The following is a 57,671-nucleotide window of genomic DNA, read 5'->3' on the forward strand; positions in this document are numbered from 1 at the left end:
GCCAGGGTCACCGTCAGCAGTACACGGCGATCAAGGTCACCGGCATCCCCGCGGCTGCGAAGTAAGGGACTGAGGAGAGATGGCACACAAGAAGGGCGCATCGTCCACCCGGAACGGTCGCGACTCCAATGCTCAGCGGCTCGGCGTGAAGCGCTTCGGCGGTCAGGTCGTCAACGCCGGTGAGATCCTGGTCCGCCAGCGTGGCACCCACTTCCACCCCGGCTCGGGCGTTGGCCGTGGCGGCGACGACACCCTGTTCGCGCTGCTGCCGGGCGCCGTGGAGTTCGGCACCCACCGTGGCCGCAAGGTCGTGAACGTCGTTCCGGTCGCCTGATCGGTTTTTTCGCGAGGGGCGGACCTCACTTCCCGGGTCGGGAAGCGGGTCCGCCTTTCGTGTGTTGAGAGACAGACATTTCCGTATGTACGTCACCGGCGTCACTGCCGCCGGTGGCACCCCCGTCATCACTGGAGGCATTCCATGACCACCTTCGTGGACCGCGTCGAGCTGCACGTCGCCGCGGGTAACGGAGGCCACGGCTGCGCCTCCGTGCACCGGGAGAAGTTCAAGCCGCTGGGCGGCCCCGACGGCGGCAACGGCGGCCGTGGCGGCGACGTCATCCTGGTCGTCGACCAGTCCGTGACCACGCTGCTCGACTATCACCACAGCCCGCACCGCAAGGCCACCAACGGCAAGCCCGGCGAGGGCGGCAACCGCTCCGGCAAGGACGGCCAGGACCTGGTCCTGCCCGTGCCGGACGGCACCGTCGTGCTCGACAAGAAGGGCAATGTCCTCGCCGACCTGGTAGGCCAGGGCACCACCTACGTCGCCGCCGAGGGCGGCCGGGGCGGTCTGGGTAACGCGGCCCTGGCCTCCGCCCGCCGCAAGGCCCCCGGCTTCGCCCTGCTCGGTGTCCCCGGGCAGTCGGGCGACGTCGTCCTGGAGCTCAAGACCGTCGCCGACGTCGCGCTCGTCGGGTACCCGAGCGCCGGCAAGTCCTCGCTGATCTCGGTGCTCAGCGCCGCCAAGCCGAAGATCGCGGACTACCCGTTCACCACGCTCGTCCCGAACCTGGGCGTCGTGACCGCCGGCTCGACGGTGTACACGATCGCGGACGTCCCCGGCCTGATCCCGGGCGCCAGCCAGGGCCGCGGCCTGGGCCTGGAGTTCCTGCGCCACGTCGAGCGCTGCTCGGTGCTGGTGCATGTGCTGGACACCGCGACGCTGGAGTCCGACCGTGACCCCGTCTCCGACCTCGACGTGATCGAGGAGGAGCTGCGGCAGTACGGCGGCCTGGACGACCGGCCCCGCATCGTCGTCCTGAACAAGGTCGACATCCCCGACGGCCAGGACCTCGCCGACATGATCCGCCCGGAGCTCCAGGAGCGCGGCTACCGCGTCTTCGAGGTGTCGGCGGTGGCGCACAAGGGCCTCAAGGAGCTGTCGTTCGCGCTGGCCGAGATCGTGGCCGAGGCGCGCGCCGCCAAGCCGGTGGAGGAGGCGACCCGGATCGTCATCCGCCCGAAGGCGGTCGACGACGCGGGCTTCACGGTCACGCAGGAGGAGGACGGCCTGTTCCGCGTGCGCGGTGAGAAGCCGGAGCGGTGGGTGCGTCAGACCGACTTCAACAACGACGAGGCCGTGGGCTACCTGGCCGACCGCCTGGGCCGCCTCGGCGTCGAGGACGAGCTGATGAAGGCCGGGGCCCGGGCGGGCGACGGCGTGGCGATCGGTCCCGAGGACGACGCGGTCGTCTTCGACTGGGAGCCGACGATGATGGCCGGTGCGGAGATGCTCGGCCGCCGCGGCGAGGACCACCGCTTCGAGGCGCCCCGACCGGCGGCGCAGCGTCGCCGGGACCGCGAGGCGGAGCGCGACGAGGCGCAGAAGGAGTTCGAGGGCTTCGACCCGTTCTAAAGGGGTACCAGACCGGCCCCGGGGCTGCGCTGGTGCAGCGTCCGGGGCAGGGAATGGGCTTTCCGGCATGGACACATGGTCTGTGCGTGCCGGCCTGGGAGGTCCAGGTGTGACGCCGCGTCACCACCCGTACCGACGCTCGCCGACCGGCCGACATCGGACCTGAACCCAGCAACTTCACAGCACTTCGCCCCGCCAAGGATCTTGGCGGGGCGAAGTGCTGTGTCCGGACTCTGACGACGGCGCCCTCCGGCACCGACAAGGTCGCCTTTCGGAGCCCGTGTCAATGACTGGTGCGCCGTCCCGCGGATCCGTGGCTCACCGCTGACGCTCGTGTGTACGTGATGTGACCGACTCGGCGACCGGCAGGCCGCCGACCGTGGTCTGAGTCCAGGGCGTGGGCCGGGATGCGCGCGTCCAAGGCGGGACGGCGGGTGCGCAGAAGGTCGTGGAGAGCGGAGCGGCCGATCTTGAGGCGGGCCATCACCTCGGAACGGTGAGGAGTTCGTCGTCACGCACCGGCTGTCACCTCCTGTTCACGAGTCCGGCCGCCGCGATGCCGCCGAAGGTCAGCAGCGCCGGGCGGGCGGTGGCCGTCCGGTGGCCGGAGCGGAGCCGAAGGCGGCCATCGCGACGGTGTACCAGGCGGTGAACAGCTCCCGGGGTCTGCCAGGCGTTGAACATGACCATGACGGCGAGGGAGTCGAGCGGTCGGGGACCCGCACCGCAGCACGGTGGCGCCGGTAAGGGGGAACCGGCGTCAAGCCACCACTACGAGCCGTCGGCGTCCTGCCCGAGCGGAGCAGTACGCAGCCGGCGAGACCCGCCCCCAGGCCAGGCCGGTGAGACGTTTCGGATGCTCTCTCTGCAGAGCCGGCCACTTACCGCCAAGCGGAGCAACCGCGCCGCCCATATCGGCCCCGCCCTCAGCCGTCCCAGTAGTGGCAGGTCCGGCAGGAGGGGCCCCGGTCACACGTCATACTGGATACGTTCACCATTCGTACGGATCAGGTTCAAGGAGTCGACCGAAGTGCGAAATCCCGAGGCGCCCCGGTTGCTTGGGGTCTACCGCCGAGCCGTCCCCGAGCGTGTGCGGCGGGCCATCGTTTCGCAGGTCGACGCCGATGTGCGCCGCCGGCTGAAGATGCGTATCGCCCATGGCACGGCCATCGCCGAGCGGTTCCGCAGCGGCCGGGTCGCCAAGCGCTACGAGGCGCTTGCCTCCGGACCTGACCGTGCCGTCGTCAGCGTCGGCCGCGAGGCGAAGGTCGCCCTGGTCACTCCGGGGGTGACCCCGCTCGAGGCCCGGCGCGCGAACCTGGACGCCGTGCTGGGCGCGTTCGCCGAGGCGCAGATCGACCACTTCTGCGTACGGGGCAAGTCGGACACCGCCGCCGCCGTGGCCGTGCACGAGCGGGATCGCGCCGCCGCCCTCGCGGCGCTCGCCGATGCCTGCCACCGGCTTCCCGGCTACGTCACGCTCGTCACGGGGAACGGTCCCGCTTCGGCGATCTCTCATCCCGGCTTCGAGACGTCCACCTGGCAGCGGCTGCGTGACGCCGGCATCGTGCGCATCACCTGGTACCGCACCGATCCCACGCACCTGCTGACGCTCGGGAACCTGTACGGCTGCGACATCGAGTTCTGGCACGAGGAGAAGGGCGAATTGGTCCCGCCGAGGCCCGGCAAGGTTGCCGCAGCTCTGCCGGTCCGGGGCAAGAGCGTCACCGTCTCGGAGGCGTATTTCACGAGTCTCGCGCCGCGGGAGTCGGCCGACGCCGCACAGGTTCCCACCCGTCCGGAGATGGCCGTCGTCCACACCGACGAGGTCACCTTCCCCATCGATGTCGTCTACACCTGGGTGGACGGTGCCGACCCCGCCTGGCTGCGGCGCCGCGCCGAATTCTCCGGCGAGGGGTACCACGCCGAGGCGGCCAATGCCGCCCGCTACCTCAGCCGCGACGAGCTGCGCTACTCGCTGCGCTCCCTGCACATGTACGCCCCTTGGGTGCGCACCGTCCACCTGGTGACCGACGACCAGACGCCCGACTGGCTGGACACCGAGGTTCCGGGCCTGAAGGTGGTGAGCCACAAGGACATCTTCCGGTCCCCGCACCTGCTGCCCACCTTCAATTCGCACGCCATCGAGAGCCAGCTGCACCACATCGACGGGCTGTCCGAGCACTTCCTGTACTTCAACGACGACGTGATGCTCGGCAACGAGGTGACACCGCAGGACTTCTTCGTCTCCAGCGGCCTCACCAAGTTCTTTCCGTCCTCCGCCCTGGTGCCGCTCGGTGAGCGGACCGTCGACGACCCGCCGGTCGCGGCGGCCGGCAAGAACAATCGGCGCCTGATCGAGGAGCGTTACGGCGCCGTGCTCGTGCAGAAGATGAAGCACATGCCGCATCCGCTGCGCCGCAGTGTGCTGACGGAGATCGAGTCCGAGTTCGACGCCGACTACCGGCACACCGAGGCGAGTAGGTTCCGCAGCATCGACGACATATCCATCGCGTCGTCGCTGCACCACTACTACGCCTTCCACACGCAGCGTGCGGTGCCGTCCCAACTGCCCTACGCCTACCTCGACCTGACGCACCCGTGGACGGAGACGCGGCTCGGGCGGCTGCTCGCCAACCGCGACAAGACGGTCTTCTGCGTCAACGACACGGTCTCGACGGAGCAGGACGTGACGGAGCAGAAGGACCTGATCACGCCGTTCCTCGAGGCGTACTTCCCGGTGCCGAGCCCGTTCGAGAAGAAGCAGTAGTAGACGGAGCGCATGAGAGAGGCCTTCCTCGTCCGGCCGGACGAGGAAGGCCTCTCTCATGCGCTGCCTGTCGTCAGTCGCGCTCGAAGCGCGAACGGACCGGGAAGTAGGCGTTCAGGAAGGCCTGCAGCACGCGGTCCTGCTCGTCGACCGGGACCTCGGCGTCAGCAGACTCTCCGATGCAGAAGACGTCGTGGCTGCGCGAGGCCAGAAGCCTGCTGAGCACCGAGTGGTGCTCGTAGTTGCCGACGTTGATGTAGCTGCAGGAGATGGCGGACGGCACCGAACGGCCGGTGAGGTAGCCGTAGTGGTGGTGCAGCGAGGAGGTGATCGACAGGTCCGAGTTCGCCCGGAACGGGTTGCGGGCCGTTGCCGAGACCTCCTCCGGGAACCGCTCGGCGATCTCCGTGAGCACGCTGCGGCGCAGCGGATGCGGGGCGTGCAGGAAGCCGTGCGTGGCGACCCGGCCGAACGCCCCCTCCAGAAGAGCCCGGTTGTTCTTGGCCGCCGCGAAGTAGCCTTCGTCGTCCGGCGACGGCTCGCTCGGCGGGACGGACGTCGGCGAACGGAAGAGCTTGGCGACGCCGTTGCTCAGGAAGAACGAACCCGGAGAGAGCGGGCGGCCGATGAACACGTCGTCGTTGAAGTACAGGAAGTGCTCGGACAGCCCGTCGATACGGTGCAGCTGGCTCTCGATTGCGTGCGAGTTGAACGTGGGCAGCCACGACTGGTCCGGGAAGATGTCCCGGTGGGCGACCACCTCGATGCCGGGCTGGTCGGTGTCCAGCCACTCCGGCGTCTGGTCGTCCGTCACCAGGTAGATATTGCGCACCCATGGCGCGAACATCGCCAGGGACCGCAGCGAGTACCGCAGTTCGTCCCGGTTGCGGAACCGGACGTCGCCGCTGTCGGCGTCGTCGACCGGCATGTCCAGGCTTCGGCGGACGTCGTCACGCCGCTTGCGCCACGCCGGGTCGGTGTCGTCGACCCAGGTGTAGACGACATCGACAGGGAAGTCCACGTCCCACATCAGCTGCTTGGTGAACTGGGTCAGCGTCGGATAGGCGTGTTCGCCGACCTGGAGCTTGGCGGTGGGCGCCAGCGAGGGCAGACGGCGGCCGAGGAGTGTGGTCGCACGCGGGCTGTTGCGCCAACCGTCTTCGTCCTCCTCCCAGAACTCGACGGTGCATCCGTACGCCGGCCCATAGCGCAGCGTCCGGCTCGCGCTCGTCACCGGCTTGAAGACCCGCACGCCGGCGATTTCGCCGACACCGTCGAGCCGCTCGGCCAGTACGGCGCCGGGAGCGGCGCCCCGCGGAGTGATCAGCTCGCCGTACACGGGCTTGCCCTGCAACTCGGTCGCCAGCGCCTGGAGGGCGCGGGCACGCTGCTCGACCGGTACGGCGAGAAGGTGCGCGATTCCGTCGTTGCGCACGAGCACGAAGGGAACGCCGGAGTCCTCGAACGCCTTGGCGGTGATCTCCAGGTTGAGGTTGGCCATCGTCGGGCCGTCGATGTCGTCCCGCTCCTCGGCGAGGCGACCGGCGGAGCGGATGAGAGACCGGTTCTGTGCCTGGATCAGTACCTCGCGCGCCTTCTGCTCGTCGGAGGAGTTCGCCAGGAGGGACACGGGCGCCGCAACGCTGAAACTCTTGGTGCCGCCCTGTGCGATGCGCATGGCCGTGCGGTCGGCGCGGGCGGCGAGGCGCTCGGGAGTGTCACGACGGGCGACGAGGCGCTCGAACAGCTCCTCCCACTGTGCGGTGATCTTCTCGCCGGAGAAGCGCTCGTTGACGCCGGACCTCGCCGCCTTGCCGAAGGCGTGCCGCGTGTCGTCGTCCTTCATCAGACGGGACATGGCGTCGGCGAGGGAGTCGATGTCACGCGGTGGGACCAGCAGTCCGTCCACGTCGTGCCGGATGATCTCGGCGGGCCCGGTGACGATGTCGTAGGCGATCACCGGCACTCCGGCTGCGAACACCTCGAGCAGCACCAGAGGGAACGCCTCGTTGCGTGAGGGCAGGAGGCACAGCGAAGCCTTGGCCCACTCCTGCTCCATCTGGTCGGAGCGACCCATGAGTTCGACCTGCGTGTGCAGGCCGAGTCCCTCGACCAGGTGACGCAGGCGCACCTGCTGCGGGCCGTCGCCGAAGATGCGCAGCGTCCAGTCGGGGAAGTCGGCGGAGACCCGGTGGAATGCGTGGATGGCGTGGTCCAGCTGCTTTTCCGGGGTCATCCGGGCGGCCAGGACTATGGTCCTGCTCTCCAGGTCGGCCCGCGGGCGGTAGCCGTCGGGGACTGCGTTCGGGATGGCGACCAGCTCGGGGGCGGCGTCCTGGAGTGAGTCTGCGAACCAGTCGTTCGTGCGCTCGGTGAGCGAGACGAGGGCATCGATCCGGGGTGCGTACACGAGGAGGGGCTCACCGGAGACGCCGCGGAGCTGAGAGGCGCGGTGCTCCTGGTGCACGGTGATGACGCGGGCCGGGGCGAGCTCCGCGACGGCGGCCATGAGCGCCGGCGTCGTGGTGATGAGGACATCGGTGTCCAGGGAGCCCAGCGCCCTGGTCATCTCGATGTCGGAGAGCCGGTTGAAGGTGCTCTCCCAGGCCGGTTTGATGATCTCGCTGGGCAGGGAGGCCAGCGTGCGGCACGCCTCGGCGTCCAGGGACGAGTCCCTCACGGGCCGCTCGTGTGCGCCGGTTCGGTCGACCAGGTAGCGCCGCTGGACCTTCCGGGCGGCTGCGAAGAACGGCTCCTGCCGTGTCTTGAAGACGCTGAGGACTTCGACGTCGTGGCGGGGTGCGAGATGAATGGCCTGCGTGTAGGCGGCCATCTCGGTGCCGCCCATCTCATCGCCCCAGGTGAGCAGGAACGTGATCTTCATGCGATTTCCTCTGTGCTCTGGGGCGGGGCTATGACTTCCGTGCAGTTGACGGCAAGCGCTCCGGCCGCGGTGACATGGGCATGTACCCGCATGAGGGAGCCGTTGTCGAGGGCGACGATACGGAAGGGGGTGCGGTAGACCTGCCGGGGGTGACGGACGTCGGTCAGCTGCCGGGCGATCTTGAGCCGGGTGCCGCCGAGCCGCAGGTACAGGTCCCAGGTGCGGGCCGTTCCGCGGTCACCGCCCATCTTGTCGAGCGGCACGTCGAAGCTGAAACGGTCGCCCTGCCACTCGGGCTTTGCCACGACGGCCTTGTGATTGCCGCGGCGCACCACGGCCTCGGCCGTTCCGGACGTCTCGGTGGGGGCGCAGCCGATGAGCCGGCCGTGGACAGTGATCCGGTCCCAGCGCAGGTCGAACGCGGTGAGTTCGGCGTGGGGGCGGGGAGCCCGGACCTTCAGCAGCGCGAACCCGTCGAGAGAGCGGACGGGACGGAAGATCGCGCCGCTCGTCGGCGACGGCGAGGACGGCAGGGTCGGCCCGTCCGAGACCTCCCGGGCGGCAGCAGCGGTGACCTTCGTACGGTGCGTCTGCCCGCCGAGGTCCGTGATCAGCACGGCGAGCCTCCAGATGCCGCTGCTGAGGGCCGGTCCACGGTCGGCCGGCTCCGGCCGGTCCCGGTGGCGCAGGGGAACGGTCGCGGTGAGCAGCAGGCTTCCGTCGGCCTGTGGTTCGAGCTCCAGAGGCACCCGCTCACGGGTCGTGGCGTGGGAGAGCATCAGAACGGCGGAGGCGACGTCCCGGCCCGGAACCGCGACCGCGAAGTTGAGGGTCCGGCCGCTCAACACCGAGTAGTGGACGGCCCGGAGCTGCGCGCGCGGCCGGATTCCGCCACCGATCGTCGGCACCGTGTGCAACTGCTCGACGCGACGGCGCATTCGTACGGCGGCCCGGCGAGCACGCTTCGCAGCGCCCACCGCATAGGGCAGCAGTGAGTCACTCACGGCGATCCCTGCTTCCACTCAAGGCTGATGGTCAGCGTCGCATGGTGCCAAGTATGAGAGGCATCGGCAAGTTGACTCACAAATCGACCCTTATGTGATGACGATCACTTGATCTCGTGAAACCTGATCTCACGGTTTCCCTCTTTACGTGTGGCGATCTTGCTCGGTCGCCGCAGACGTCAAGGGGGAGCCATGGGGCGCCGGTCCGAAGCTCATTATCCTGTGCCGCCCCGGCGTGCCGTACTGGCGTCCCTGGCCGGGGCCGCCGCGGTGGGCCTGGCGGGCGGCCGCACCCTGAGCCGCCCCTCTGCCGGTTCCGACGCAGCGGCCGGCGCGGGCGGTTCCGGTGTGCCGGTGCGACAACTGGGCGCAGAGCCGCGGAACGGATTCGCGGAACCCGGTGATGCGCGGGTCATGCAGATCGTGGCCCATCCGGATGACGACCTGTTCTTCATGAATCCCGACGTGGCTCACACGCTGGCCAGCGGAGTGCCGGTGATCTCCGTCTATGTCACGGACGGCGGCTCCTTCGGGGTGAACGCGGTCCCGGGCCGACCGGAGCCGGCGGTGGACGTTCCGGCGTATGTCTCCTCGCGCCAGCAGGGACTGCGGCAGGCGTACGCGCAGATGGCCGGTGCGCCGCTGTTCACGGCATGGGAACGCACGGCTATCCGGCTGCCTGGAGGGCGCGAGGCCGAACTCAACCGGCTCGAGCACCACGGAAGGCGTGTGGAGCTGATCTTCCTCAACCTCCGGATGCATGCGAAGGACCGAGGCAGAGCCGTCAACATGACGCACCTGTGGAGCAGGCCGGGTGTCCGCCTCCCGACACAGTCCGCGCCCGAGTCCCCGGTCCGGGGGACGTTCTCCTACAGTCGTGACGACCTCGTCGACACCCTCGTCTTCCTGTTCCGGCGGCACCGGCCCACCCTGATACGGACGCTCGACCCGGACCCGGACGCCCAGGTGCACGATCAGCGGCATACGCGCGGCAGCGATCAGCCTGGCTACTCGGACCACCCCGACCACACCGCCACGGCGCTCTTCGCCTGGCGCGCACTCGCCGAGTGGGCCGACGGAACCGGAGGCAGAGCCAAGGCCCCCGCGTTCCAGACCGAGTCGTACCGTGGTTACTACAACCAGCGCTGGCCGCACAATCTCCCCTTGGAGACAGTCGCCCTCAAGGCCCGTTACCTCAACGCCTACGGCGGTGACCCGTCCTGGGAGTGCGGCAACGCATCCGGCTGCGGCGACTACTCGATCGGCAGCGACCGCGTCCTGGTCTCGAAACGTGGCTGGGTCCGCAGCACGCACCGGCGGTATCCAACCGCCGGTCCCAAGGCCGTGATCGGTGCAAACGGGGCCCTGTCGGTGTACGGAGTGCTCGGGACCCGGCTCGCGCGGTGGACCGGTACACCTGCGGGGGGCTTTGGCGCGCCGGAGGACCTCGGCGGCGGACCGCTGGCGCCGGCGATAGCCGTGGCAACGGATGCGGACGGCCGCCGACTGATCTTCGCCCTGCGCTTCTCACGGATGGAGGCGAGCGCCTCGCGCAACGTCCGCGAGATCGTCATGCTCCGGCAGCAGACGCCAGGAGGCGATTTCGAGCCCAGTTGGCGCAGTCTCGGCAACCCCGAGACCGAGCCCCGGCGCAGCCGGCTGACCGGTCCGCCGACCGCTGTGACCGGGGCCGACGGCCGTGTCCACGTCTTCGTGCGCAACGGGGACAAGGGGGTGAGCACCCGCGTGCTCGACGGGCAGGGCAACTGGTCGCCCTGGCGGCGGCTGCCCGGCGGGTACATACAGGACGGCCTTGCTGCCACGGTGGACGGCGACGGGCACATCCATCTGTTCGCCGCCTCCTCAGGATGGGTGGAGCACTGGACCCAGCGCACGCCGTCCGCCGGACTCCGCAAGGGGTCACGGAGATTCGTGGCGGAGCCGGGGGATGCCCCCGACGCCGTCACTGCTTCGGACGGTTCCGTGCTCGTCGGCTACCGGCGGATCGCCAGCGACCGCGTGATGGTCGAGCGCCTGGCTGCGGGGCGGACACGCCGCTGGTCGACGGTGGCGGACGTGCCGGTGCCCGGTTACGGGCGCGTCAGTCTGGTCGGCGGCCGGAAGCCGGGGGCGGACGATCTCCGCATGGCCGTCTGCACCGGTACCGGTGAGGGGCTGGTGTACGACGGCCGCGACGGCATGGTGGCCAGGGCGAGAGCCCAGGCGCTCACCTTCGCGGTGGGAACCCCGGCAGTCATGGGCGCCGCGGGCGGCGGCCCGGTGGCGGTGGTCACCCTCGGGCTGGACGGCAGGCCCGTGGTCGCACAGCTGCGGGACATCCCGGGCCGGACCTGAGAGGTCTCGGCGAAGCGCGGCTCAGCATTCTTCTAGAATGACCGGATGACGTGGATGATCACAGGCGGTGCCGGCTACATCGGGTCTCATGTGGTGAAGGCCCTCACCGAGGGCGGTGAGCGGGTGGTCGTCCTCGACGACCTCAGCACCGGCGACCCGGCCAGGCTGCCGGCCGGCGTACGGCTGGAGCGCGGATCGGTACTGGACCGGGATCTGGTCGACCGTGTGCTGCGCGACCACGCGGTCGAGGGCATCGTCCACGTGGCGGCGAAGAAGCAGGTCGGCGAATCCGTCGAGCGTCCGCTCCACTACTACCGCGAGAACGTCACGGGACTCCAGACCCTGCTGGAGGCCGCCGCCGACGCGGGTGTCCGCCGTTTCCTGTTCTCCTCTTCGGCTGCGGTCTACGGGATGCCCGACGTCGACCTGGTCACGGAGCAGACCGAGTGCGCACCGATGAGTCCGTACGGGGAGACCAAGCTCGCGGGTGAGTGGCTGGTGCGTGCGGCCGGCCGCGCGCACGGCATGGCCACCGCCTCTCTCCGGTACTTCAACGTGGCCGGTGCCGCGTCCGCCGAACTCGGTGACCCAGGCATCTTCAACCTGGTGCCCATGGTGTTCGAGCGTCTCGACCAGGGCCTGCCGCCGCGGATCTTCGGGGACGACTACACGACGCCGGACGGCACCTGCGTACGGGACTACATCCACGTCGAGGACATCGCGTCCGCGCACGTGGCGGCCGCGCGCCGACTGGTCGAGGACCCCTCCGCCGAACTCGTCCTGAACATCGGCCGGGGTGAGGGTGTGTCCGTCGCCGAGATGGTGAGCCTCATCTGCGACGTCAGCGGTCATACGGACATCGAGGCCGAGATCGCGCCCCGCCGCGCCGGGGACCCGGCCAGGGTGGTGGCCTCGGCCGATCTGATCCGCAAGGAGCTGGACTGGAGCGCCCGCTACGACGTCCGGGAGATGGTCGCCTCGGCATGGCAGGGCTGGCGCCTGCGGCATCCCGCTCAGGACCGCTGAGCCGGGCAGGGCAGTGGCCCTTACGCGGGCAATGGCCCGTTCCGGGTGACTGCCAGGCATTCACCCGGAACGGGCCGACCCATGGCTGGCAGGTAGATATCGGGCATACCGTAAGCGGAAGCGAACGGAGTGCCGATGAAGATCTCCTTTCTCATCCACACCATTTACGGGATCGGCGGAACCATCCGCACGACGCTGAATCTGGCGGAGGAACTGGCCAATCGCCATGAGGTCGAGATCGTCTCTGTCTTCCGGCACCGCGACGATTCCGCGTTCGCCCTGGACCCGCGCATCGCTGTCGTGCCCCTGGTCGACATCCGCCGGGGCAGCGCCGACCGGCAGGAGCCCCTGTTCGCCGAGCCCTCCGCCGCCTTCCCGCGCGCCGAGGCCCGCTACAGGGAGTACAACCGCCTCGTCGACGAGCGGGTGCGCGCGCACTACGCCGCGTCCGACGCGGACGTCGTCATCGGGACCCGCCCCGGCCTCGTCGCCTACGTCGCCCAGTTCGCTCCGGCCACCGCCGTCCGCATTGGCCAGGAGCACATGACGCACAACCACCACAAGGCCGCCCTGCGCGAGGAGATGTACGAACACCTCGACACCGTCGACGCGTTCGTCACCGTCTCCGAGGGCGACGCCAAGGTGTGGCGCGAGAAGATGCCGCTGCCAACGACCCGCGTCCTGTCGATTCCCAACAGCGTCCCCGAGCCGTCCGTCCCGCCCTCCGACGGCACCGGCAGGACCGTCGTCGCGGCCGGGCGGCTCGCCGCCGAGAAGCAGTATCACGTACTCGTCGACGCCTTCGCCGAGGTCGTCCGACAGCGGCCCGACTGGTCCCTGCGCATCTACGGCTCCGGCGACCAGCGCGACAGGCTGCGCGCCCGCATCGACGAGCTCGGCCTGTACAACGAGATCCACCTGATGGGCCCTCATTCGCCCATCGAGCCCGAGTGGGCCAAGGGTGTCATCGCCGCGTCGACGTCCCGTCACGAGTCGTTCGGCATGACCCTCGTGGAGGCGATGCGCTGCGGCGTGCCGATGGTGAGCACCGACTGCGACTACGGGCCGCGCGAGATCATCGAGGACGGTGTCGACGGCATGCTCGTCCCCGTGGGCGACGCGCACGCCGTCGCCCGGGCGCTCCTGCGGCTGATCGACGACGAGGACCTGCGCCGCCGCATGGCCGCCGCCGCCGTGCGCAACGCGCGCCGCTTCGACCCCGGTGTGGTCACCAAGCAGTACGAGGCCCTCTTCGACGAGCTCGCCGCCGAGGCGGCGCAGCGCGCGCACATCCCCGGGATGACCCCGGTCGCGGACTGCGTGGTCGCCGTCGACGGCTCGGTGGACGTGAGCCTGGTCCCGCCGCTGCCGGAGGGCGTCGAGAACGGTGCCCGGCTGGTGTGTACACGGACCGGAGCCCGTACCGAGGTGCGGACCTTCGACTTCGACGAGCGTGGCTCCGCGACCGTCCCGGCCGGCGAGGTCTTACCGGAGGGCGTGTGGAACGTGTTCGTGGAGCTGGCCGGGGCAGGCGCCCGGAGACGGGTCTCGGCCCGCGTGGTCGACCAGCGCGGCGCCCTGCACGCGGCCGAGCGGCTGAGCCCGGGCGGCCCGGTGCGCAACCTCGTCCCGTACGAGGACAAGGCCAAGGGTGGTGCGCTGATGCTGCGCGCCTGGCACCGGCCGGTCCACGCCGAGGCCGCGAACGTCCAGGTCGACGGCTCCCGGGTCACTCTGGAGGGCAGCATGCTCGGCACGGCGAGGGTGGCCGGCGATCCGACGCTGGTGCTGCGCCGCCGCGGCAGGCCCAGGGACGAGATCCTGTTCCCCGGCGAGCGCGTCGGCGAGGACGGCTTCCGCTTCTCCTTCTCCGCCACGGTGCCCGCCGCCTCGCAGACCACCGCCCACGACGTGTGGGACGCCTTCATCCGCTATGCGTCGAACGCAGGGCCGGTCAGGATCGGGCGGATTCTCGACGATGTGGTGACGAAGCAGGGGATCTTTGTCTTTCCCCACACCGTGATGAGCAAGAAACGTGAGGGAAGTGTTGCCCGCGTCATTGCCAAGCGGGTACTGGGCAGACCGCGCAAGAAGATCCGCGTGCGCGTCTTCTACACGTTCTCCAACGACGTCGCACTCAATGTGGTGGATCTGTGACCGATTATTTGTACCCATCTTGGGTGATTTGTTCCGCTCAAATGTGTGGCGTCCGTCACTCGATCGTGTTGTGCTGAGCGGAGGTGAGGGCTCCGGATCGCCCGTGCGCAGCGGGTTTACCTATTTGTGTGCGCGGCGTCACCTGTCTTGCGGGAAGGTAAATGAGAATGCAAGCATCGGTTTATCTCCCCGCCCTCGCACGATAGGTTCTCTTTTCCTGTGCAGCCCATGGTCAAATCCCGAACCACTGCTGTCCTACTTGCCGGTGGGACCGGCCAGCGCGTGGGTCTGTCGATTCCCAAGCAGCTGCTGAAGATTGCCGGCAAGGCCGTCATCGAACACACGCTCGCGATCTTCGAACAGGTGGACGTCGTTGACGACGTCATGGTGCTCATGGCCCCCGGCTATGTTCCGGATGTCGAAAAAATCATTGCAAAGGCCGGGTTGACCAAGGTTGTCAAGGTCATCGAGGGCGGTGCCACGCGCAACGAGACCACAGAGCGCGCCATCGCGGCCCTCGGCGAGGGCCTGGCCGAGGGCGAGGACCGCAACGTCCTGTTCCACGACGCCGTTCGCCCCCTGCTCTCCGAGCGCGTCATCAAGGACTGCGTCGACGCCCTGGACCGCTACCAGGCCGTCGACGTCGCCATCCCGTCCGCGGACACGATCATCGTGACCCGCACGCACGGCGAGGACGGCGAGTTCATCACCGACGTCCCGGACCGCTCCCGGCTGCGCCGCGGCCAGACCCCGCAGGCCTTCAAGCTGTCGACGATCCGCAGGGCGTACGAGATCGCGGCCGGCGACCCGAACTTCCAGGCGACCGACGACTGCTCGGTCGTGCTGAAGTACCTGCCGGACGTGCCGATCCACGTCGTCGCGGGCGACGAGTACAACATGAAGGTCACGCAGCCGGTCGACGTCTTCATCGCCGACAAGCTGTTCCAGCTGGCCTCCACGGCCGCTCCGGCACAGGCCGACGAGGCCGCCTACCGCGAGCTGCTGGCGGGCAAGACCCTGGTCGTCTTCGGCGGCTCCTACGGCATCGGTGCGGACATCGCCAAGCTGGCGGAGTCCTACGGCGCCACGGTCTATGCGCTGGGCCGCTCGACCACCGGCACCCACGTCGAGAACCCGGAGGACGTCGACGACGCGTTGTCCACGGCCTACGCCGAGACCGGCCGCGTCGACTACGTCATCAACACCGCGGGCGTGCTGCGCATCGGCAAGCTGGCCGAGACGGACAACACGACCATCCAGGAAGCGCTGAACGTCAACTACCTGGCCCCGGTGCAGATCGCGCGCGCCTCGCACAAGTACCTCGCGGAGACCAAGGGGCAGCTGCTGCTGTACACCTCCAGCAGCTACACCCGCGGCCGCGCCGAGTACAGCCTCTACTCCTCCACCAAGGCCGCCATGGTGAACCTCACCCAGGCCCTGGCCGACGAGTGGGCGGGCGACGGCATCCGCGTCAACTGCGTGAACCCCGAGCGCACCGCCACCCCGATGCGCACCAAGGCGTTCGGCACCGAGCCGACCGGTTCGCTGCTGTCGTCCGAGGCTGTGGCCCATACCTCGCTCGACGTGCTGCTGTCCGCGCTCACCGGTCATGTCATCGACGTACGGCAGCAGGATCCGACCCATGGCGTCTCCGAGGCGTCGGGTTTCGAACAGGCGCTCGCGGCTCTCCTGGACCGTCACGGAGACGCGTGATGCCGGACGGCAAGGCCTCGGCAGCCGCCGCGAGGCGCGCTGCGGTGGTCCGTGTCCGTGAAGCCTGGCCTTCACATCTCCTTCGCGTCATGGTTTCACAATGCAAACAGTCGGCACCCCTTGGAGCAGGTTCTTCGTGATTTCGAAAGCCATTCGCATGGCTCGCGTGGGCAGCGGATCGGAGCTGGCCGCCGCAATTCTCCTGATGCTCGGATTCCCGTGCGTCATGCTCGCGGCGATAATCCCCAGTCTCTGGTTCTTCGCGGCTGCCGTCGCCGTGACCTACCTCGCCGACCAGTACCTGCACCAGCGGTCCAGCTATCTGGTCAACCGGCTGGCCAAGGTCCGTGCGGGCCTGTCGATCCGCTTCCTCGTGCGTCAGCTGCTGCTCGTGCTGCTGCTGGCCCGCATGGGATACGCGGAGGAGGCCGTCTTCTATGTGACGGTCGCCTGCCTGCTCGGCTTCTACGGTCTCCAGGCGCCCCACGGCGCGATGGTCACGCTGATCCGGCTGCGCCGGAAGCTGCCGGTGGTCACCCGCAACATCGACCTCTCGCACGTGCGCATTCCCGACGCCCCGCGGCCCGGCCTGATCAACCGTTCCGCCGAGAAGATGCTGCATCTCGACGTCTTCTCCTTCGTCGGCGTGATCGTCGCCATCGAGACCGGCGTCAATGCGTTCGCGTACGCGGGTCTGGGCCTGACGCTGCTGCTCGCCGTCGGTTATCTCGCCGTGCTGCTGCCCAATCTCCGTGCCGCCCGGCTGCCGGCCTCGCCGGAGAAGGTGCTCGAGGGCATCGACGCCTGGCTGCGCGAGTACCGGCCGACCGTGATGCTGTACTTCTCCGGCTCCAAGGACTCGGCGTACCAGGTCAACATGTGGCTGGAGACGATGGCGCAGCTCGGCGGCCGGCCGCTGATCTTCCTGCGCGAGCGCACCATCGTGCCGCAGCTCGGCAACACCTCGGTCCCCGTCCTGTGCGTGCCCGGCGGCGTGCACCTGATGAACCTGGACCTGTCGTCCGTGCGCGTCGCGCTGTACGCGGCCAACGTCGGCAAGAACATCCACATGCTGCGCGTGCCCACCATGAAGCACGTCTTCATCGGTCACGGCGACAGCGACAAGCTCGCCAGCGTCAACCCGTTCAGCAAGGCGTACGACGAGGTGTGGACCGCGGGCCGCGCCGGCCGTGACCGGTACGCGCTGGCCGACGTCGGTGTGCTCAGCGAGGACATCGTCGAGGTGGGCCGCCCGCAGCTGGCCCCCATCAAGCACTGGACGGGCAAGCCGCTCCACCCGATTCCGACCGTGCTCTACGCCCCCACCTGGGAGGGCTGGGAGGACGCCCCCGGCAACACCTCCCTGCTGCTGGCCGGCGAGAACATCGTCAAGCGCCTGCTGAACTCCGCCGAGCCGGTTCGCCTGATCTACAAGCCGCACCCGTTCACCGGCACCCGCGCCCCCAGGGCCAAGGCCGTGCACGAGCGGATCACCGCGATGGTCGAGCAGGCCGCCGCGGCCCGCGCGAGCGAGCCGAGGTGGGTGGAGGAGGCCGCGTCGCACGCCGCCGACCAGGCCGCCGCCCGCGCCGAGCTGCAGCGGATCGAGGCACGCCTCGCCGAACTGTCGGGCGCGGCCCGCGTCGGCCGGGACGAGGCCGAGGAGTCGCGCGACTCCCAGGCGGACCCGGTGCGCGAGGTGGAGACCGCGAAGCTCAAGGAGGAGTGGAACGCCGCGTACTGGCGCTCCTTCGGCTGGTGGGAGCACAAGGTCGTCACCGGTCCCGAGCCGCGTCTCTACGACTGCTTCAACGAGTCGGACGGCATGGTCTCGGACATCTCCAGCGTGGTCTCGGACTTCATCGCGAGCGGCAAGCCGTACGCGGTCACGGACTCCGCGGGTCTCGGCGAGGCCGAGTTCAAGCGGCAGAACACCGCGGTGCGTGCCGCGGTGATCCTCTCCAACAGCGCGGTCGAGCTCGACGAGCTGCTCACCGCCGTCGCCGACCGGGACGCCGACCCGCGTGCCGTGGCGCGGCACGAGCTCAAGGAGTACCTGCTCGGTCCGGACGAGCCGACCTCCATCGAGCAGTTCGACGTGGCGGTGCAGGCGCTGGCGGCCAAGGCCGAGGCCCGTAACGCCGGGGTGCTGCAGCGCCTGGCCGACGCGGAGCAGTCACCCGGCCTGGACGACACGCCCGTCGGCTGACCCGGCGGCCGAGCGGCCCGGTGGTACTCCCGAAAGGGTGGTGCCATCGGGCCGTTTCGCGTTTCGACCGCCATCCGCAGCAACATGCGCCTTTTGCCCGGTGCGTCATATAAGGCAACCGTTGGTGCTCTCCGGTTGTCTTGTATCTCTATGAATGAGAGTTTCGTGCCCGACGTCACGGTTGTCGTCGGCGCCTATGAAGCCATGCCCTATCTCGTCCGCTGCCTGGAGTCGGTGGAGTCGCAGACACTGGGCGCCGACCGTATCGAGCTCGTCGCGGTCGACGACGGGTCGACCGACGGCACGGGAGAGTACCTGGAGGAGTTCGCCGCCCGTTCCAAGGTCCGCACCACGGTCATCAGGCAGGCCAACTCCGGCGGCCCCAGCGGCCCGCGCAACCTCGGCCTCTCCCTCGCCCGCGGCCGCTACGTCTTCTTCCTCGACGCCGACGACTTCTTCGGCGACGAGGCGCTGGAACGGATGGTCGCCATGGCCGACCGGGCCGGGACGGACGTCGTGCTCGGCCGGATGGCGGGGTGCGGCCGCGGCGTGCCACGGTCGATGTTCGAAAAGACGCTGGAGCATGTGGACGTCCCCACCTCGCGCGTCATCTACGCGCTCAGCGCGCAGAAATTGTTCCGCCGTGAGCTGTTGGGCCGGCTCGGACTCCGGTTCGACGAGAGTCTCCTGACCGGCGAGGACGCGCTGTTCACCATGGAGGCGTACCTCAGTGGCAACGGCGTGTCCGTCGTCGCCGACTACGACTGCTACTACTTGGTGGGCAGGGAGGACGGCAAGCACGCGACGAGGCGCGGCGGTTACCCGCCCCGCTTCGAGGCGCTGACCGCCCTGGCCCGGCTGATCGCCCGGCTCGAACCGCCCGGCCGCGGCCGCGACCTGCTGATGGTCCGGCCCTTCACGGTCGGGCTGCTCCAGCAGTTCGGGCCCGCCCTGCTGCGTGCGCCGGAGTCCGAGCAGCACGACCGGCTGCGGCTGGCCGCGGAGATGGCGGGGCCGTACTGGACCAGGGGTGTCGCCCGCCGCATCAAGGTCGGGGAGCGGTTGGTGCTGGAGTGCGTGGCCCGGGGGCGGCTCGATCTGCTGAAGGACGTGCTGGAGTTCACCGCTGCCGGGAAGGCGCCCGAGGTGGTGCGCCGGTGGAGCCGGATCTATCTCGCGTACCCGCACTTCGGCGACCGCCACAGCGGCCTTGCGCGGTCCGTCTACGAGGTGACCGTGCCCGACTGGTCGGGCAGCCGGCGTGTGCTTCCGCCCGCGGTCCGCAGTTTTCCGCGCAGGGTTCTCGGCAGGATCCGCAGGAGTGCGGTACATGCCCGCCGGGCAGGCATTTTGCGACGCGGGAAAGCAAAGGGTGAGACATAGGTAACATCGAAGTGCCGGGGCGGCATCCGGCGGGGGAACGCTCTTGACGACTTCTTAGGGCAGGAACTGTGAAGGCACTCGTACTCTCCGGAGGAGCCGGTACACGACTCCGTCCCATTACGCACACATCCGCCAAACAATTGGTACCGGTCGCCAACAAACCGGTGCTCTTCTACGGCCTGGAGGCGATTGCGGAAGCCGGGATCACCGAGGTCGGTGTCATCGTCGGAGAGACGGCGCCGGAGATCGAGGAAGCGGTCGGCGACGGTTCACGGTTCGGGGTCAAGATCACCTATATTCCGCAGGAGCGGCCACTGGGGCTCGCGCACGCGGTGGTCATTTCCCGGGAGTTTCTGGGAGAAGACGATTTTGTCATGTATCTCGGTGACAACTTCATCGTCGGCGGCATCAGCGGCCTCGTCGACGAATTCCGCACCGAGCGCCCGGACGCGCAGATCCTGCTCACCCGGGTCCAGGACCCCAGCTCCTTCGGCGTCGCCGAACTCGACGGTCAGGGCCGCGTCGTGGGCCTGGAGGAGAAGCCGAAGCAGCCCAAGAGCGATCTGGCGCTCGTCGGTGTCTACCTCTTCACGCCCGCCGTGCATGAGGCCGTGCGTTCCATCGAGCCCTCCTGGCGCGGCGAGTTGGAGATCACGCACGCCATCCAGTGGCTGATCGACCAGCACCGGGACGTGCGTTCCACGACGATCGCCGGCTACTGGAAGGACACCGGCAACGTCACCGACATGCTGGAGGTCAACCGCTTGGTGCTGGAGACCGTGGAGCCCCGTGTCGAGGGCGTGGTCGACGGGGACAGCGAGATCATCGGGCGGGTCCGTGTCGAGGAGGGCGCGCGGATCACCAACAGCCGCATCGTCGGCCCCGCCGTCATCGGCGCCGACACGGTGATCAGCGGCTCGTACGTCGGCCCGTTCACCTCGGTCGCCGAAGGGTGCCGCATCGAGGACAGCGAGATCGAGTACTCCATCGTCCTGCGCGGCGCCTCCATCACCGGCGTGCGGCGCGTGGAGGCGTCCCTGATCGGACGGGACGTCGAGGTCACCCCCGCTCCCCGCAACCCCTCGTCCCACCGTCTTGTGCTCGGCGACCACAGTAAGGTGCAGATCTCCTCATGACGACGAAGATCCTGGTGACCGGCGGCGCCGGATTCATCGGCTCCCACTACGTCCGCACGCTGCTCGGCCCGGAGGGCCCCGGTGGTGTGGCCGTGACCGTCCTCGACAAGCTCACCTACGCCGGCAACCCCGCGAACCTCGACGAGGTGCAGGGCCGCCCCGGCTTCGACTTCGTCCACGGCGACATCTGCGACGCCGACCTGGTGGCCAAGCTGATGGCCGAGCACGACCAGGTGGTGCACTTCGCCGCCGAGTCGCACGTGGACCGCTCCATCGACGGCGGCGCCGAGTTCGTCCGGACCAACGTCATGGGCACGCACACCCTGGTGGACGCCGCCCACCGGGCCGGCGTCAGGACGTTCGTGCACATCTCCACCGACGAGGTCTACGGCTCCATCGACGAGGGCTCCTGGCCCGAGACGCACCCGCTGCAGCCCAACTCGCCCTATTCCTCGGCCAAGGCCTCCAGCGACCTGATCGCCCTGTCCTACCACCGCACGCACGGACTCGACGTGCGTGTGACTCGCTGCTCCAACAACTACGGGCACCACCACTTCCCCGAGAAGGTCATCCCGCTGTTCATCACCAACCTGCTGGACGGCCGGAAGGTCCCGCTCTACGGCGACGGCGGCAACGTCCGCGACTGGCTCCACATCGACGACCACGTCCAGGGCATCGAACTGGTCCGCACCAAGGGCCGCCCCGGCGAGGTCTACAACATCGGCGGCGGCACCGAGCTGTCCAACAAGGAGCTGACCCGCCTGCTGCTTCAGGCGTGCGGCACCGACTGGGACACCGGCGTCGAGTACGTCGCCGACCGCAAGGGCCACGACCGCCGCTACTCGGTCGACTGCACCAAGATCCGTCAGGAACTCGGCTACGAGCCGCGCAAGGACTTCGCGACCGGCCTCGCCGAGACCGTGCGGTGGTACCGGGACAACCGTGCCTGGTGGGAGCCGCTGAAGGAGCGTGCGGCCCTGTGAGCGGCTGGCTCGTCACCGGCGCCGGCGGCATGCTGGGCCGTGACGTCCTCGGCCGGCTGTCGGCGGCCGGTGTCCCCGCGGCGGGGCTGGCGCGCCGCGACCTCGACATCACCGGCCCCGACGCGGTGCGCGCCGCTTTGGACGCGCATCGGCCGGCCGTGGTGGTCAACTGCGCCGCCTGGACGGACGTCGACGGCGCCGAGGAGCACGAGGAGGCAGCCCTCGCCGTCAACGGCACCGGCTCGCGCGTCCTCGCCGAGGCGTGCAAGGAGAGCGGTGCCGTCCTGCTGCACATCTCCACCGACTACGTCTTCGCCGGCGACGCGCACGAGCCGTACGCCGAGGACGCGCCGACCGGGCCGCGCGGCGCCTACGGGCGCACCAAGCTGGCGGGTGAGCGCGCCGTGCTCGACCTGTTGCCCGACAGCGGCCACGTGGTGCGCACGGCCTGGCTCTACGGGGCCGGCGGCCCGAACTTCGTGCGCACCATGATCCGTCTGGAGGCCGCACGGGACACGGTGGACGTCGTCGACGACCAGCGCGGCCAGCCCACCTGGAGCGCGGACCTCGCGGATCTGCTGGTGCGGCTCGGGCAGGGCGCGCTCGTCGGCACCGTGCCCGCCGGAGTCCATCACGGCACCAGCGCCGGGGAGACGACCTGGTACGGATTCACCCGCGAGATCTTCCGACTGCTGGGCGCCGACCCCGAGCGCGTGCGCCCGACGACCAGCGCCGCCTTCGTGCGGCCCGCGCCGCGCCCCGCGTACAGCGTGCTGGGACATCAGGGGCTTCGGCGCAGTGGCGTCGAACCCCTTCGCGACTGGCGTGAAGCGCTCGCAGAAGCGTTCCCGGAAGTGGTTGGCGCAGAGCGCGGAATGGGTGCTACCGGTCGGTAGACGTTTACGTCAGGGCGGCGTACACGCTAACTTCGCTGGGAATCAATCCATTTGATTCCCAGTGAAGGGCTCCATCAGTGGACCGCCATGGCTTCCTGCGCCAGCTGCACCGCATCTACAAACCCCGGAACTATCTGGAGATCGGGGTCAACGACGGGCGCAGTCTGGCGCTTTCCCGGGTTCCCTCTGTGGCTATCGACCCGGCATTCCGGGTCGTGACGAGTATCAGCTGCGATGTGCACCTGGTCAGAGCCACCAGCGACGATTTCTTCACCCGTAAGGACCCGTTGGTCCATCTGCGCAACGGCCGCAATCCATTTCGCGCCCTCGCCCGCAAGGACCCGATGAACCTCCTCGGCGGAGAGCCCCGGCTCGAGCTGTCGTTCATCGACGGAATGCATCTCTTCGAGTACGCGCTGCGCGACTTCATGAACGTCGAACGGCATTCCCGCTGGTCCAGCGTGATCGTTCTCGACGACATGCTTCCGAGGAATGTGGACGAGGCCGCGCGTGAGCGGCACACCAAGTTCTGGGCGGGCGACGTCTACAAGGTCGTCCAGGTGCTGCGCAGGTACCGCCCCGACCTGGTCGTCGTCGAGGTGGACACCGCCCCCACCGGCGTCGTCGCCGTCTTCGGCGCCGACCCGGAGAGCACCGTCCTCAAGGACGCGTACGACAAGATCATCGAGGAGTACGTCGTCCCCGACCCGCAGGACGTCCCGGACGAAGTGCTCGTACGGAAGAACGCCGTGCAGCCCGAGGCGCTGCTCGGCGCGGACTTCTGGCCCGGTCTGATCCGGGCGCGCACGCTGCGCAGGCCACGCGCCGCGTTCGCGCCCGTGCGCCGCGGCATCGAGAAGATCACCGGCTGAGGTCCCGCCGCGGAAGGCCCCGGGTCCCACCGGCCGGACCCGGGGCCGTTCCGCGTGTTCGGCCCGCAGCACGCCCGGCGGCTCAGCCCACCGAGGCCTCTCCTGCGCTCAGCCCGCCGGCGCGCAGCCGTGCGTAGTACGCCTCGCACTCCTCGTACCTCGGCAGCAGCCCCGTCCGCTCCGCCTCGGCGAGCGTGGGCGCGGCGGCGTCCTTGTCGGACAGCAGCGGTGCGACGTCCCCGGGCCACTCGATGCCGAGGTCCGGGTCGAGTGGGTGGATGCCGTGCTCACGCTCGGGGGCGTAACCCTCGGAGCAGAGGTAGACCACCGTCGCATCGTCCGTCAGGGCCATGAAGGCGTGGCCCAGGCCCTCGGCGAGATACACGGCACGGTGGTCGGCGTCGTCGAGGCACACCGCCTCCCACCTGCGGTACGTGGGGGAGCCGACGCGGATGTCCACGATCACGTCGACGACCGCGCCGCGGACGCACTTCACGTACTTGGCCTGGCTCGGCGGCACATCGGCGAAATGGATGCCGCGCATCGTGCCCCGGGCGGACACCGAGCAGTTGGCCTGCTCCAGCCGGAGCCGGTGCCCTGCCGCCTCGGCGAGGTCGGGTGCCCGGAACCACTCGTGGAAGCTCCCACGGCTGTCGGGGAAGACCTTCGGCTCGTGCACCCACACTCCGCCGATGGAGAGCTGCCGCATCCGTTCCACTCCTCGCTGTCATGATCAGGTTCGTCGAAGGACGGCGCGCGGCTCGGCCGTCCCCGTCAGCCGAGCACCCGCGCCGCCAGCCGGCGCACCTTCTTGCGGCCCGCCGACGGCAGCCGGCGCACCACCGGACCGGCGACAGCCCGGGCCGCGCGCCGCAGCGCCGCCCGCTTGCGCTGGGCGGCCAGCTTCCGCAGCATCGCGGGCTCGGGCACGGGGAGGCTGTCGTCCGGCCGAAGCCTTCCCGCGCCGTCCACGCCCACCCCGCACAGCGGCACCATCGGGGCCTTCGGCCCGTCCAGCCGGACCCAGAGCTGCCAGTCGCCCTCGGGAGCGCCCGGCACACGCCGCGGGACGGTCAGGTGCGCCCGCCCCAGCTCGGGCTCCAGCGTGCCGGGGAAGGTGTGCACGGCGTCGGGGACCTCCTCGCCCTGAGCGGGCTTCGTGAGCACCAGTTCCGGGGCGCCGCTGCCCAGGCCCGTACCCTCGCCGGTGGTATCGGTGGTGAACAGGTCCAGACGCAACTGGAAACGTGCCCCCGGCATACGCAGCACGGTGCGGCCCGCGAGATAGGGGGCCACCTTCTTGCCCCTGCGCGCCACATCGAGCGTGAGGTTGCTGTGCGGGTCGGTGAAGTACGGGATCACCGAGCGGGGCGGCGACGACAGCAGCGCGGGCAGGCAGCGGGAGTCGACCCGGCCATCGCGGTCCGCACCCAGGCGCGCCCGGCGGACGAGCCCCAGGCCGCGCACGTTCACCCAGGCGTCCCAGAAGCCGCGCGGAAGGCTGCCACGGCCCTTCTTCCCGCCCTCGGGCTCCAGCATGCCCGTGCCGCGCAGCACGACCTCGCAGCTCCCGTCGTCGCGGTCCCCGACCTCGGCGGTGAAGGAGGCGGGGCACGGCCATTCGACCGCCTTCTCGCGGTCGCGCAGCGAGACCTCGGCGGTGAAGCCGCCAAGGTCGTCGGTGATGTCGACGAGCTCGCCGGCGGCCAGGAATCTCGCGCTCAGGTCGGGGTGCAGATACAGCCGGCCGTCGCGGCGCAGCAGCGTGAGCGGCTCCTTGTCCTCGCCGTGCACCAGGCGCGCGGTGATGCCGATCGCGATGCGGCCGTCGTCCTGCCATGCGAGGTCCTCCAGCCGCACCGCGCCCTTGACGGATGATGCGAACCGGGCCACCCGTACGAGCCCCGCCGCGTCGTCGTTGCGCAGCAGCGTGGAGCGCAGGCGCAGCAGCGGGCCGAGACCGTTGTGCACGGAGTCGGTCATGAAGTCCAGCGCGAGGGGGCGCACCGCCGCGACCATCTCGCGCAGGTAGTCGTCGTCGTAGGTGAGGACAGCCGGCTCGCTGAGCCTGCCGAGCATCTCGACCCGGTAGAAGCGGCGCAGCACCCGGTCCCGCAGCGGGCCCGGCTCGGTGCCCGCCACGACGACGTCGAGGACCTCGCGGAGGTTGCCGTAGTAGCCGGCCGGGACGAGCTTCGCCGACCCGGCGTTCTTGCCGTCGTCGCGCTTGGAGTAGTGGTAACAGGTGTACGAGCCGAGGATCGAGACGACCTTCGCCGGGATGTACGCCTTCATCATGTACAGCTGGTCCTCGAGGCGGCGCTTGCCCTCCGCATAGGCGATGCCGTGCTCGCGCAGGAACCGCGTACGGAACATCTTGTGCGGGGTGAGGCTGTCGTACAGCGGCGCGTTGCGCAGGGTGCACTTCTCGCGGTTCCTGCGGAACACGCCGTGCGGGACGCCCCGGAAATTGCTGGCGACCTTGCCGATGACGATGTCGGAGCCGTTGCGGTGGCCCATGTCGTACAGCCGGCGCAGGGCGTCGGTGCCGAGGTGGTCGTCCTGGTCGAGGAACTGGACGTACTCGCCCTTGGCTTCGGCGACCCCGATGTTGCGCGGCTTGCCGGGCCAGCCCGAGTTGGGAATGTGGATCACCCGGAAGTGGGGGTGCCGGGCGGCCAGCTCGTCCAGGCGCGCGGGAGTGTCGTCACTGGATCCGTCGTCGACGAACAGGACCTCGAACTCCTCGGCGGGCAGCGTCTGCCCGAGCAGCGACTCGATGCAGGGATCGATGTACTTTCCGGGGTTGTACACCGGAATGACGACACTCACTTTGACCGACACAATGTGCCCCGTCTCTTGTGGGAACCCGAGTCGAAGGTGGGGGCCGGAGGCAGGGCGATGCGGGCGCGCGCCACCGCCCATCAGCACCTTAGCGGTTGTCCGGATCCTGTATTAGCAATCGGCTCAACTCCTGGTATGGGAAAGGGCTTTCGGTCTTCCTGCGGCGTGGCGCGCGGCCCGGGGGCCCGGCCGCACGGCCGAAACCGCTCGGCGGGGCTGGCGCAGCACTGCCGTCCAGCGGGCGGAATGCGCGCGCATCGGACAGGCGCCCTGACATAGATTCGGCCTGTGACAGTGGCAAGACAGCAGGTGACGCAGGCCGGGCGGATCGTCGTCAAGGTCGGTTCGTCGTCGTTGACCACCGCCTCGGGCGGTCTCGACGCCGATCGGGTGGACGCTCTCGTCGACGTCCTCGCCAAGATCCGCAGCGGCGGCGAGAAGGAGATAGTCCTCGTCTCCTCCGGCGCCATCGCCGCGGGACTCGCTCCGCTGGGCCTGACCCGGCGCCCCAAGGACCTGGCCCGCCAGCAGGCAGCCGCCAGCGTCGGACAGGGCCTGCTCGTCGCCCGCTACACCGCCTCCTTCGCCCGGTACGGCGTCCGAGTCGGCCAGGTGCTCCTGACCAGCGACGACACCAGCCGCCGCGCCCACTACCGCAACGCCTACCGGACCCTGGACCAGCTGCTCGCCATGGGCGCCGTCCCCGTCGTCAACGAGAACGACACGGTCGCCACCGACGAGATCCGCTTCGGCGACAACGACCGGCTCGCCGCACTCGTCGCCCACCTCGTACGCGCCGACCTGCTCGTCCTGCTCTCCGACGTCGACGGCCTCTACGACGGCGACCCTGCCCGCCCCGGCACCTCGCGCATCGAGGAGGTACGCGGTCCCGAGGACATCGCCCATGTGCAGATCGGCAGCGCCGGCAAGGCGGGCGTCGGCACCGGCGGCATGGTCACCAAGGTCGAGGCCGCCCGGATCGCGGCCGCCGCCGGTGTGCCTGTCGTCCTCACCTCCGCCAGCCGCGCCGCCGACGCCCTCGCCGGACGGCCCACGGGCACCTTCTTCCACGCCACCGGACGCCGCTCCGCCGACCGTCTGCTGTGGCTCGCGCACGCCTCCACCCCGCAAGGATCGCTCACCCTCGACGAGGGCGCCGTGCGGGCCGTGGTCCACGGCAAGAAGTCGCTGCTGCCCGCCGGGATCGCCGCCGTGGACGGCGACTTCAGCGCCGGCGATCCGGTCGAGTTGCGCGACACCGCGGGCCGCGCGGTCGCCCGCGGGCTCGTCAACTTCGACGCCAAGGAGATCCCGCAACTGCTCGGCCGCTCCACCCGCGAGCTGGCGCGGGAGCTGGGCCCGGCATACGAACGGGAAGTCGTACACAGGGACGATCTCGTCGTCCTGGAGTCCTGACCGGGCCCTGAAAGGGCGGAAAGTCCCGCCATCTGGCAGAGACCTTTACCAAAACCGCCCCACACCCCGCCGCGGACTGGTCCACTTTGTTGCGGGGGTTGGTCGGGGAAGGCAACGACGCAGCAACAGGAGGCCGCCGGTGAAACGAGCGCGCCCTGGGGACGTGCCCCGAGGCAAGGGGAGGACATCCCCCGCCCGCCGGGCAGGGGGCGAGGAACGAACCCTGACCAGTGTCGGCGGGGCCGCCGAACTGGACGACGGATTCGGTGACGGGTTCGGTGACGGACTGAGCGGCGGCGACGGGCCCAGGGGAGCCGGTGGTCCGTCGGCCGGAGGACCCGGCGGCCCGGCCGCGGTGCGGGGCGTCACCGAGACGCCCGGCCGCCCCGACGAGCAGGTGCTGTCCAAGCTGTGGCACATCACGCTCAGCGTCTCGGGACCGGAAGCCCCGCTGAAGGAGGTCCGCCGCGGCCTGGAACAGCTCGCCCACGACCACCCCTTCCTGCTGACCAGCCGCTACGCCAACGACCACGCGGAGATCCGCTACTGGGAAGAGGCCCGCGATCTGCACGACGCGGCGGCCGTGGCCCTGCGGCTGTGGGGCGAGCACCGCTCCACGGCCAGGCTGCCGCCGTGGGAGATCGTCGGCCTGGAGGTCATCGACCGCCAGACCTACCACCAGCGGATCGCCGAGGGATACGGCCCGCCGCCCGCGTCCCCGGTGGGCGTACACCCCTTCTGAGGCTTCTGTCTCGCACTACGGGATACGTTCCGGACCGCCACGGCGGCGCATTACCCTGCGGGTATGACGTCGCTCCCTTCGGTCTCGCCGTACGACAACATGTCCCCGGTCGCCCAGGTCGCCTACCGGGCCAGGGCCGCCGCCGCCGACCTCGCGCCGCTGCCGCGGTCGGCGAAGGACGACGCGCTGCTGGCGATCGCCGACGCGCTGGAGGTCCGCACCAGCGAGATCGTCGCTGCCAACGCCGAGGACATCGCCCGGGCCCGCGAAGCCGGCACGAGCGAGGCGATCATCGACCGGCTCACGCTCAACCCCGAGCGGGTGCGTGCCATCGCCGCGGACGTGCGCGATGTGGCGGCCCTGCCGGATCCGGTGGGCGAGGTGGTGCGCGGGTCGACCCTGCCCAACGGCATCGACCTGCGCCAGGTGCGCGTCCCGCTCGGCGTCGTCGGCATCATCTACGAGGCCCGGCCCAACGTGACCGCGGACGCCGCCGCCCTCTGCCTGAAGTCGGGGAACGCGGTCCTGCTGCGCGGCTCCTCCTCCGCGTACTCCTCCAACACCGCCCTGGTGAAGGTCATCCGGGACGCTGTCGGCGGCTCCGGGCTGCCGGCCGACGCCGTGCAGCTGGTGCCCGGCGAGAGCCGTGATTCCGTGCGGGAGCTGATGCGCGCCCGCGGCATGGTCGACGTCCTCATCCCGCGCGGCGGGGCCTCCCTGATCCGGACGGTCGTCGAGCAGTCCACCGTCCCCGTCATCGAAACCGGCACGGGCAACTGCCACGTCTACGTCGACGCCGAGACCGACATCGACATGGCGGTCGAGATCCTGATCAACTCCAAGGCGCAGCGACCGAGCGTCTGCAACGCCGCCGAGACCCTCCTCGTCCACAAGGACGTCGCCGCGGCCTTCCTGCCGCGCGCCCTGGACGCGCTCGCCGACGCGGGCGTGACCGTCCACGGCGACGAGCGCGTCGTGGAGTACGCGGACGCCACCAAGGCCACGATCGTGCCGGCGACCGCCGAGGACTGGGAGACCGAGTACCTGTCCTACGACATCGCCGCGGCGGTCGTCGAGTCGCTGGAGGCGGCCGTCGCCCACATCAGGCTCTGGTCCTCCGGTCACACCGAGGCGATCGTCACCACTTCGCAGGCCGCGGCCCGCAGGTTCACCCAGCTGGTCGATTCGACGACGGTCGCCGTGAACGCGTCCACCCGTTTCACCGACGGTGGTCAGTTCGGATTCGGCGCGGAGATCGGGATCTCCACGCAGAAGCTGCACGCGCGCGGCCCGATGGGCCTGCCCGAGCTGACCTCGACGAAGTACATCGTCACGGGCGACGGTCACGTCCGCTGACCGTCAGCGGCGCCTTCCCGGGCGTCACCCGGGTGGGGAGAGTTCGCCCTCTCCCTGCCCAAACCCCCCGTCCCGGTCTACTCTGAGAGCGTGCCGGACGACGTGGGGGGCAGGCCGTTTCAGGACGGCGGGGACCCTGAGGACTCTGTCGACCGCGGGGGCGCGGATCAGGACTTCGCCTCCGTGGTGTTCGACGAGGACTTCGTACGGGCCGCCGCGATCCATGAGCCGACCGCGATCGAGCGGCTGCTGGCCGCCGCCGAGGCGCGCGCCGAGGCCGACGCCGCTCGCTCGGCCCCGCGCGGTGCCCCCTCCGACGACGATCTCTACGACGAGCTCCACGTTCCCTACGGCCATGGCCATGGCCGGGAGTACGCGGACGAGGACGACGATCTCGGCCCCGTGAGCCCCTACGGCCGCCACGGCGGGGCTCTGCGTCCCTACCGAGGCTCGGCACGCTGGCACCGGCCGGTGGCCTGGATCCTGGCCCTGGTGATGGGCATCGGCATGGTCGCCCTCGCTTTCACGGCCGTCTACCGGGGAGCCTCCGGCAACCGTCAGGACCAGGTGCCGCAGCCCGCCCGGACGGGCGTGGACGCGCCGCCGACAGGGGCCACGGTCAGCGGCCGCGGGGGCGGTCCCACCACCGCCGCCGCCGACCGCCCGGCACCACGGGTCCACGCGGAACCGCGCACCCCCTGAAACGGGGCGTGCGGCCATGTGGCCGAGCGCGTGAGAAGTCGTCACAACTCGTCTGTACCAGCGCGTTTATCGTGCCCGCGTCAGACCTACCCTGAAAGTATGGCTCGGCGCGGAGACCCGCCTGAGGGGACGCCCGAGGGGCTCCCTGGCGGTGAGGACGAGTACCGATCCGTCGTGTTCGACGAATCGTTCGTACAGGCTGCCCGGGTCCAGGAATTCTCCGCCGAGGAGCGTATGGGCGAGCACGCTCCCGCCGTTCGCAGCCTTCCCGCAGCGGGCATGCGCCGCGCCTCGAAACAGATTCTGCTGTTCGTCCTCCTCGTCGCCGTCGCCTTCGGTACCGCCGTCTATCTCGGCATCCGCCAGCCCCACCAGCCTGGGGCGGTCAGGCCGGCGGAACAGCTCCGCATCACCCTCGTCCCCCTCGCGCCCCGCGGCCCGGTGCCCGGCGGCACACCCGCCGAACTCTTCGCGGACAGCCCGGCCGCCCAGTACCGCAGCGGGGCTGCGGGGATCACCATGCCCGCGGTCCGCCGCACCGCCCACTTCAGCGAGGGCCAGGTGCTGACCGCCCTGGCCACGGCCAAGGACTTCCTGGTCGAGTCGTCCCTGGACCCCGACGTGCTCACCGGCGGCGCGGTGCGCCCGGTGCGCGCGCTGCTCCATCCCGACCAACTGGCGCAGTTCGACCGGAGCGTGGCCTCCCCCGCCGCCGACGGCCGGCACGCGACCACGGGGTGGCTGGTGCGCTTCGACCCGGCGAAGGTGGCGCTGGCCGACGACACCGTGCGGGTGGAGGGCACCCTGATCGTCACGGAGACGGCATCCGAAGCGCTGGAGATCACCTCTGACCACACCTTCGTCTACGCGCTGCGGCCCGCCGCCACGACCGGACCCGCGAGCGACGAGGCGTCGCTGTTCACCGTGCGGCGCGAGATGCGCTTCCGCTTCGACCGGGACGACCTACGCCACCACCGGTTGGAGGCACTGGCCGGGTCCGTCCACGCAGGGCCGCAGGACTGCGGATCCGACGCGACGGGCTTCCTGCGGCCGCTGCTCGCCGGCCAGCGCGCCGGCACGGACGGCCCGGCTGTCACCGACCCGTACGCTCCGGGCCCTGCGACAGCGTCCCTGTGCGGGACGCTGTCCTCCGCTGCCCAGCCGTCTCCTTGACGCGGCTGGGTCCGTCCGGGCTCCGGCCAGTGGGAGGGGCGCCCCTGTGCGGGACGCTGCTCTCCAGGCGCCCAGTGCCCAGCCGCCCCTACGCCGCCCCGCTGCCTAGCCGACGCGGCTGGGTCCGTCCGGCTCCGGCCGCGTGACCGCGTCCCTGTGCGGGACGCTGCTCTCCAGGCGCCCTGCCGCCCAGTGCCCAGCCCGCTCAGCCGTTCCCCTGCCGCGGCTGGGCTCGTCCGGGCTCCGGCGTGGTCGTGGCGCCCGCCGCAGGGGGCACGACGCGCCCGGGTACGGTCGGCGTCCCGGCCGTCGGGAGCGGCGTGCACACCCCGGGCCGCTCGGGGTCGGCTCGGGCCAGCCTGGCCGCCCCCGGAGCGAGGGCGTCGCACGCCCGCATCGCTCAGCCTGGCTCGGGCCGACCCAGGCGGCCCCCGCCGAGCGCACCCCGCTTGCCCGGCAGGCGCGGCGCGCCGCGTGCCGCTCGGTCAGGCGTCCGGCGTGCCGCCGCCACCCGTGCCGGTGCCCGGGGCGCCGCCCGTGAACTTGTCGCGCAGCCTGCCGCCCAGGTCGCCCGCGCCGCCGGCTATGTCGCCGACCAGCTTCATCAGCGGATCCTTGCTGGTGCGCACCGACTCCGCGTAGTGCGACGCCGACTCGCGGAAGGAGTCGCTCACCGAGGTGTCCTTGTCCTCCGCGCGGCGCGGGTAGTGCCCGTCCATGATCCGCTGGTAGTCGCGGCTCTCCGCCCACTTCTTCAGCTCGGCGGCCCGGACGGTGGTGAACGGGTGCGAGCGCGGCAACACATTGAGGATCTTCAGCACCGAGTCGCGGAGATCGCCGCCGGCCTCGTACTCCTCGGCCTGCGCCAGGAACGCGTCGACGTTCATCTCGTGCAGATGATTTCCACCGGCGATTTTCATCAGGCCGCGCATCGACGCCTGTAGGTCCTGGCCGACCAGCAGACCGGCGCGGTCCGCCGAGAGCTCCGACTTGCGGAACCATTCCCGCAGCGCCGTCACGATCGCCATGATCGCCATGTTGCCGAGGGGGATCCAGGCGACCTTGAGGGCCAGGCTGGTGAGGAAGAGCAGGATCGTGCGGTACACCGAGTGGCCCGACAGCGCGTGGCCCACCTCGTGGCCGACGACCGCGCGCATCTCCTCCTCGTCGAGGAGCTCCACGAGGCCGGTGGTGACGACGATGATCGGCTCGTCCAGGCCGATGCACATCGCGTTGGGACGCGGGTCCTGCGTCACATACATCGCGGGGACCTTCTCCAGGTCCAGGATGTAGCAGGCGTCCCTCAGCATGCTGTGCAGATGCGCGAACTGGGCGTCGCTCACCCGCACCGAGTCGGAGAGGAAGAGCAGTCGCAGGCTGCGCTCGGGCAGCAGCCCGCTGAGCGCCTTGAACACGGTGTCGAACCCGGTGAGCTTGCGCAGCGCCACCAGCGCCGAGCGGTCCGCCGGATGCTCGTAAGCCCGTGAGGAGATGTCCGGGAACCTCTGACGCCGCCTGCTCGGCGCCTGCTCCTGGCTTTCGGTCATGGTGCCCCCTGTTGTTGTCGCGAGCCGTGCTCGTCCCCCTTTGACGGCACCCAGCGTAGGCGCTGGGGTTTGACGCGGCGGGGGGCTGTGGATAACCGCAGTTGCCGAGCCGTGGACAACGACAACGACCGAGTCGGCGTGAGCGTGCCCGAACGGCCCGCATACGATGTGCGCGAAGTCTCTGCCCCGACTCCCGATCGATAGGTCCTGCTGAAGATGAGCCTCACCAGCGCTGCTGCCGCCAACCTGGTCACTCTCGCCCAAGGCGGCGAGCACGGTGGCAACCACGAAAGCCTCAACCCGTACATCACCGGCGGCGGCGCCCTGCTCGTGCTGCTCCTGCTGCTGTGGGTCACCACCCGCTTCAACCGCGACCGCTGAGTCCCGGGGCGGCCGCCCGTGCCAGTAGGCTCTGCACGCATGGGAGAGCAGAACGTGGCTACGGGTTCCGGTTCCGGCAAGCGCCGGCTCGGTGTGATGGGCGGGACGTTCGACCCGATCCACCACGGGCACCTGGTGGCCGCCAGCGAGGTGGCCGCCCTTTTCCACCTCGACGAGGTGGTGTTCGTGCCGACGGGGCAGCCGTGGCAGAAGACCCACAAGAATGTGTCACCTGCCGAGGACCGCTATCTGATGACGGTCATCGCCACGGCGTCCAACCCCCAGTTCTCGGTCAGTCGGATCGACATCGACCGCAGCGGGCCGACGTACACGATAGACACGCTGAGGGAGTTGCGTTCCCTCAACGACGACGCGGACCTCTTCTTCATCACGGGCGCCGACGCGCTCTCCCAGATCATCGGCTGGCGGAACGCCGAAGAGCTTTTCTCGCTCGCCCATTTCATCGGTGTGACCCGGCCGGGCCATGACCTGACCGACGACGGGCTGCCCGAAGGTGGAGTCTCCCTGGTGGAGGTTCCCGCGCTCGCCATCTCGTCGACCGACTGCCGGGAGAGGGTCGCCCAGGGTGACCCGGTCTGGTATCTGGTGCCGGACGGTGTGGTGCGCTACATCGACAAGCGCCAGTTGTACCGCGGCGAGTGAGCCACGGAGAGGGGCACCGGTGAACGACCAGCAGCATCCTTACGACCCGTACCGCCAGCAGCCGCAGATCGTCGGCTACGACGAGTACGGACAGCCGGTCTACCAGCAGCCCCAGCCGTACGACCCCTACGCACAGCAGCAACCCCAACACCCTCAGCAGCCGTATCCCCAGCAGTCCGCGGGGCAGCAGCAGGGGCAGCAGCCCCAGGCCGGACAGGATTACGGTTACGACCCGTACGCCCAGCAGGGCACGGACAGGTCGGGCCGGCCGGACCAGTACGGGCAGTACGACCCCTACGCCACCCACCAGCACCACCCGCAGTCCGGCGGACAGGGATACGGCTACGAAGGGTACGGATACGACACGGGCACGCGGCCCGCGGTCGTGGACACCACCCAGCAGTGGAACATTCCCCATCAGCAGCCCGTTCCCGCCGAGCAGCAGGCTCAGGCTCAGGCTCAGGCTCAGGCTCAGGCTCAGGCTCAGGCTCAGGCACAGGCACAGGCACAGGCACAGGCACAGGCACAGGCACAGGCACAGGCGCGGCGCCACGACCAGGCCCGCGCCCAGGCTCAGGCCGCGCCCGGTCCGGCGGCCGTGCCGGAGCAGCGGCGCGGTGCGGACGACCGCGACTACCGCACCGAGCAGTTCTCCTTCATCGAGGAGCCCGATGAGGACTCCGAGGACGTTATCGACTGGCTCAAGTTCACCGAGAGCCGTTCCGAACGCCGGGAGGAGGCCAAGCGCCGCGGCCGCAACCGTGTCGTCGCGCTCGTCGTCACGATGGCGCTCGTCCTCGTCGGCGGCGTCGGCTACCTCTGGTACGCGGGGAAGCTGCCCGGCCTGTCCGATGCCAAGAGCACTGGCGGCACGGCGGCCGGCCCGCAGAAGCGCGACGTCATCGTGGTCCACCTGCACAACACCAAGAGTGAGCGGACCTCCACGGCGCTCCTCGTCGACAACGTGACCACTGGGCAGGGCACCACCGTCCTCCTCCCGAACACCCTCTCTGTCGCCAACGACGACGGCACCGCCACCACGCTCGGCAAGTCCGTCGAGGACGACGGGTCGACCGGGACGCGCGAGTCGATCGGGACCCTGCTCGGCGCGAAGCTCTCCGGCACCTGGCGGCTGGACACTCCGTACCTGGAGAACCTCGTCGAACTGGTCGGGACGATCGATCTGACGACCGACATCGGGGTGCCCGGCGTGAAGAAGGGCGACGATCCCCTGGTGAAGAAGGGCGAGAACCAGACCCTCGACGGACGCGCCGCCGTCGCCTACGCCACGTACGTGGGGCCCGGTGAGGCCGAGGAGAAGCAGCTGCAGCGCTTCGGCCAGGTCATGCAGGGGGTGCTGAAGAAGCTCCCGGACGACCCCAGGTCGGCGACCGTCGTCATCGAGACCCTCGCGCAGATCCTCGACCCCTCCCTGAACGAGAAGGACCTCGGCACCTCGCTCGCCTCCCTCGCCGAACACGCCAAGGGCGGCGACTACCGGACCGCCCTACTGCCCGTGCAGCAGGACGGCACGCTCACCGAGCAGGCGGCGAACAGCGTGGTCAAGGACGTGCTGGGTGGCTCGGTCAGCGCACCGGAGCAGGGTGCGGCCGTGCGGGTCGGCATCAAGAACGCCACCGGCGACGACAAGGCCACCGAGACGGCCAGGATCTCGCTCGTCAACGGCGGCTACACGGTGATCGACAGCGGCAGGGCCGACACCGTCGCCACCTCGCGGATCACCTACGGGGACGAGGCGCAGAAGGCGAAGGCTGTCGAGGTCGCCAAGACGCTCGATCTGCCCGTGGACGTGGTCAAGAAGGGCAAGGCCGCCGCGAACGCCGATGTGTCGGTGGTCCTCGGCTCCGACTTCAAGGCAGGCGACACAGCGGACTGAGGTGGCCAGGCGGACTGATGCGGGCAGGGTCCGGGCGGACGGGGCCGGCCGGCCCACTGATGCGGCCCGGTCCGTCGGACCGTGGCGCCGGCCGACTGAAGCGGCCCGGCCGGGCGACCGTGGCGAGCCCGTCGCCGCAGCCGAGCCCTGGGCCTGGCGGTCGGGCTCCGGGAGCTGACGTGGCCCCCCGGGATATGTCGGTGAGGTGTGTCGGCGGTCCGTGAGACCCTTGAAGGGTTCCCGACCGCCGACGAAAGCCTGCTTGTGACCGCCACGGACCGTTCCATCGAGCTCGTCAACACCGCCGCCCAGGCGGCCGCCGACCGGCTCGCGCACGACATCATCGCGTACGACGTCAGCGACGTGCTGTCGATCACCGACGCCTTCCTGCTCGCCTCAGCCCCCAGCGACCGTCAGGTCAAGTCGATCGTGGACGAGATCGAGGAGCGGCTGAACAAGCAGCTCGGCGCCAAGCCGGTGCGCCGCGAGGGCGACCGTGACGCCCGCTGGATCCTGCTTGACTACGTCGACATCGTCGTCCACGTCCAGCACAGCGAGGAGCGCGTCTTCTACGCCCTGGAGCGGCTGTGGAAGGACTGCCCCGAGCTCCCGCTGCCCGAGGACGCCAAGAAGACCCGCGGCAAGGCCGAGGAGCACGCTCGGCTCGCCGGCAAGGAAGCGGAAGGTGAGCTGAGCTGAACGGCACGAGGGGCGGGGGTGCGGCCGGTGACGTCCGTACCAGCAGGAAGCGGGGCCGCCGTGTGGTCCTGTGGCGCCACGGACAGACCTCGTGGAACCTGGAGCGCCGTTTCCAGGGCTCCACGGACATCGAACTGACCGAGACCGGGATCGCGCAGGCGCGCCGCGCGGCCCGGCTGCTCGCCGCGCTGAAGCCCGACGCGATCGTGGCCTCCGATCTCAAGCGGGCCGCGGCGACGGCGGGCGAGCTGGCCGCCATCACGGGCGCCGACGTCTCCTACGATGCGGCGCTGCGCGAGACGTACGCGGGCGTCTGGCAGGGCCTGACCCACGAAGAGATCATCGCGCAGTACGGCGATCAGTACGCCGCCTGGAAGCGCGGCGAGCCCGTGCGCCGCGGCGGCGGCGAGCTGGAGACCGAGGTCGCGGACCGGGCCGCGCCCGTGGTTCTGCACCACGCGGAGAAGCTGCCCGACGACGGCACGCTCGTCGTCGTCAGCCACGGTGGCACCATACGTACGACCATCGGCCGGCTGCTGGGCCTGGAGGCCCGCCACTGGGAGAGCCTCGGCGGTCTGTCGAACTGCTGCTGGTCCGTGCTGGGCGAGGGCGCGCGCGGCTGGCGGCTGCTGGAGCACAATGCAGGAACGCTTCCCCAGCCGGTGCTAGGCGACGACACCTGAGACCCGACGGCCCTCCCGGCAGGCTCCCGCCCTGCCGCGCAGAGGCCACGGGTCCGGCACCGGTCACGCCCCGGCGACGACCGCCGGGGCGGCCCGCGGACCCGGATTTCACTTTCCGGCAGGTCGCAGGCTAAAGTTCATCTTGTTCGCAGCGCGGCGCGCGAAGAACACGCGGGGCTATAGCTCAGTTGGTAGAGCGCCTGCATGGCATGCAGGAGGTCAGGAGTTCAATTCTCCTTAGCTCCACAATCACGATCCCGTCCCCGGCAGGGGGCGGGATCTTCGCGTTGCGATCCCGTGTGATCCCCACAGGGACTCCTGGGCGCTCGGCGCCGGTCAGTCCCGCAGCGCCCGCAGCGTCCGCCCGGCTGCTCCTGGCCGCTGTGCTCGCCGCGCAGTTCATGGCGCTCCTCGACACTTTCATCGTCAACGCCGCGGCACCCACGATCCGTGCCGAACTCCGTACCTCCGGCGCCGGCCTGCAACTCGTCGTCGTCGGATACACCATCTCCTACGCCGTCCTGCTCGGGCACCGGCGCCCGCCTCGGCGCGCTGCTCGGGCACCGGCGCGTGTTCCTCGGGGGCCTGGCGGTCTTCACCGACTCGTCGCTCGCCTGTGGAGTCGCCGCCGGCACCGGGCAGTTGATCGCGTTCCGCTTCCTCCAGGGGGCGGGTGCGGCCCTGATGATCCCTCAGGTGCTCAGCCTCATCCAGCGCATCTTCACCGGAGGGGGCGGGTGCGTGCGCTCGGACCTACGCCGCGGTCCTCGCGAGCGGTGCCGCCGCCGGCCAGGTCGTCGGCGGGGTGGTGGTCAGCGCCGACCTGTTCGGTACGAGCTGGCGGCCCGTCTTCCTCGTCAACGTGCCCATCGGCCTCGCCCTCCCGCTCGTGGGAGCGCGGGTGCTGCCGCGGGACCGGCGGGAGACCGGCGCGCGCACCCGCTCGCTCGATCTGCCCGGACTGGTGCTGCTCACGGCCGCGGTGTCGCTGTTCACCGCTCCGCTCGTCCTGGGCCAGGAGCAGGACTGGCCGCCGTGATCCTGGCTGTCGCAGGCGGCGTCCGTCTTGATCGTGTGTGGCCTGCTGGCGTACGAGGCGCGGCTCGCCGGGTGGGGCGGCGCTCCCCTGATCTCGCCGCGGGCGCTGCGCACTCCCGGTATCGGGCCGGCGGCGCTGAGGATCGCCGCCGTCATGGCGGTGAACGCCGCCCTCCTGTTCACGATCACGCTCCACGTCCAGGGCGGGCTGGGATGCAGCGCACTGCGCGCCGGGCTGCTGCTCGCGCCCTCCGCCGTCGTGTTCGGCGTCGTGGCGATGACCTGGTGTCGCTGCCGGTCGCCTGGCACCGGGCCATGGTTCCAGCGGGGTTCCTCGTGACCGGTCCGACGACTGCTGCCGTGGGCGCGCTGCTGCGGGACGGCGGAGACGGCGGACCGTTGCTGTTCGCGGCCTTCGTCGTCAGTGGTGCCGGAAGAGCCCCGGTGCCTACAGCCCCACCCTGACCGGCACGTTGGCGAAGGTGCGGCAGGAGGACGCCGCGGACGCCAGCGGGCTGCCGGCCACCGTCACCCACTTGGGACAGCTCATCGGCATCGCGCTGTTCGGCACGCTTTTCCTGGGCCGGCTCACCGAATCCGGACCGCGCGGTTCCGGGAACGCACTCTGGGTGACCGCGCTCGCGCTGGCGGCGGCCTGTGGACTGGGTGCCGTGGCCGGTCTCGTTCGCAAACGCCGCTGACCTCCTTGCGTGGCCATGGCAGAATCGGACGGCCGGAGGGGACACCGGCGGTACGGGAGGGAGAGCACGATGTCCGCCAGCGGCGAGGAAGCCGAGGAGGCTGCCGATGACCTGCTTGCCACGGCGGAGGCGCGTGCTCGCCTCAACTGCCCATCCTGCGGTTCCGCCCATGTCGCCCAGGTCCTCGGGGACAACGGAGGCGTTTCCTACGTGTGCACGGCCTGCGGCCACAGCTGGAGCTGAATGATGGGTGCCCACAGGCGGAAATGCGACTGGTGCGGCAGCGGTACGCCGATCGTCAGGGACATGGATCCGGTCAATCCTGAGTACCAGTACTGGTGCGAGGAGTGCGCGCGGGCGCTGATCATAAAGGGCGACCCCATCGAGACCTACCGGGAGCTCGAGGGGGAGCCGATCTACGGCCGGTTGCTGGACGAGCACTGCACCCTCAAGCGCTTCTACTCGTTCGCCACAGCCTGAGCCGGCCTCCGCATCCTCCGCCCCGCCTGTGCGAAATGGACATTCCAGGCGTCACCGGTCGTCGGCGGAAACGATTTGGAGATGCGCCGACGGGAGCGTTAATGTTCTCTACGTCGCCGCGGGGGAACCCGGACGGGGCGGCACACGGCAAGGGGCTATAGCTCAGTTGGTAGAGCGCCTGCATGGCATGCAGGAGGTCAGGAGTTCAATTCTCCTTAGCTCCACAGAAGAAGAAGGCGGGCCACCCGATCGGGTGGCCCGCCTTCTTGTCCATTGCGCCATCCGTCAACTCCGGCCGCTGCCCAGCGCCTTGCGGTTGCTGCTGGGCAGCGCGGGCCGCGACGGCTCCGGCGCCGGAGCCGCCACCTGCTCGATCCGCATCGCGAGCGCGGGACAGCGGCGCACGGCACGCTGTGCGCGCCCGCGCATGTGCATCGGCACGACCGCGTCCGCCACCGACGGGTAGCCGTCGGGGTTCAGCCGGATCAGCTCCGGGATGATGTCCGCGCACAGCCCGTGCCCCTGGCAGAGCGTCCAGTCGATGAAGACCTTCTCGCCGCTGGGAATGGACTCCTCCGCCTCCTCGTAGCCGGGCAGCGGCAGGGGCAGCACCCCGGTCGTCGGGCGCCCGCAGCCGCCGTCCAGCACATGGGCGGCGAGATCGTCGGTGAAGGCGGACAGGGTCGACGCGAAGAAGCGTGCGGAACCGTCGGGGTGCTTGCACGCGCCGCGTCCCTTCACCGCTCCCGTTACCTCCCGCAGCGCCTCCAGTGCCGCCGGGCCGCCGCCGTTGATCACATCGGCGAGACCGCCGGCCGCGGCGGGCAGGCCGAGCTTGCACGGCCCGCACTGACCCGCGGTCTCCGCGGCGAGCCAGTTGGCCACGCGCAGTGACTCGCCGAGCGGACACGTCTCCGGGCCGATGGGCAGGATCGCCCCCGCGCCCAGGGCGCCTCCCACGGACGCCAGGGACGCCTTGGAGACGACCGCCTCGTGCACCGCGACGGAGTCGATCCAGTTGCCGTGGTAGCCGCCCGTGAGCACGCCCTGCGGCAGCGGCGGCGCACCGGCCAGCTGGAGCACGTACCGAAGCGGGACGCCCGTGGGGACCTCGACGACCATGGGGCGCGCGACCGCGCCGGAGATCGTCAGCATGACCGTCCCGGGCTCGGAGTCCAGGCCCGTGTGGCCGTAGCGGCGCGAGCCGATACGCGCGGCGACGGCGAGCTGCGCGAACGTCTCCGCATTGGACAGCAGTGTCGGCGCGCCGCCGACCCCGGAGTCCGCGGCACGCACCCGGCGGCCGGGGGGCAGCGCCGGGCCGCCGTTGACCGCGCGGATGACGGAGGAGGCCTCACCGGAGACCATCCGCTCGGGTGTGCGGACGACCCTGGCGCGCAGCTGCTGCCCGCGCCGGTCGCTCAGGCCGCGTTCGGCGAGGGCGGCACGCATCGAGACCTCCGTGGAATTACGGGTGACCGCGACGACAAGGGTGCGTGCGCCGAGGGCCTCGGCGGCCAGCAGCGCGCCGTCCAGGATGAGATGCGGCGCACGGTTGAGCAGCACCGTGTCCTTGCGGCAGGCGGGCTCCCCCTCGCTGCCGTTGACGACGACGACGGGCCGTACGCCGCGCCGGATCGCCGATTTGGCGACGGCGCGCAGCTTCTTGCCGAACGGGAACCCGGCGCCGCCGCGGCCCGTCAGCGATATCTCCTCGGCCAGTTGGGCGAGCCGCTCGCCGCTGACCGGCTCCAGCGGCCCGTGGACCTTCAGATGCATCTGCAGGTCCAGGCGTTCGACCAGGTCGAAACCCTGCGTCAGCTGGGGGAGTCCGACGACGCGGACCTCGGGGACATCGGGGAGCGGGGTGTTCACGGTCGTTCTCCTGCAGGTGCGTTCCAGGGTTCTCCGGCCGGCGGCTGGAAGAGGGGTCCTGGCATAGGCGCTGTCTCGTCGTACGCGGCGGGGGCGCCGGTCCCGTACGCGGAGCGGTCGTCGTACGGGAAGGGTGAAGCGGCCTCGTTCGCACCGGCGGCGCCGTAGGAGCCGGCGGGGGAGCCGTAGCCCGCGGTGGTGTCGTCGACGCACACGGCGTCGTAGCCGGCCGTGGGCCCGTACGACGCGGCGGCGGGTTCGTACGACGCGGCGGCGGGTTCGTAGGACGGCGTGGTGGAGTCGTAGGCGGGCGGGGTGTCGTAGGACGGCGTGGTGGAGTCGTAGGCGGGCGGGGTGTCGTAGGACGGCGCCGGGTCGAACGGCGGGGGAGGGGTGTCGTACAGCGGGGGTGCCTGCTCAGGCACCGCCTGGGCCGGCGGGGGCGGCGAGGGCGTGGGCCAGGTGCCCGGACGGGATCCCGTCTCGGACACCACGGGTATCTCCTCGGTCATCGGCACCCGCTCGGCGAGCGGAGCCGGGTCCTCGGCCGCCAGGGACATGGCCCGGTAGGCCGCGGCCATGCGGGGCCCGCGCCGGGCGCCGGAAGCGCTCGGCACCACCGTCGGCTCGGTGTCCGGGGGCGGCGGGGCCTCGTAGAGCTGCGGCGCGGGGGCGGCCAGCCGAGGGGGCTGCGCACGCGCCTGTCCGAGCGGCGGCTGGAACTCCTGCTCGTACGGGCGCTGCGGCGGAATGCCGTTCGCCCGGTCCATGCGGTCCATGCGGTCCATGCCCGCGGATACGGTCGGGCGGCCCGTCCCGTTCAGTCCGCCCGCGCCCGGCAGCGGCGAGGTGGCCGGGTCCCGCTGTGCCTGCTCATCGGCGGAGAGCGGTCCGCCGTCGGCGGCGCCGGTCAGGGACATGATCCTGGCGGCGACGCGCCGCTGCACCGGCCGCGGCAGCAGCCGGACCGACACGGCGGCGGCCACGCCGAGCAGGGCCAGGCAGTACATGGTGACGACCCAGGTGGCGGCGGGGCGACCCGCGTAGAGTCCGTGCACCAGGGCGAAGGACCAGGCCGGATAGGCCAGCATGTGCAGCGGCCGCCAGCGGCCCGCGACTCGGGGGTTGCCCGCCAGAGCGCTGCGCAGCGCGCCCGTCGTGGCGGCGACCACCATCAGGAATCCGGCCAGCGATCCGAAACCGATCAGGGCAGAGGTGCCCGTGACGCCGAGGCCGAACGGGATCAGAGCGCCGATCAGTGCCACATGCCCGAGCGAGACCTTCACGGTGGCGTGCAGCAGCAGGAAGCCGAGCGAGGCGATCGCGGTCGTCCGGTGGATGCCCTGGGCGAGCAGGCGGTGGCGCGGTGAGAGGAGCACCCGGTCGGTGGCGATCAGTCCCCACGCGACCGAGGCGGTCAGCGACACCAGGGACAGAACCCCGGTGGTGAAGTCGAGTGCGGCGCGAAAGCTGTCGCTGCCCCCGATGGCGAGTACGGGGATGAGGATCAACGCGGCCGCGTAGAGGCCGCCTTGCACCGGGCGGCCGAGTACGGGCCCGGGGCCCGGCGACAAACGCTGTTTGAGACGAGGGTTCATGGGGCGACTCCGAATGGTGCGGGAAAGCTGTCCCGTTGACGCACTCTAGGTCGACGCATACCGCCCAGTACGAGGTTTCACTGTTATTAACGGTGAAGCTCCGGCAACTGACCCGGGGGGTTGCCCTGTATAGGGTCGATACGCGGGGTAACGCGGACACCATGATCGCTCCGAGTGGCCGCTCGGCCTGTCGCGCGGCACGGTGGAAGGCGTATGCGGCCACTTCCCCCGCTGCGGTACCCTGGCGCCATGCGTGCCGTACGCCTTCTGCTTAGCGAGCCGCGCTGATCAGTCCCGGCGGATGAAAGAACCCGTCGGAATCGGCGCGGCGTCCCCTCCTGTGCGAGGGGATTTTTCATTTCGTCACCGGATGAATCAGCGGCAGCTGGCAGAGACGATCGATGGAGCTTTTAAGGATCATGAGCGAGATGACTTCTGCTGCCGAGGCAGCAGCCCCGCATCGTTATACGGCTGCCATGGCAGCCGACATCGAGGCACGCTGGCAGGACTTCTGGGACGCCGAGGGGACCTACGAGGCGCCGAATCCGAGCGGTGATCTGGCCGGCGACCCGGACGTGGTCGCCCGACCCAAGAAGTTCATCATGGACATGTTCCCGTACCCCTCCGGTGCGGGACTGCACGTCGGCCACCCCCTGGGATACATCGCCACCGACGTCTTCGCCCGCCACCAGCGCATGACCGGGCACAACGTCCTGCACACCCTGGGCTTCGACGCCTTCGGCCTGCCCGCGGAGCAGTACGCCGTGCAGACCGGCACCCACCCGCGGGTGTCCACCGAGGCCAACATCGAGAACATGACCGTCCAGCTGCGCCGGCTGGGTCTGGGCCACGACAAGCGCCGCTCGTTCGCCACGATCGACCCGGACTACTACAAGTGGACCCAGTGGATCTTCCTGCAGATCTTCAACTCCTGGTACGACGACAAGGCGAAGAAGGCGCGCCCCATCGACGAACTGGTCGCCCAGTTCGCCAGTGGTGAGCGTTCCCTGCCCGGCACGCGCGCGTGGAGCGACCTGAGCGCCAAGGAGCGCGCCGACGTCCTGGGCGAGTACCGCCTGGCGTACGCCTCCGACGCGCCCGTCAACTGGTGCCCCGGGCTGGGCACCGTGCTGGCCAACGAGGAAGTGACGTCCGACGGCCGCTCCGAGCGGGGCAACTTCCCCGTCTTCAAGGCCAAGCTGCGCCAGTGGAACATGCGTATCACCGCCTACGCCGACCGGCTGCTGGACGACCTGGACGCGCTGGACTGGCCCGAGGCCATCAAGCTGCAGCAGCGCAACTGGATCGGACGCTCCGAGGGCGCCCGTGTCGACTTCCCCGTCGACTCCCGTCCCGATGCGAAGATCACCGTCTTCACCACCCGCCCCGACACCCTGTTCGGTGCGACGTACATGGTGCTGGCGCCCGAGCACGGCCTGATCGACTCGATCCTGCCCGCCGAGTGGCCCGAGGGCGCCAAGGAGTCCTGGACCGGCGGTGCGGCCACCCCGGCCGTCGCCGTCGCCGCCTACCGCAAGCAGGCCCAGACCAAGACCGACGTCGAGCGGCAGACGGAGCACAAGGACAAGACCGGTGTCTTCACCGGCGCCTACGCGCTGAACCCCGTCACCGGCTCCCGCATCCCCGTGTTCGTCGCCGACTACGTGCTGATGGGCTACGGCACCGGCGCGATCATGGCCGTGCCGGGACAGGACGAGCGGGACTGGGAGTTCGCCGAGGTCTTCGAGCTGCCGATCGTCCGCACCGTCCAGCCGCCCGAGGGCTGGGAGGGCGAGGCGTTCACCGGCCAGGGCACGGCCATCAACTCCGCCAATGACGAGATCTCGCTGAACGGGCTGGACGTCGCCGAAGCCAAGAGCCGGATCATCGAGTGGCTGGTGGCCAAGGGCATCGGCGAGGGGACCATCAACTTCCGGCTGCGTGACTGGCTGTTCAGCCGCCAGCGCTACTGGGGCGAGCCCTTCCCCATCGTCTACGACGAGGACGGCGTCGCGCACGCCCTGCCCGAGTCGATGCTGCCGCTGGAGCTGCCGGAGGTCGACGACTACTCGCCGCGCACCTTCGACCCGGACGACGCCGACACCCAGCCCGAGACGCCCCTGTCGCGCAACGAGGACTGGGTCAATGTGACGCTGGACCTGGGCGACGGTCCGAAGAAGTACCGCCGCGAGACCAACACCATGCCCAACTGGGCAGGTTCGTGCTGGTACCAGCTGCGCTACCTGGACCCGCACAACAGCGCGAAGCTGGTCGACCCGGCCGTCGAGCAGTACTGGATGGGCCCCCGAGAGGGTCAGCCGCACGGCGGGGTCGACCTGTACGTCGGCGGTGCCGAGCACGCCGTACTGCACCTGCTGTACGCCCGGTTCTGGTCCAAGGTGCTGTTCGACCTGGGGCACGTCTCGTCCGCGGAGCCGTTCCACAAGCTGTACAACCAGGGCATGATCCAGGCGTACGTCTACCGGGACAGCCGCGGCTTCCCGGTGACGGCCACCGAGGTCGAGGAGCGGGACGGGAAGTTCTTCTTCGAGGGCGAGCCCGTCAAGCGCGAGCTGGGCAAGATGGGCAAGTCCCTGAAGAACGCGGTCACTCCCGACGAGATCTGCGCCGAGTACGGTGCGGACACCCTGCGGCTGTACGAGATGGCGATGGGTCCCCTGGACGTCTCGCGCCCGTGGGACACCCGCGCGGTCGTCGGCCAGTACCGGCTGCTGCAGCGCCTGTGGCGCAACATTGTCGACGAGTCGACCGGCGAGGTCACCGTCGTCGACCCCGAGGACGCCGACATCGACGCGGACACGCTGCGCGCCCTGCACAAGGCGATCGACGGTGCGGGCCAGGACCTGGCGGCGATGCGGTTCAACACGGCGATCGCCAAGATCACCGAGCTGAACAACCACCTGACCAAGACGGTCGGTCCGCTGTCACGCTCGGTCGCCGAGCGGCTGGTGCTGCTGGTCGCTCCGCTGGCCCCGCACATCGCCGAGGAGCTGTGGCACAAGCTGGGCCACACCGGCTCGGTCGTGCACGCCCCCTTCCCGGTCGCCGACCCGGCGTACGTCGTGGACGAGACCGTGACCTGCGTCGTGCAGATCAAGGGCAAGGTCAAGGCCCGGCTGGAGGTGTCCCCGTCGATCAGTGACGCGGACCTGGAGGCGCTGGCTCTGGGCGACGCCGCTGTCGTGGCGGCGCTGGGCGGCGCGGGCATCCGCAAGGTCATCGTGCGGGCGCCGAAGCTGGTCAACATCGTTCCCGCGTAACAGGACCAGGGTCTCCCCTAGGGGCAGGTCGAGGGTTCCGATGGAACCCTCGACCTGTCCTTTCCGTTTACGGTGGGAAGTACCAGAACCGATTGCCGGAGGGCGTTCATGGATGCCGGAGCCGTAATCACGATCCTGGCGCTGCTTTTCTTCGCCTTCGTGGCATTGGGGGTCTATGTGGCAGTGAAGGTCGTGGGCGCCGCCAAGCGCGGGGTCGAGCGCACGGTCACCCAGGCCCGTCGCACCGTCGAGGACACCACACTGCGGGCGAGGAGCTACGGACAGGGAGGTGTGACCGGCGAGCTGGCGCAGCTGCGGCTGGCCCTGCGCACATCGATGCGGGCGACCCAGGAGGCGTTGCACGCGGGTGCGGCGGAGGACGCGTCGCTCTCCGAGTCGCTGGCTCTGTTCCACCGGTTGAGCGCCCATGGGCAGGAACTCGACGCGGAGCTCAAGCGGCTGGAGCGCGAGCCCGACCGGGCGACGGTGGCCTCGCTGCTGCCGGGCCTGCGGGAGCGTACCGAGCGGATCACGCACTCCGCGGAGTCGCTGCGGTGGGCGGCGAGGGACCGCGCGCAGAAGTTCGCCGAAGACGAGCTGGACGTGCTCAGCGCCCAGATCGACATGGAGGCGGGTGCGCTGAGGCACTGGTCCGTACAGGACCCGGACGCGGCGCCGGCGACGGGGGCCTCGTCGTCGTCGGCCCAGGGTTCCGCGACGACCGGCGGGCCGGCCGACCGGTCTCGGGCGCAGTCGTCGGGGCCGTCGCGGCTCTCCGAGTCCTCAGAACCCTCGGGACCGTCGGCGCAGGAATCGGAGCGGTCCGCTCCGGGACAGCCGCAGGCCATCACAGCGCGTGATCCGCGGCAGCAGACCACCTATCCCTGGCAGAAGTCTGCCCGCCCCGAGACCACCAATTGATCAGGGCGGAGCGGGCGCGCCGCCGTTCGGACCCGTCTGCCGAACGCCCCGGAGGAGCGTGGAGCGGGGTCGGGCTGCCGCACGGCCCCGCCTGCGGGTAACCTCCCGCTCATGTCCCGCCATGTCGCTATCGTCACCGATTCAACGGCCTACCTGCCGCCACCGATGATGGAGCGGCACGGCATCACCGCGGTGCCCCTGACCGTCGTGCTCGGCGATCAGGCGCTGCAGGAGGGCACCGAGATCTCGGCCCGCTCGCTGGCCCTCGCGCTGCAGAAGCGCAAGCCGGTGACCACGTCCCGGCCCAGTCCCGAAACGTTTGCGCAGACCTATCGGGCGATCGCCGAAACCGGTGCGACCGCGATCGTGTCGCTGCACCTGTCCTCGGAGTTCTCCGGGACCTTCGACGCGGCGGTGCTCGCGGCGAAGGACGCCCCCGTGCCGGTGCGGGTCGTCGACACGGGAATGGTCGCCATGGCGCTCGGCTTCTGCGCACTGGCCGCGGCCGAGACGGCGCAGGCGGGCGGTTCCCTGGACGAGGCCGCCGCGGCGGCCGAGAAGCGCGCCGGTGGAACGTCCGCCTACTTCTACGTCGACACCCTCGACTATCTGCGCCGCGGCGGCCGGATCGGCGCCGCACAGGCCCTGCTCGGCTCCGCGCTCGCCGTGAAACCGCTCCTCCAGCTCGAAGGAGGCCGGATCGAACCGCTGGAACGGGTGCGGACCGCCTCCCGGGCCATCGCCCGGCTGGAGGAGATCGTCGTTGAGCGGGCCGGTACGTCTGCGGTGGACATCGCGGTCCATCACCTCGCCGCGCCCGAGCGGGCGGCGGCCCTGGCGGACCGGCTGCGCGACCGGGTCCTCGGACTGGCGGACCTCCATGTGAGCGAGGTCGGCGCGGTGATCGGTGCGCACACCGGACCCGGTCTGCTGGGAGTTGTGGTCTCGGCTCGCTGAAAGGGGCGGTGCGGCAGGGCAGTTGTCACCGCCTCTCACTCACGAGGGTGGCGGAGATGTCCACAACAGGCTTGTTGTCCACAGAAATCGGGCCTGCCCGGCGGATTCGGGCACATGTGCCTACCGTCCTGTGGCATGACTCTTCGATCACGCTCCGCAACGAGTGGACCCGGCCGTGCCCCGGCCTCGGACGGACGCATGCACCACGGCCGCCTGCGCGTCGGCCCCAGGGGCCGTCACCGCGCCGTGGGGCAGGGCTCCGCGCGAACCTCCGCAGCCGACCCGGTCGTCAGGGCGGGCCCCCCGGTGAACCGGCGCCTGGACCAGGGTTCGGGGTCGGGCTCCGGCTCGGGCCCGGTGGCGGGAGCGGGAGGGGGTACAGGTGCGGGCTGGGGCTCGGGCCCGGTGGCGGGCGCCGGGCCGGCGGGGGTGTCGCCACACGGCGCGAGGGAGGCGGGCGCGGGTGGGGAAGCGGGAGCAGGGGCGAGCCGGCCGCCGTTCTCCGGAAGCGATCCCATGGCGGGTGCTGACCCTGACGCCGATCTGCGGGCGGCGGCGGGGGGATTCACTGCCTGGGGCGGGGCTGTCCCGAGGCCAGGCGCTCCGCCTGCTACTGCGCAGCCCGGTCTTCTGCGGCCGGGGCGGCTGCGGCGCGGCCGGGCGTCGTCCCCCTCCGCCGACGCCCTCCGCCGGAGGGCCGATGCACTGTTCGCGGGAGCCCTGCCGGCCCGGCGGGAGGCGGCACGTCTCGCCGGGGCGAGTCAAGACACTCGGCCGAGGCAGGGCCCTCAGCCGAGCCAGGAGGCCCGGACGGTCCAGGACGCCGGTGAGAGCCCTGACACCCGGCTGACCCACGACACTTGGCGGAGCCAGGAGGCCCGGCCGGTCCACGACACCCGGCCGGTCCACGACACCCGGCCGGTCCACGACACCCGGCCGGTCCACGACACCCGGACAAACCAGGGGGCCCGAGCGAGCCATGACACCCGGGCCCGCCTCGACGCCCCGCCTCCGCCCGGCACCTCCCACGCCCCGGCCTACCGGCCCCTGGACGGCGGAGCCCGTGCCGCAGCGGCGGAGCTGCGCGCCTCGGCCTACGGGGGCGGTCTCCGCGTCAGGCGACCCGGGCCGGGCGCGGACACGGCAGCGACGGCGGCCGGAGGCGGGCGCGGACCCGACAGCGGGGCGTCGCGCCGCGCCGACACCACCGGCATGGGGCCGCGGCGCACGGCTCCGTGGCGGGGCCTCGCGCTGCGGGAGCGGCTGCCGGTGTGGGTCCAGCTGAGATGCGGACTGGAGCCGAGGACGCTCGCGGCTCTCGCCGTCGTGCTCGTTGCCGCCACGGTGTTCGCCGCCCAGCACTTCTGGGCAGGGCGGCCGCAGGCTGTACGGGCTCCGGAGGTGGTGCGGCAGGGAGCCGCGCAGCCGCTGTCGGAGGAGCCCATGACGGGACCGGCACCGTCGACCGGTGCGCCCCCGCTCCCCGAGGCCCGGCAGGCTGCCCGGATCGTCGTGGACGTGAGCGGCAAGGTCCGTCGGCCGGGAGTACTGCGCCTGCCTGCCGGGTCACGGGTGGCCGATGCTCTGGAGGCGGCCGGGGGAGTCGCGGCGGGAACGGACCTGACGGGCCTCAACCGAGCACGTGTGCTGATGGATGGAGAGCAGGTGGTGGTCGGAGGGCCACCGCCCGCCGGAGCAGCCGGTCCATCCGGCCTGTCGCGCCAAGGTCCGGCAGGGGCGGATGCCGGACCGGTCAGCCTCAATACGGCCACCGCCGAGCAGTTGGAGACGCTGCCGGGCGTCGGCCCGGTGCTGGCTCAGCACATCATCGACCACCGCACCCGGCACGGCGGCTTCCGTTCGATCGACGAACTGCGCGAGGTCAACGGGATCGGTGACCGGCGCTTCGCGGACCTGCAGAATCGGGTGCGGCCATGACATGCGCGACCGTCCACGCCGCGTCGGTGAACCGGCTGGGCGCGGCAGACCCGCGGCCGGAGGGCCCCATTGACCTCCGCCTCGTCCTTCCCGCTCTGGCGGCCTGGGGCGCGGCAGCGCTCGCAGTCGCCGCGCCGGGCTGGTGGACGGCGACGGGTGTGGCCGCATGTCTCGTTGCCGCGGGCACGATCGCGCTCGCGGTGATCGCGCAACGCCGGGTCAGGGCCCGTGCCGGGGTGCCGTACGGACCCGAGGCGAGCGGCTCGGTGCCACGTGCCCCCGAAGCAGGCGGATGGCTCCTGCGGCTCAACGCCACCGCTGCCGTAGCCGTGTTGCTGTGCGCCGCCGCCGGGGCCGCCTCCGCTGGGCTGCATGGCGCCGATCTGCGCCGGGGGCCGCTGCCCGGCCTCGCCCGTCACCGTGCGCACGTGACGCTGGAGCTGACCGTCACCTCGGACCCGAGGCCAGTGCGCCCCAGGGTCGTCGGCAACCGGCTGGCACCGGGAGTCACGGTGCTGAACGCCGAGGCGACGCGGGTGACGGGGCCAGGCGCTGTCAACACCGACATGCGCACACCGATCCTGGTGATGGTCCCCGCCGGCCGCGCGGCCACCGAGTGGCAGAGGCTGCTCCCCTCCACCCGGCTGCGGCTCACGGGCCGCCTCGTACCGCCCCTCCGGCCGGACGACCGCATCGCCGCCGTGCTGCGCACGGAAGGCTCCGGCCCACCCCGGATCACCGGACCGCCGACGGCTCTTCAGCGCCTGGCGGGGGATCTGCGCGCCGGGTTGCGCGAGGCGTCCGACGGCCTGGCGCCGGACGCGCGGGCGCTGCTGCCCGGCCTGGTCGTCGGTGACACCTCCCGCGTGCCGGAGGACCTGCACGAGGCTTTCGAGGCCACGGACCTGACGCATCTGCTCGCTGTCTCGGGCAGCAATCTCACCATCATCCTCATCCTTCTGGTCGGTCCTCCGGGCCGGGCGCTGCTCGCCGAACGGGGCGGCATGGCGCCACGATTGGGCATCACCCTGCGCGGCACAGCCCTTCTGGGCGGAGCGCTCACACTCGCCTTCGTCGTGGTGTGCAGGCCGGAGCCGAGCGTGCTGCGAGCGGCGGCCTGCGGACTCGTCACCCTGCTCGCCATCGGGACGGGCCGCCGCAGATCGCTCATCCCCGCGCTTGCCGCGGCCGTGCTCCTGCTCGTGCTGTACGACCCATGGCTGGCGCGCAGTTACGGATTTCTGCTCTCCGTGCTGGCGACAGGGGCGCTGCTCACCATCGCGCCCGGGTGGAGCGCCGCACTCCAGCGGCGGCGCGTGCCGCCGCGGCTCGCCGAGGCCCTCGCGGCGGCCGCCGCCGCTCAGGCGGTGTGCGGCCCCGTGGTGGCGGTGTTCGCCGCCCGGGTCAGCCTGGTCGCGATCCCCTGCAACCTCGTTGCGGAAGTCGCCGTCGCGCCCGCCACGATCCTGGGCTTCGCCGCGCTGGCGGCGGCGCCGGTGGTGATACCGGTCGCGGGAGTGCTGGCCCTTTGCGCGGGGTGGCCGGCCGGCTGGATCGCCCAGGTCGCCCGGACTGGCGCGGCGCTGCCCGGCGCCGACGCGGAGTGGCCGGACGGCTGGGCCGGCGGGTTGCTGCTGGCGGCGGTCACGGCCGTGGTCCTGCTCCTGGTCCGACGCCTGCCGCGCCATCCCCTGGTCGGCGCGGTGTGCGCGCTGCTGATGCTCTTCTTCGTACTGCGCCCGCCACCGCTCACCAGAGTCATCAGCGGCTGGCCGCCGCCGGAGTGGAACTACGTGATGTGCGACGTCGGTCAGGGGGACGCCACCGTGCTCGCGGCCGGGAGCGGGACGGCCGTGGTCGTGGACGCGGGCCCAGACCCCGAGCTGGCGGACCGCTGCCTGCGGGACCTCGGAGTGACAAGGATTCCGCTGCTTCTGATCACGCACTTCCACGCCGACCATGTCGCCGGCCTCCCCGGCGCGCTCAAGGGACGGAGCGTCGGAGTCATTCAGACGACGAGGCTCCAGGAACCGCCCGGGCAGGCCGCGTTCGTCCGCCGCGTCGCCGCGGAGGCCGGTGTGCCGATCGCGCACGCGGCACAGGGGGAGCACCGCCGCACCGGCGGCATCGACTGGCAGGTGCTGTGGCCGGACCACAGGCAGGGCACGAGACCGCAGGGGCCGAATGACGCCAGCGTCGCCCTGCTGGTCCGCGCGGCCGGGGGCCTGTCGCTGCTGCTCCTCGGCGACCTCGAACCGCCCGCCCAGCAGGCCCTGCTGCGAGCGCATCCCGCGATACCGAGGGTGGACGTGCTCAAGGTGGCCCACCACGGCTCGGCGTACCAACACCCAGGGCTGCTCGCGGCCATCCGTCCGAGACTGGCGCTCATTTCCTGTGGCCGGGACAACCCGTACGGCCACCCTGCGCCGGTGACCGTCGGCATGCTGCGGGCCCGCGGGGCGATGGTGCTGCGCACAGACCGGGACGGGGCGATCGCGGTGGCGGGAGCGGGGCCCCGGCTGCGGGTCACGACCCGCGCAGGCCCCGCAGAGCACTAGGCCCGGGGACCGAGGCGTTCCGCCGGGCGACCCGGGACCGGCGACCGCCTGGCCCGGGACCGGAGGCGCATGGCATGGGGGCATGAGACCGAGGAGACTTCATGGCATGGGAACACCAGGACAGGAGCCCGAGCCGCCGCAGGCGCTCCCGCAGCGGACCGTCGACGCCTACCTGCGCCGCATCGGCGCCGACCGCCCGGCGCGGGCCGACGCGGCGGCCCTGCGCGAGCTCCAGCTCCGGCATCTGCACACCGTGCCGTTCGAGAACCTGTCGATCCATCGTGGCGAGGACCTCGTCCTCGCCGACGAGCCGCTCGTCGCCAAGATCGTGGAGGCGCGGCGGGGCGGCTTCTGCTACGAACTCAACGGCGCGTTCGCGGCGTTGCTCCGCGCTCTGGGCTTCACCGTGACGCTGTACCAGGCGCGCGTCTTCGGGGAGGGCGGGCGGCTGGGCATCCCGTACGACCACCTCACCCTGCGGGTGGAGCCGGTGGACGGCACCGGGCCCTGGCTGGCCGACGTCGGGTTCGGGGACCACAGCCACCATCCGCTCGCGCTGGACGACAGGGGGGACCAGCAGGACCCGGCAGGCGTGTTCCGGATCGTGGCTGGGGGGCGGTACGGGGACCTCGACCTGCTGCGGGACGGCAAGCCGCAGTTCCGGGTGGACACCCGGCCGCGTGACCTCACCGACTTCGAGGCGGGGGCCTGGTACCACCGCACCTCGCCCGCTTCGCACTTCACGCGGTCCCTCGTCTGCTCACGGCTGACTCCCGAAGGCCGGATCACGCTGAGCGGACGCACCCTGGTGGTCACCGAGCACGGTGAGCGGCACGAGCGGCAGCTCTCCGACGACGCTGCGGTACTGGCGGCGTACCAGGAGCATTTCGGGCTGGTGCTCGACCGGCTGCCGCCCGATCCCGCGGCCCGGTGATGTGCCCTTCGGGTCCGTGTACGCGCGCGTGCCGCCCGGCGAATGCCGTGTCGCTCCGGTCGCGGGCTGCACGCCGCTGGCCGCACGGGTGGCGCGCGGTCGCGGGGCTATGGGGCCTCGAGCCAGCCCTCGTACTCCGCGGCGAACTCGTCGAGGGCGCGCGCGTCCAGGCGCCCGTCGGGGTCCTCCACCACGAGGAGCCACTGGGCGTCCTCGGCGTCGTCCTCGCCGGCCAGCGCGTCTCGCACCAGTTGCGGTTCATCGGTGACGCCGAAGCGTCCGGCCAGTTCCTCGGCCGCGTCCTCGGCGGCGTCGCGGTCGGGCAGCACCAGTACATGTCGTTCGCTCACCGGCCCATTCTCCGGTACGCCGCGGGATGCGCCGAGGAGTGTCAGTGGCCCGTGGGATGCTTGACCGCAATGGCCAGGAAGAATACGACCGACGACCCCCTCGCCCCCGTCACGCTCGCCGTGGGCCAGGAGGATCTGCTCCTCGACCGCGCGGTGCAGCAGGTGGTGGCTGCGGCCCGGGCCGCCGACTCCGACACCGACGTACGCGACCTCACCGCAGACCAGTTGCAGCCCGGCACGCTCGCAGAGCTGACGAGCCCCTCGCTCTTCGCCGAGCGCAAGGTGGTGATCGTGCGCAATGCGCAGGATCTGTCGGCCGACACGATCAAGGACGTCAAGGCGTACCTCGACGCGCCGGCGGAGGAGATCACGCTCGTGCTCCTGCACCCCGGCGGTGCGAAGGGCAAGGGCCTGCTCGACGCGGCGCGGAAGGCGGGCGCGCGTGAGGTCGCCTGCCCCAAGACGACCAAGCCGGCCGAGCGGCTCACCTTCGTTCGCTCGGAGTTCCGTGCGCTGGGGCGGTCCGCGACGCCCGAGGCGTGCCAGGCCCTGGTCGACGCGATCGGCAGCGATCTGCGGGAGCTGGCCAGTGCGGTGTCCCAGCTGACCGCAGACGTCGAGGGCACCATCGACGAGGAGATCGTCGGGCGCTACTACACCGGCCGAGCCGAGGCGTCGAGCTTCAACATCGCCGACCGGGCGGTCGAGGGCCGGACGGCCGAGGCGCTGGAGGCGCTGCGCTGGTCGCTGTCGACGGGCGTCGCGCCGGTGCTGGTCACAAGCGCACTGGCACAGGGCGTGCGCGCGATCGGAAAGCTGTCCGCCGCGCGGGGCGGGAGGCCGGCCGACCTCGCCCGTGAGCTGGGTATGCCGCCCTGGAAGATCGACCGGGTCCGGCAGCAGATGCGTGGCTGGACACCGGACGGCGTCGCGATGGCCCTGCGGGCGATCGCGGAGGCGGACGCGGGGGTGAAGGGCGGCGGGGACGATGCGGAGTACGCCCTGGAGAAGGCGGTCGTCACGGTCGCCCGAGCGGCCCGCCTCCGCCGCGCCTAGCCACGTGTTCCGGCGTCCCGCCTCACGGCGTCGCCCGCCTCCGCGGCGCGCCTAGCCACGTGTCCCGGGCGTCCCGCCTCACGCCGGCCGCCCGTCCCGGGGGGAATCAGCTCACGCCATGCGCGGCACGTCCCGGGCGTCCCGCCTCACGCCGGCCGCCCGTCCCGGGGGGAATCAGCTCACGCCGTGCGCCTCCCCCCGGGGCAGCCCACCCATGCGCCTCCGCCAGGGGCAGCACACCCACGCGCCTCCCGCCGCACCTGGCCCTGTCCCTATGCCCCGGGCCGCGCCCCGGGGAGGTCCTGCCTCCCACTGGAGCGCCCGCACCCGCGGCCCTCGCAGGCACGGCAAAGGCCCCGCACAGTCCTGGGGAAGGACCGGGCGGGGCCTCGGCGTCAAGCTGGGTGCGCCGCACCCGCGTGGCGAACGCAGGCCGCGTGCGGCGCGAGGGGTGCCGGTCGGGAGCGGATGAGAGGGCCCGCTTGATCCCTAGCGGCGATCAGTCAAGTTGCTCAGCCCTGCAGGGAGGCAACCTTGGAAGCCAGCGCCGACTTCTTGTTGGCGGCGGCGTTCTTGTGGATGACACCCTTGGAGACGGCCTTGTCGAGCTGACGCGCGGCGGCACGAGCAGCCACGGTCGCCTTCTCGACGTCGCCGGCGGCGACGGCCTCGCGGGCCTTGCGGATGGAGGTCTTGAGCGACGACTTGACGGCCTTGTTGCGCTGGCGCGCCTTCTCGTTCGTCTTGTTCCGCTTGATCTGGGACTTGATGTTCGCCACGAAAGAGCCTTTGCAGGTTCGATGATCTCTGAGGTTGCGTCCCTCCCCCGTAACCCTTCGGTACGGGAGGTGCCTCCGGAGAGGGCACGAGACACAGCTGCTCAGGCTACCAGTCGCCCCGCAGGCGGCCCAAACCGAGCACAGTGCCCAACGCGTGGGACCATGGAGCCTACGTATCGATCCGACACTGACCCGAGCCGAGCTCACCGACCCGGCGTCTGCCAAAGAATCAGGACCCTGCGTGCCCGCGACTCCTACCCACGTGCCCGAGCCGAGCCGTACCGACCCGGCGCTGATCCGCAATTTCTGCATCATCGCGCACATCGACCACGGCAAGTCCACGCTCGCCGACCGGATGCTCCAGCTGACCGGCGTGGTCGAGCAGCGGCAGATGCGTGCTCAGTACCTCGACCGTATGGACATCGAGCGCGAGCGCGGCATCACGATCAAGTCCCAGGCGGTCCGTCTGCCGTGGGCGCCCACCGAGGGCGAGGACCAGGGCAGGACCCACATCCTGAACATGATCGACACGCCTGGGCACGTCGACTTCACCTATGAGGTCTCCCGGTCCCTGGCCGCCTGCGAGGGCACGGTCCTCCTGGTCGACGCCGCGCAGGGCATCGAGGCCCAGACCCTCGCCAACCTCTACCTGGCGATGGAGAACGACCTCGCCATCGTCCCGGTCCTCAACAAGATCGACCTGCCGGCCGCGCAGCCGGAGAAGTTCGCCGAGGAGTTGGCGAACCTGGTCGGCTGCGACCCGGACGACGTGCTCAGGGTGTCCGCCAAGACGGGTCTCGGTGTCGAGGCGCTGCTCGACCGGGTGGTCCGCGAGGTGCCGGCACCGGTCGGTGTCGCCGACGCCCCCGCCCGCGCGATGATCTTCGACTCCGTCTACGACTCCTACCGCGGTGTCGTCACGTACGTACGTGTCATCGACGGCCAGCTCAACAAGCGCGAGCGCATCCGGATGATGTCCACCGGCGCCACCCACGAGCTGCTGGAGATCGGCACCAACTCGCCGGAGATGCTGCCTGCCGACGGTCTCGGCGTCGGCGAGGTGGGCTATCTGATCACCGGTGTGAAGGACGTCCGCCAGTCCAAGGTCGGTGACACGATCACCACCCTGCACAAGGGCGCCACGGAGGCGCTCGGCGGCTACAAGGATCCCAAGCCGATGGTGTTCTCGGGCCTGTATCCGCTGGACGGCTCGGACTACCCCGAGCTGCGCGACGCGCTCGACAAGCTCCAGCTCAACGACGCGGCCCTGGTCTACGAGCCGGAGACGTCGGCGGCTCTCGGCTTCGGCTTCCGCGTCGGCTTCCTCGGTCTGCTGCACCTGGACGTGATCCGTGAGCGGCTGGAGCGGGAGTTCGGCCTGGACCTGATCGCCACCGCTCCGAACGTGGTCTACCGCGTGACCATGGAGGACGGCACCGAGCACACGGTCACGAATCCGAGCGAGTTCCCCGAGGGCAAGATCGGCGAGGTGCACGAGCCGGTCGTGCGGGCGACCATCCTCGCGCCGAGCGAGTTCATCGGCTCGATCATGGAGCTCTGCCAGACCCGCCGCGGCACGCTGCTCGGCATGGACTACCTCTCCGAGGACCGGGTGGAGATCCGCTACACCCTGCCCCTCGCGGAGATCGTCTTCGACTTCTTCGACCAGCTGAAGTCCAAGACGCGCGGGTACGCCTCCCTCGACTACGAGCCCACCGGCGAGCAGGCGTCCAGCCTCGTCAAGGTCGACATCCTGCTGCACGGCGACAAGGTCGACGCCTTCTCCGCCATCACCCACA

The 57,671-nt window shown here is 70.7% G+C and carries 42 protein-coding genes, 2 tRNA genes and 2 pseudogenes (2 of these 46 only partly in view); 36 read left to right on the plus strand and 10 right to left on the minus strand.

Features of this window, described 5'->3' with window-relative positions:
* From rplU to obgE, 3 genes are all read left to right on the plus strand, one after another.
* A protein-coding gene (gene rplU, locus ACH5AF_RS01815; protein WP_015033583.1) for a 50S ribosomal protein L21 crosses the window boundary here: on the plus strand, positions 1-65 show its 3' end. Its footprint begins 256 nt before the window's first position; only the last 65 of its 321 coding nucleotides appear in the window; its start codon lies off the left edge, out of view; the stop codon is at positions 63-65.
* 14 nt (positions 66-79) lie between these two features.
* A complete protein-coding gene (gene rpmA / locus ACH5AF_RS01820) occupies positions 80-334 on the plus strand; it encodes a 50S ribosomal protein L27 (protein ID WP_215184494.1) in 255 nt (84 codons plus the stop codon).
* Between the two features lie 144 nt (positions 335-478).
* Positions 479-1,915 carry a GTPase ObgE gene (gene obgE / locus ACH5AF_RS01825; protein ID WP_398899313.1) on the plus strand — a complete coding sequence of 479 codons (1,437 nt, stop codon included), beginning with the start codon at positions 479-481 and terminating at the stop codon, positions 1,913-1,915.
* A gap of 391 nt (positions 1,916-2,306) precedes the next feature.
* On the opposite strand, the pseudogene ACH5AF_RS01830 reads toward obgE, so the two are convergent.
* Positions 2,307-2,434: pseudogene (locus ACH5AF_RS01830) on the minus strand (excisionase); the annotation flags it as partial.
* Positions 2,435-2,945: 511 nt separating this feature from the next.
* Here ACH5AF_RS01830 and ACH5AF_RS01835 point away from each other — a divergent pair.
* Positions 2,946-4,685, plus strand: a complete 1,740-nt coding sequence (locus tag ACH5AF_RS01835; RefSeq protein WP_398899314.1) for a stealth family protein — start codon at positions 2,946-2,948, stop codon at positions 4,683-4,685.
* Positions 4,686-4,758: 73 nt separating this feature from the next.
* Here the strand turns inward: ACH5AF_RS01835 and ACH5AF_RS01840 are convergent, their stop codons facing one another.
* On the minus strand, positions 4,759-7,569 hold the full coding sequence (locus tag ACH5AF_RS01840) for a stealth conserved region 3 domain-containing protein (RefSeq protein ID WP_398899315.1): 2,811 nt from the start codon (positions 7,567-7,569) through the stop codon (positions 4,759-4,761).
* Positions 7,566-8,573 carry a hypothetical protein gene (locus tag ACH5AF_RS01845; protein ID WP_398899316.1) on the minus strand — a complete coding sequence of 336 codons (1,008 nt, stop codon included), beginning with the start codon at positions 8,571-8,573 and terminating at the stop codon, positions 7,566-7,568. The genes ACH5AF_RS01840 and ACH5AF_RS01845 overlap by 4 nt, the downstream gene beginning before the upstream one ends.
* Positions 8,574-8,795: 222 nt before the next feature.
* Between ACH5AF_RS01845 and ACH5AF_RS01850 the strand changes: the two genes are divergently transcribed.
* The 10 genes from ACH5AF_RS01850 to ACH5AF_RS01895 all read left to right on the plus strand — a co-directional run bounded on the left by ACH5AF_RS01850 (position 8,796) and on the right by ACH5AF_RS01895 (position 23,303).
* Complete coding sequence (locus tag ACH5AF_RS01850; RefSeq protein ID WP_398899317.1) at positions 8,796-10,928, plus strand: PIG-L family deacetylase; 2,133 nt, start codon at positions 8,796-8,798, stop codon at positions 10,926-10,928.
* A 45-nt stretch (positions 10,929-10,973) separates the two neighbouring features.
* Entirely contained in the window at positions 10,974-11,954 is a 981-nt protein-coding gene (gene galE, locus ACH5AF_RS01855) for a UDP-glucose 4-epimerase GalE (RefSeq protein WP_398899318.1), read from the plus strand.
* Positions 11,955-12,089: 135 nt separating this feature from the next.
* Positions 12,090-14,111 carry a glycosyltransferase family 4 protein gene (locus tag ACH5AF_RS01860; RefSeq protein ID WP_398899319.1) on the plus strand — a complete coding sequence of 674 codons (2,022 nt, stop codon included), beginning with the start codon at positions 12,090-12,092 and terminating at the stop codon, positions 14,109-14,111.
* 228 nt (positions 14,112-14,339) lie between these two features.
* Positions 14,340-15,824, plus strand: a complete 1,485-nt coding sequence (locus ACH5AF_RS01865) for an SDR family NAD(P)-dependent oxidoreductase (RefSeq protein ID WP_398899320.1) — start codon at positions 14,340-14,342, stop codon at positions 15,822-15,824.
* 157 nt (positions 15,825-15,981) lie between these two features.
* Positions 15,982-18,033 (plus strand): hypothetical protein, encoded by a 2,052-nt coding sequence (locus ACH5AF_RS01870; protein WP_398899321.1) that lies wholly within the window; start codon positions 15,982-15,984, stop codon positions 18,031-18,033.
* Positions 18,034-18,183: 150 nt separating this feature from the next.
* Complete coding sequence (locus ACH5AF_RS01875; protein ID WP_398899322.1) at positions 18,184-19,416, plus strand: glycosyltransferase family 2 protein; 1,233 nt, start codon at positions 18,184-18,186, stop codon at positions 19,414-19,416.
* 68 nt (positions 19,417-19,484) lie between these two features.
* A complete protein-coding gene (locus tag ACH5AF_RS01880) occupies positions 19,485-20,552 on the plus strand; it encodes a glucose-1-phosphate thymidylyltransferase (RefSeq protein ID WP_398899323.1) in 1,068 nt (355 codons plus the stop codon).
* Positions 20,549-21,535: a dTDP-glucose 4,6-dehydratase gene (rfbB, locus tag ACH5AF_RS01885; protein WP_398899324.1), complete on the plus strand. Its 987-nt coding sequence runs from the start codon at positions 20,549-20,551 to the stop codon at positions 21,533-21,535. The genes ACH5AF_RS01880 and rfbB overlap by 4 nt, the downstream gene beginning before the upstream one ends.
* 29 nt (positions 21,536-21,564) lie before the next feature.
* Entirely contained in the window at positions 21,565-22,431 is an 867-nt protein-coding gene (gene rfbD, locus ACH5AF_RS01890) for a dTDP-4-dehydrorhamnose reductase (protein ID WP_398899767.1), read from the plus strand.
* 77 nt (positions 22,432-22,508) lie between these two features.
* The gene (locus ACH5AF_RS01895) at positions 22,509-23,303 is read left to right on the plus strand and encodes a class I SAM-dependent methyltransferase (protein WP_398899325.1); all 795 of its coding nucleotides are present in this window, start codon (positions 22,509-22,511) and stop codon (positions 23,301-23,303) included.
* Between the two features lie 82 nt (positions 23,304-23,385).
* Here the strand turns inward: ACH5AF_RS01895 and rfbC are convergent, their stop codons facing one another.
* Together rfbC and ACH5AF_RS01905 are read right to left on the minus strand one after the other, a co-directional pair.
* Complete coding sequence (gene rfbC, locus ACH5AF_RS01900; RefSeq protein WP_398899326.1) at positions 23,386-24,012, minus strand: dTDP-4-dehydrorhamnose 3,5-epimerase; 627 nt, start codon at positions 24,010-24,012, stop codon at positions 23,386-23,388.
* Between the two features lie 65 nt (positions 24,013-24,077).
* Positions 24,078-26,135, minus strand: a complete 2,058-nt coding sequence (locus tag ACH5AF_RS01905; RefSeq protein WP_398899327.1) for a glycosyltransferase family 2 protein — start codon at positions 26,133-26,135, stop codon at positions 24,078-24,080.
* Between the two features lie 300 nt (positions 26,136-26,435).
* Here ACH5AF_RS01905 and proB point away from each other — a divergent pair, with 300 nt between their 5' ends.
* The 5 genes from proB (at position 26,436) to ACH5AF_RS01930 (ending at position 31,536) form a co-directional block, all read left to right on the plus strand.
* Positions 26,436-27,563, plus strand: coding sequence for a glutamate 5-kinase (gene proB / locus ACH5AF_RS01910; RefSeq protein ID WP_398899328.1), 1,128 nt, complete (start codon positions 26,436-26,438; stop codon positions 27,561-27,563).
* Positions 27,564-27,702: 139 nt separating this feature from the next.
* The gene (locus ACH5AF_RS01915; RefSeq protein WP_398899329.1) at positions 27,703-28,305 is read left to right on the plus strand and encodes a hypothetical protein; all 603 of its coding nucleotides are present in this window, start codon (positions 27,703-27,705) and stop codon (positions 28,303-28,305) included.
* A 63-nt stretch (positions 28,306-28,368) separates the two neighbouring features.
* Complete coding sequence (locus ACH5AF_RS01920; protein ID WP_398899330.1) at positions 28,369-29,661, plus strand: glutamate-5-semialdehyde dehydrogenase; 1,293 nt, start codon at positions 28,369-28,371, stop codon at positions 29,659-29,661.
* Positions 29,662-29,751: 90 nt separating this feature from the next.
* Positions 29,752-30,363: a hypothetical protein gene (locus ACH5AF_RS01925; RefSeq protein WP_398899331.1), complete on the plus strand. Its 612-nt coding sequence runs from the start codon at positions 29,752-29,754 to the stop codon at positions 30,361-30,363.
* A 99-nt stretch (positions 30,364-30,462) separates the two neighbouring features.
* The gene (locus ACH5AF_RS01930; protein ID WP_398899332.1) at positions 30,463-31,536 is read left to right on the plus strand and encodes a hypothetical protein; all 1,074 of its coding nucleotides are present in this window, start codon (positions 30,463-30,465) and stop codon (positions 31,534-31,536) included.
* A 485-nt stretch (positions 31,537-32,021) separates the two neighbouring features.
* Here ACH5AF_RS01930 and ACH5AF_RS01935 read toward each other — a convergent pair whose 3' ends face one another.
* Positions 32,022-33,083, minus strand: coding sequence for a M48 family metallopeptidase (locus ACH5AF_RS01935; protein ID WP_398899333.1), 1,062 nt, complete (start codon positions 33,081-33,083; stop codon positions 32,022-32,024).
* A gap of 216 nt (positions 33,084-33,299) precedes the next feature.
* Between ACH5AF_RS01935 and ACH5AF_RS01940 the strand changes: the two genes are divergently transcribed.
* The 9 genes and pseudogenes from ACH5AF_RS01940 to ACH5AF_RS01980 all read left to right on the plus strand — a co-directional run bounded on the left by ACH5AF_RS01940 (position 33,300) and on the right by ACH5AF_RS01980 (position 39,849).
* A complete protein-coding gene (locus ACH5AF_RS01940; RefSeq protein WP_215184465.1) occupies positions 33,300-33,464 on the plus strand; it encodes a hypothetical protein in 165 nt (54 codons plus the stop codon).
* 39 nt (positions 33,465-33,503) lie between these two features.
* A complete protein-coding gene (nadD, locus tag ACH5AF_RS01945; protein ID WP_398899334.1) occupies positions 33,504-34,127 on the plus strand; it encodes a nicotinate-nucleotide adenylyltransferase in 624 nt (207 codons plus the stop codon).
* Between the two features lie 19 nt (positions 34,128-34,146).
* Positions 34,147-36,024, plus strand: a complete 1,878-nt coding sequence (locus ACH5AF_RS01950; RefSeq protein ID WP_398899335.1) for an LCP family protein — start codon at positions 34,147-34,149, stop codon at positions 36,022-36,024.
* 264 nt (positions 36,025-36,288) lie between these two features.
* Positions 36,289-36,723 (plus strand): ribosome silencing factor, encoded by a 435-nt coding sequence (gene rsfS, locus ACH5AF_RS01955; RefSeq protein ID WP_215184459.1) that lies wholly within the window; start codon positions 36,289-36,291, stop codon positions 36,721-36,723.
* Positions 36,720-37,406 carry a histidine phosphatase family protein gene (locus ACH5AF_RS01960; RefSeq protein ID WP_398899768.1) on the plus strand — a complete coding sequence of 229 codons (687 nt, stop codon included), beginning with the start codon at positions 36,720-36,722 and terminating at the stop codon, positions 37,404-37,406. Before rsfS ends, ACH5AF_RS01960 begins: the two co-directional genes overlap by 4 nt.
* Before the next feature lie 173 nt (positions 37,407-37,579).
* Positions 37,580-37,652: transfer RNA gene (locus ACH5AF_RS01965), tRNA-Ala, on the plus strand.
* 155 nt (positions 37,653-37,807) lie between these two features.
* Positions 37,808-39,145 (plus strand): annotated as a pseudogene (locus tag ACH5AF_RS01970) (MFS transporter).
* A 306-nt stretch (positions 39,146-39,451) separates the two neighbouring features.
* Positions 39,452-39,625: a hypothetical protein gene (locus ACH5AF_RS01975; RefSeq protein ID WP_018846673.1), complete on the plus strand. Its 174-nt coding sequence runs from the start codon at positions 39,452-39,454 to the stop codon at positions 39,623-39,625.
* A 151-nt stretch (positions 39,626-39,776) separates the two neighbouring features.
* A tRNA-Ala gene (locus ACH5AF_RS01980) sits at positions 39,777-39,849 on the plus strand.
* 61 nt (positions 39,850-39,910) lie between these two features.
* Here ACH5AF_RS01980 and ACH5AF_RS01985 read toward each other — a convergent pair.
* Together ACH5AF_RS01985 and ACH5AF_RS01990 are read right to left on the minus strand one after the other, a co-directional pair.
* Entirely contained in the window at positions 39,911-41,500 is a 1,590-nt protein-coding gene (locus ACH5AF_RS01985) for a ferredoxin (protein ID WP_398899337.1), read from the minus strand.
* Positions 41,497-43,098 carry a hypothetical protein gene (locus ACH5AF_RS01990; protein WP_398899338.1) on the minus strand — a complete coding sequence of 534 codons (1,602 nt, stop codon included), beginning with the start codon at positions 43,096-43,098 and terminating at the stop codon, positions 41,497-41,499. The genes ACH5AF_RS01985 and ACH5AF_RS01990 overlap by 4 nt, the downstream gene beginning before the upstream one ends.
* A gap of 419 nt (positions 43,099-43,517) precedes the next feature.
* Between ACH5AF_RS01990 and leuS the strand changes: the two genes are divergently transcribed.
* The 6 genes from leuS (at position 43,518) to ACH5AF_RS02020 (ending at position 53,687) form a co-directional block, all read left to right on the plus strand.
* Positions 43,518-46,379 carry a leucine--tRNA ligase gene (gene leuS / locus ACH5AF_RS01995; RefSeq protein WP_398899339.1) on the plus strand — a complete coding sequence of 954 codons (2,862 nt, stop codon included), beginning with the start codon at positions 43,518-43,520 and terminating at the stop codon, positions 46,377-46,379.
* A gap of 108 nt (positions 46,380-46,487) precedes the next feature.
* A complete protein-coding gene (locus ACH5AF_RS02000) occupies positions 46,488-47,300 on the plus strand; it encodes a hypothetical protein (RefSeq protein ID WP_398899340.1) in 813 nt (270 codons plus the stop codon).
* Positions 47,301-47,411: 111 nt separating this feature from the next.
* Positions 47,412-48,257 (plus strand): DegV family protein, encoded by an 846-nt coding sequence (locus ACH5AF_RS02005; RefSeq protein ID WP_398899341.1) that lies wholly within the window; start codon positions 47,412-47,414, stop codon positions 48,255-48,257.
* Positions 48,258-49,469: 1,212 nt separating this feature from the next.
* A complete protein-coding gene (locus ACH5AF_RS02010; protein WP_398899342.1) occupies positions 49,470-50,195 on the plus strand; it encodes a helix-hairpin-helix domain-containing protein in 726 nt (241 codons plus the stop codon).
* Complete coding sequence (locus ACH5AF_RS02015; RefSeq protein WP_398899343.1) at positions 50,192-52,753, plus strand: ComEC/Rec2 family competence protein; 2,562 nt, start codon at positions 50,192-50,194, stop codon at positions 52,751-52,753. The genes ACH5AF_RS02010 and ACH5AF_RS02015 overlap by 4 nt, the downstream gene beginning before the upstream one ends.
* Positions 52,754-52,859: 106 nt before the next feature.
* Positions 52,860-53,687 carry an arylamine N-acetyltransferase gene (locus ACH5AF_RS02020; protein WP_398899344.1) on the plus strand — a complete coding sequence of 276 codons (828 nt, stop codon included), beginning with the start codon at positions 52,860-52,862 and terminating at the stop codon, positions 53,685-53,687.
* Between the two features lie 107 nt (positions 53,688-53,794).
* On the opposite strand, the gene ACH5AF_RS02025 is transcribed toward ACH5AF_RS02020, so the two are convergent.
* Positions 53,795-54,037 carry a hypothetical protein gene (locus ACH5AF_RS02025; protein ID WP_398899345.1) on the minus strand — a complete coding sequence of 81 codons (243 nt, stop codon included), beginning with the start codon at positions 54,035-54,037 and terminating at the stop codon, positions 53,795-53,797.
* 69 nt (positions 54,038-54,106) lie between these two features.
* On the opposite strand from ACH5AF_RS02025, the gene holA reads away from it, so the two are divergent.
* Entirely contained in the window at positions 54,107-55,093 is a 987-nt protein-coding gene (gene holA / locus ACH5AF_RS02030) for a DNA polymerase III subunit delta (RefSeq protein WP_398899346.1), read from the plus strand.
* A gap of 512 nt (positions 55,094-55,605) precedes the next feature.
* Here the strand turns inward: holA and rpsT are convergent.
* Entirely contained in the window at positions 55,606-55,872 is a 267-nt protein-coding gene (rpsT, locus tag ACH5AF_RS02035) for a 30S ribosomal protein S20 (RefSeq protein ID WP_398899347.1), read from the minus strand.
* Between the two features lie 241 nt (positions 55,873-56,113).
* Here rpsT and lepA point away from each other — a divergent pair, with 241 nt between their 5' ends.
* Positions 56,114-57,671, plus strand: the 5' portion of a protein-coding gene (gene lepA, locus ACH5AF_RS02040; RefSeq protein ID WP_398899348.1) for a translation elongation factor 4. 308 nt of this gene lie beyond the right edge of the window; 1,558 of the gene's 1,866 nt are visible here — the first part of the coding sequence; the start codon lies at positions 56,114-56,116; the stop codon falls past the right edge of the window.

Origin of the sequence: Streptomyces sp. NPDC018833, from assembly GCF_044390825.1 — a bacterium.
Taxonomy (GTDB): domain Bacteria; phylum Actinomycetota; class Actinomycetes; order Streptomycetales; family Streptomycetaceae; genus Streptomyces.

What these genes read in the sequence shown, in the direction of transcription:
- holA (WP_398899346.1), top strand. Translation starts at nt 54,107, where the DNA reads ATGGCCAGGAAGAATACGACCGACGACCCCCTCGCCCCCGTCACGCTC.
- ACH5AF_RS02000 (WP_398899340.1), top strand. Translation starts at nt 46,488, where the DNA reads ATGGATGCCGGAGCCGTAATCACGATCCTGGCGCTGCTTTTCTTCGCC.
- nadD (WP_398899334.1), top strand. Translation starts at nt 33,504, where the DNA reads ATGGGAGAGCAGAACGTGGCTACGGGTTCCGGTTCCGGCAAGCGCCGG.
- ACH5AF_RS01875 (WP_398899322.1), top strand. Translation starts at nt 18,184, where the DNA reads ATGAATGAGAGTTTCGTGCCCGACGTCACGGTTGTCGTCGGCGCCTAT.
- ACH5AF_RS02015 (WP_398899343.1), top strand. Translation starts at nt 50,192, where the DNA reads ATGACATGCGCGACCGTCCACGCCGCGTCGGTGAACCGGCTGGGCGCG.
- ACH5AF_RS02020 (WP_398899344.1), top strand. Translation starts at nt 52,860, where the DNA reads ATGGGAACACCAGGACAGGAGCCCGAGCCGCCGCAGGCGCTCCCGCAG.
- ACH5AF_RS01930 (WP_398899332.1), top strand. Translation starts at nt 30,463, where the DNA reads ATGGCTCGGCGCGGAGACCCGCCTGAGGGGACGCCCGAGGGGCTCCCT.
- obgE (WP_398899313.1), top strand. Translation starts at nt 479, where the DNA reads ATGACCACCTTCGTGGACCGCGTCGAGCTGCACGTCGCCGCGGGTAAC.
- rfbC (WP_398899326.1), bottom strand. Translation starts at nt 24,012, where the DNA reads ATGCGGCAGCTCTCCATCGGCGGAGTGTGGGTGCACGAGCCGAAGGTC.
- ACH5AF_RS01865 (WP_398899320.1), top strand. Translation starts at nt 14,340, where the DNA reads ATGGTCAAATCCCGAACCACTGCTGTCCTACTTGCCGGTGGGACCGGC.
- ACH5AF_RS01940 (WP_215184465.1), top strand. Translation starts at nt 33,300, where the DNA reads ATGAGCCTCACCAGCGCTGCTGCCGCCAACCTGGTCACTCTCGCCCAA.
- galE (WP_398899318.1), top strand. Translation starts at nt 10,974, where the DNA reads ATGACGTGGATGATCACAGGCGGTGCCGGCTACATCGGGTCTCATGTG.
- rfbD (WP_398899767.1), top strand. Translation starts at nt 21,565, where the DNA reads ATGCTGGGCCGTGACGTCCTCGGCCGGCTGTCGGCGGCCGGTGTCCCC.
- ACH5AF_RS01840 (WP_398899315.1), bottom strand. Translation starts at nt 7,569, where the DNA reads ATGAAGATCACGTTCCTGCTCACCTGGGGCGATGAGATGGGCGGCACC.
- ACH5AF_RS01870 (WP_398899321.1), top strand. Translation starts at nt 15,982, where the DNA reads ATGGCTCGCGTGGGCAGCGGATCGGAGCTGGCCGCCGCAATTCTCCTG.
- ACH5AF_RS02010 (WP_398899342.1), top strand. Translation starts at nt 49,470, where the DNA reads ATGGGGCCGCGGCGCACGGCTCCGTGGCGGGGCCTCGCGCTGCGGGAG.
- ACH5AF_RS01860 (WP_398899319.1), top strand. Translation starts at nt 12,090, where the DNA reads ATGAAGATCTCCTTTCTCATCCACACCATTTACGGGATCGGCGGAACC.
- ACH5AF_RS01935 (WP_398899333.1), bottom strand. Translation starts at nt 33,083, where the DNA reads ATGACCGAAAGCCAGGAGCAGGCGCCGAGCAGGCGGCGTCAGAGGTTC.
- rfbB (WP_398899324.1), top strand. Translation starts at nt 20,549, where the DNA reads ATGACGACGAAGATCCTGGTGACCGGCGGCGCCGGATTCATCGGCTCC.
- ACH5AF_RS01990 (WP_398899338.1), bottom strand. Translation starts at nt 43,098, where the DNA reads ATGAACCCTCGTCTCAAACAGCGTTTGTCGCCGGGCCCCGGGCCCGTA.
- ACH5AF_RS01920 (WP_398899330.1), top strand. Translation starts at nt 28,369, where the DNA reads ATGACGTCGCTCCCTTCGGTCTCGCCGTACGACAACATGTCCCCGGTC.
- leuS (WP_398899339.1), top strand. Translation starts at nt 43,518, where the DNA reads ATGAGCGAGATGACTTCTGCTGCCGAGGCAGCAGCCCCGCATCGTTAT.
- ACH5AF_RS01975 (WP_018846673.1), top strand. Translation starts at nt 39,452, where the DNA reads ATGGATCCGGTCAATCCTGAGTACCAGTACTGGTGCGAGGAGTGCGCG.
- ACH5AF_RS02005 (WP_398899341.1), top strand. Translation starts at nt 47,412, where the DNA reads ATGTCCCGCCATGTCGCTATCGTCACCGATTCAACGGCCTACCTGCCG.
- rpmA (WP_215184494.1), top strand. Translation starts at nt 80, where the DNA reads ATGGCACACAAGAAGGGCGCATCGTCCACCCGGAACGGTCGCGACTCC.